Annotated in this window: 48 protein-coding genes and 1 other RNA gene (1 of these 49 only partly in view); 24 read left to right on the top strand and 25 right to left on the bottom strand. The window is 64.5% G+C overall.

Translation table 11 applies throughout. The features are described 5' to 3' along the window. Positions 1 to 743 precede the first annotated feature (743 nt). Complete coding sequence (locus AC6CIE_RS16320) at positions 744 to 1,220, bottom strand: Lrp/AsnC family transcriptional regulator (protein ID WP_056566859.1); 477 nt, start codon at positions 1,218 to 1,220, stop codon at positions 744 to 746. 156 nt (positions 1,221 to 1,376) lie between these two features. Between AC6CIE_RS16320 and hppD the strand changes: the two genes are divergently transcribed. After that, a complete protein-coding gene (hppD, locus tag AC6CIE_RS16315) occupies positions 1,377 to 2,489 on the top strand; it encodes a 4-hydroxyphenylpyruvate dioxygenase (protein WP_175186401.1) in 1,113 nt (370 codons plus the stop codon). Between the two features lie 216 nt (positions 2,490 to 2,705). On the opposite strand, the gene msrA is transcribed toward hppD, so the two are convergent. The 3 genes from msrA to ilvD all read right to left on the bottom strand — a co-directional run bounded on the left by msrA (position 2,706) and on the right by ilvD (position 5,340). Then, positions 2,706 to 3,260 (bottom strand): peptide-methionine (S)-S-oxide reductase MsrA, encoded by a 555-nt coding sequence (gene msrA / locus AC6CIE_RS16310; RefSeq protein ID WP_175125324.1) that lies wholly within the window; start codon positions 3,258 to 3,260, stop codon positions 2,706 to 2,708. A 75-nt stretch (positions 3,261 to 3,335) separates the two neighbouring features. After that, on the bottom strand, positions 3,336 to 3,671 hold the full coding sequence (locus tag AC6CIE_RS16305) for a c-type cytochrome (protein WP_175125326.1): 336 nt from the start codon (positions 3,669 to 3,671) through the stop codon (positions 3,336 to 3,338). Next, positions 3,655 to 5,340 (bottom strand): dihydroxy-acid dehydratase, encoded by a 1,686-nt coding sequence (gene ilvD / locus AC6CIE_RS16300; RefSeq protein WP_175186399.1) that lies wholly within the window; start codon positions 5,338 to 5,340, stop codon positions 3,655 to 3,657. The genes AC6CIE_RS16305 and ilvD overlap by 17 nt, the downstream gene beginning before the upstream one ends. A gap of 130 nt (positions 5,341 to 5,470) precedes the next feature. Here ilvD and lgt point away from each other — a divergent pair, with 130 nt between their 5' ends. Further along, on the top strand, positions 5,471 to 6,259 hold the full coding sequence (gene lgt, locus AC6CIE_RS16295) for a prolipoprotein diacylglyceryl transferase (RefSeq protein ID WP_056327922.1): 789 nt from the start codon (positions 5,471 to 5,473) through the stop codon (positions 6,257 to 6,259). Here lgt and AC6CIE_RS16290 read toward each other — a convergent pair. From AC6CIE_RS16290 to AC6CIE_RS16275, 4 genes are all read right to left on the bottom strand, one after another. Continuing rightward, entirely contained in the window at positions 6,234 to 6,998 is a 765-nt protein-coding gene (locus tag AC6CIE_RS16290; protein ID WP_175125330.1) for an SIMPL domain-containing protein, read from the bottom strand. The two genes, lgt and AC6CIE_RS16290, sit on opposite strands and share 26 nt — an antisense overlap. A gap of 83 nt (positions 6,999 to 7,081) precedes the next feature. Further along, a non-coding RNA gene (gene ssrS, locus AC6CIE_RS16285) (6S RNA) lies at positions 7,082 to 7,267 on the bottom strand. A 31-nt stretch (positions 7,268 to 7,298) separates the two neighbouring features. After that, a complete protein-coding gene (locus AC6CIE_RS16280) occupies positions 7,299 to 7,610 on the bottom strand; it encodes a cell division protein ZapA (RefSeq protein ID WP_076518838.1) in 312 nt (103 codons plus the stop codon). Beyond that, positions 7,611 to 8,057, bottom strand: coding sequence for a hypothetical protein (locus AC6CIE_RS16275; RefSeq protein WP_175125332.1), 447 nt, complete (start codon positions 8,055 to 8,057; stop codon positions 7,611 to 7,613). A 480-nt stretch (positions 8,058 to 8,537) separates the two neighbouring features. Here AC6CIE_RS16275 and AC6CIE_RS16270 point away from each other — a divergent pair, with 480 nt between their 5' ends. The 4 genes from AC6CIE_RS16270 to AC6CIE_RS16255 all read left to right on the top strand — a co-directional run bounded on the left by AC6CIE_RS16270 (position 8,538) and on the right by AC6CIE_RS16255 (position 13,272). Beyond that, on the top strand, positions 8,538 to 9,002 hold the full coding sequence (locus AC6CIE_RS16270) for a tripartite tricarboxylate transporter TctB family protein (protein ID WP_063956077.1): 465 nt from the start codon (positions 8,538 to 8,540) through the stop codon (positions 9,000 to 9,002). A 13-nt stretch (positions 9,003 to 9,015) separates the two neighbouring features. Then, positions 9,016 to 10,521, top strand: a complete 1,506-nt coding sequence (locus tag AC6CIE_RS16265) for a tripartite tricarboxylate transporter permease (protein WP_218342117.1) — start codon at positions 9,016 to 9,018, stop codon at positions 10,519 to 10,521. Positions 10,522 to 10,704: 183 nt separating this feature from the next. After that, on the top strand, positions 10,705 to 12,309 hold the full coding sequence (locus AC6CIE_RS16260; RefSeq protein WP_218342119.1) for a gamma-glutamyltransferase family protein: 1,605 nt from the start codon (positions 10,705 to 10,707) through the stop codon (positions 12,307 to 12,309). A gap of 57 nt (positions 12,310 to 12,366) precedes the next feature. Then, positions 12,367 to 13,272: an NAD(P)-dependent oxidoreductase gene (locus AC6CIE_RS16255; RefSeq protein WP_175125340.1), complete on the top strand. Its 906-nt coding sequence runs from the start codon at positions 12,367 to 12,369 to the stop codon at positions 13,270 to 13,272. A gap of 75 nt (positions 13,273 to 13,347) precedes the next feature. Here the strand turns inward: AC6CIE_RS16255 and AC6CIE_RS16250 are convergent, their stop codons facing one another. Then, entirely contained in the window at positions 13,348 to 13,977 is a 630-nt protein-coding gene (locus AC6CIE_RS16250) for an FMN-dependent NADH-azoreductase (protein ID WP_175186393.1), read from the bottom strand. Between the two features lie 196 nt (positions 13,978 to 14,173). Between AC6CIE_RS16250 and AC6CIE_RS16245 the strand changes: the two genes are divergently transcribed. Next, complete coding sequence (locus tag AC6CIE_RS16245) at positions 14,174 to 15,109, top strand: LysR family transcriptional regulator (RefSeq protein ID WP_175125345.1); 936 nt, start codon at positions 14,174 to 14,176, stop codon at positions 15,107 to 15,109. On the opposite strand, the gene AC6CIE_RS16240 is transcribed toward AC6CIE_RS16245, so the two are convergent. The 6 genes from AC6CIE_RS16240 to AC6CIE_RS16215 all read right to left on the bottom strand — a co-directional run bounded on the left by AC6CIE_RS16240 (position 15,103) and on the right by AC6CIE_RS16215 (position 21,200). Further along, the gene (locus AC6CIE_RS16240; protein ID WP_175139057.1) at positions 15,103 to 16,032 is read right to left on the bottom strand and encodes a 2-hydroxyacid dehydrogenase; all 930 of its coding nucleotides are present in this window, start codon (positions 16,030 to 16,032) and stop codon (positions 15,103 to 15,105) included. The genes AC6CIE_RS16245 and AC6CIE_RS16240 overlap by 7 nt on opposite strands. A gap of 107 nt (positions 16,033 to 16,139) precedes the next feature. Next, positions 16,140 to 17,663 carry a tripartite tricarboxylate transporter permease gene (locus AC6CIE_RS16235; RefSeq protein WP_175139058.1) on the bottom strand — a complete coding sequence of 508 codons (1,524 nt, stop codon included), beginning with the start codon at positions 17,661 to 17,663 and terminating at the stop codon, positions 16,140 to 16,142. Between the two features lie 6 nt (positions 17,664 to 17,669). Next, positions 17,670 to 18,098 carry a tripartite tricarboxylate transporter TctB family protein gene (locus tag AC6CIE_RS16230; RefSeq protein ID WP_175139138.1) on the bottom strand — a complete coding sequence of 143 codons (429 nt, stop codon included), beginning with the start codon at positions 18,096 to 18,098 and terminating at the stop codon, positions 17,670 to 17,672. A gap of 329 nt (positions 18,099 to 18,427) precedes the next feature. Continuing rightward, positions 18,428 to 19,960, bottom strand: a complete 1,533-nt coding sequence (locus AC6CIE_RS16225; protein ID WP_175125350.1) for a sensor histidine kinase — start codon at positions 19,958 to 19,960, stop codon at positions 18,428 to 18,430. After that, the gene (locus AC6CIE_RS16220; RefSeq protein ID WP_056327910.1) at positions 19,961 to 20,647 is read right to left on the bottom strand and encodes a response regulator; all 687 of its coding nucleotides are present in this window, start codon (positions 20,645 to 20,647) and stop codon (positions 19,961 to 19,963) included. Next, positions 20,628 to 21,200: an RNA pyrophosphohydrolase gene (locus tag AC6CIE_RS16215; protein ID WP_056327909.1), complete on the bottom strand. Its 573-nt coding sequence runs from the start codon at positions 21,198 to 21,200 to the stop codon at positions 20,628 to 20,630. Before AC6CIE_RS16215 ends, AC6CIE_RS16220 begins: the two co-directional genes overlap by 20 nt. 65 nt (positions 21,201 to 21,265) lie before the next feature. Here AC6CIE_RS16215 and AC6CIE_RS16210 point away from each other — a divergent pair, with 65 nt between their 5' ends. The 10 genes from AC6CIE_RS16210 to AC6CIE_RS16165 all read left to right on the top strand — a co-directional run bounded on the left by AC6CIE_RS16210 (position 21,266) and on the right by AC6CIE_RS16165 (position 30,312). Continuing rightward, the gene (locus AC6CIE_RS16210) at positions 21,266 to 22,996 is read left to right on the top strand and encodes a proline--tRNA ligase (protein ID WP_175125352.1); all 1,731 of its coding nucleotides are present in this window, start codon (positions 21,266 to 21,268) and stop codon (positions 22,994 to 22,996) included. 57 nt (positions 22,997 to 23,053) lie between these two features. Then, positions 23,054 to 23,476: a tol-pal system-associated acyl-CoA thioesterase gene (gene ybgC / locus AC6CIE_RS16205; RefSeq protein ID WP_498092841.1), complete on the top strand. Its 423-nt coding sequence runs from the start codon at positions 23,054 to 23,056 to the stop codon at positions 23,474 to 23,476. Between the two features lie 2 nt (positions 23,477 to 23,478). Continuing rightward, on the top strand, positions 23,479 to 24,159 hold the full coding sequence (gene tolQ / locus AC6CIE_RS16200; RefSeq protein ID WP_056564211.1) for a protein TolQ: 681 nt from the start codon (positions 23,479 to 23,481) through the stop codon (positions 24,157 to 24,159). Then, positions 24,159 to 24,617 carry a protein TolR gene (gene tolR / locus AC6CIE_RS16195; protein WP_105237338.1) on the top strand — a complete coding sequence of 153 codons (459 nt, stop codon included), beginning with the start codon at positions 24,159 to 24,161 and terminating at the stop codon, positions 24,615 to 24,617. Before tolQ ends, tolR begins: the two co-directional genes overlap by 1 nt. Positions 24,618 to 24,656: 39 nt before the next feature. After that, positions 24,657 to 25,811, top strand: a complete 1,155-nt coding sequence (gene tolA, locus AC6CIE_RS16190) for a cell envelope integrity protein TolA (RefSeq protein ID WP_498092838.1) — start codon at positions 24,657 to 24,659, stop codon at positions 25,809 to 25,811. 16 nt (positions 25,812 to 25,827) lie between these two features. Continuing rightward, entirely contained in the window at positions 25,828 to 27,153 is a 1,326-nt protein-coding gene (gene tolB / locus AC6CIE_RS16185; protein ID WP_175186389.1) for a Tol-Pal system beta propeller repeat protein TolB, read from the top strand. Positions 27,154 to 27,184: 31 nt separating this feature from the next. Then, positions 27,185 to 27,685 carry a peptidoglycan-associated lipoprotein Pal gene (gene pal, locus AC6CIE_RS16180; protein WP_056564223.1) on the top strand — a complete coding sequence of 167 codons (501 nt, stop codon included), beginning with the start codon at positions 27,185 to 27,187 and terminating at the stop codon, positions 27,683 to 27,685. An 85-nt stretch (positions 27,686 to 27,770) separates the two neighbouring features. Beyond that, positions 27,771 to 28,460: a tol-pal system protein YbgF gene (ybgF, locus tag AC6CIE_RS16175; protein WP_056564227.1), complete on the top strand. Its 690-nt coding sequence runs from the start codon at positions 27,771 to 27,773 to the stop codon at positions 28,458 to 28,460. Then, entirely contained in the window at positions 28,460 to 29,503 is a 1,044-nt protein-coding gene (locus AC6CIE_RS16170) for a FecCD family ABC transporter permease (protein WP_498092835.1), read from the top strand. Before ybgF ends, AC6CIE_RS16170 begins: the two co-directional genes overlap by 1 nt. Then, the gene (locus AC6CIE_RS16165) at positions 29,500 to 30,312 is read left to right on the top strand and encodes an ABC transporter ATP-binding protein (protein WP_286900420.1); all 813 of its coding nucleotides are present in this window, start codon (positions 29,500 to 29,502) and stop codon (positions 30,310 to 30,312) included. The genes AC6CIE_RS16170 and AC6CIE_RS16165 overlap by 4 nt, the downstream gene beginning before the upstream one ends. Before the next feature lie 83 nt (positions 30,313 to 30,395). Here the strand turns inward: AC6CIE_RS16165 and AC6CIE_RS16160 are convergent, their stop codons facing one another. After that, the gene (locus AC6CIE_RS16160) at positions 30,396 to 30,893 is read right to left on the bottom strand and encodes a YbaK/EbsC family protein (protein WP_175125361.1); all 498 of its coding nucleotides are present in this window, start codon (positions 30,891 to 30,893) and stop codon (positions 30,396 to 30,398) included. Between the two features lie 141 nt (positions 30,894 to 31,034). Here AC6CIE_RS16160 and AC6CIE_RS16155 point away from each other — a divergent pair, with 141 nt between their 5' ends. Further along, positions 31,035 to 31,844 carry an alpha/beta fold hydrolase gene (locus tag AC6CIE_RS16155; protein WP_498092832.1) on the top strand — a complete coding sequence of 270 codons (810 nt, stop codon included), beginning with the start codon at positions 31,035 to 31,037 and terminating at the stop codon, positions 31,842 to 31,844. A 12-nt stretch (positions 31,845 to 31,856) separates the two neighbouring features. On the opposite strand, the gene AC6CIE_RS16150 is transcribed toward AC6CIE_RS16155, so the two are convergent. Then, positions 31,857 to 32,327 (bottom strand): Lrp/AsnC family transcriptional regulator, encoded by a 471-nt coding sequence (locus AC6CIE_RS16150; protein WP_175125365.1) that lies wholly within the window; start codon positions 32,325 to 32,327, stop codon positions 31,857 to 31,859. Between the two features lie 244 nt (positions 32,328 to 32,571). Between AC6CIE_RS16150 and AC6CIE_RS16145 the strand changes: the two genes are divergently transcribed. Beyond that, positions 32,572 to 33,519, top strand: a complete 948-nt coding sequence (locus AC6CIE_RS16145) for a DMT family transporter (protein ID WP_498092829.1) — start codon at positions 32,572 to 32,574, stop codon at positions 33,517 to 33,519. Positions 33,520 to 33,567: 48 nt separating this feature from the next. On the opposite strand, the gene fusA is transcribed toward AC6CIE_RS16145, so the two are convergent. The 4 genes from fusA to AC6CIE_RS16125 form a co-directional block, all read right to left on the bottom strand. Next, entirely contained in the window at positions 33,568 to 35,679 is a 2,112-nt protein-coding gene (gene fusA, locus AC6CIE_RS16140) for an elongation factor G (protein ID WP_175139067.1), read from the bottom strand. A gap of 217 nt (positions 35,680 to 35,896) precedes the next feature. After that, positions 35,897 to 36,361: a universal stress protein gene (locus tag AC6CIE_RS16135; protein ID WP_175125369.1), complete on the bottom strand. Its 465-nt coding sequence runs from the start codon at positions 36,359 to 36,361 to the stop codon at positions 35,897 to 35,899. 98 nt (positions 36,362 to 36,459) lie between these two features. Then, the gene (locus AC6CIE_RS16130) at positions 36,460 to 36,804 is read right to left on the bottom strand and encodes a protein tyrosine phosphatase family protein (RefSeq protein WP_062838528.1); all 345 of its coding nucleotides are present in this window, start codon (positions 36,802 to 36,804) and stop codon (positions 36,460 to 36,462) included. Positions 36,805 to 36,840: 36 nt separating this feature from the next. Further along, a complete protein-coding gene (locus AC6CIE_RS16125; RefSeq protein ID WP_414631319.1) occupies positions 36,841 to 38,301 on the bottom strand; it encodes an aminotransferase-like domain-containing protein in 1,461 nt (486 codons plus the stop codon). Between the two features lie 139 nt (positions 38,302 to 38,440). On the opposite strand from AC6CIE_RS16125, the gene AC6CIE_RS16120 reads away from it, so the two are divergent. Continuing rightward, on the top strand, positions 38,441 to 39,364 hold the full coding sequence (locus AC6CIE_RS16120; protein ID WP_498092826.1) for a DMT family transporter: 924 nt from the start codon (positions 38,441 to 38,443) through the stop codon (positions 39,362 to 39,364). Beyond that, positions 39,361 to 40,005, top strand: a complete 645-nt coding sequence (locus AC6CIE_RS16115) for a LysE family translocator (RefSeq protein WP_175139069.1) — start codon at positions 39,361 to 39,363, stop codon at positions 40,003 to 40,005. The genes AC6CIE_RS16120 and AC6CIE_RS16115 overlap by 4 nt, the downstream gene beginning before the upstream one ends. An 8-nt stretch (positions 40,006 to 40,013) precedes the next feature. Here the strand turns inward: AC6CIE_RS16115 and AC6CIE_RS16110 are convergent, their stop codons facing one another. Further along, on the bottom strand, positions 40,014 to 40,706 hold the full coding sequence (locus AC6CIE_RS16110; protein WP_343738408.1) for an LrgB family protein: 693 nt from the start codon (positions 40,704 to 40,706) through the stop codon (positions 40,014 to 40,016). Beyond that, positions 40,696 to 41,100, bottom strand: a complete 405-nt coding sequence (locus tag AC6CIE_RS16105; protein ID WP_498092823.1) for a CidA/LrgA family protein — start codon at positions 41,098 to 41,100, stop codon at positions 40,696 to 40,698. The genes AC6CIE_RS16110 and AC6CIE_RS16105 overlap by 11 nt, the downstream gene beginning before the upstream one ends. A gap of 97 nt (positions 41,101 to 41,197) precedes the next feature. On the opposite strand from AC6CIE_RS16105, the gene AC6CIE_RS16100 reads away from it, so the two are divergent. Beyond that, positions 41,198 to 42,085 (top strand): LysR family transcriptional regulator, encoded by an 888-nt coding sequence (locus tag AC6CIE_RS16100; protein WP_498092821.1) that lies wholly within the window; start codon positions 41,198 to 41,200, stop codon positions 42,083 to 42,085. Between the two features lie 105 nt (positions 42,086 to 42,190). Beyond that, positions 42,191 to 43,078 carry an alpha/beta hydrolase gene (locus AC6CIE_RS16095; protein ID WP_218342138.1) on the top strand — a complete coding sequence of 296 codons (888 nt, stop codon included), beginning with the start codon at positions 42,191 to 42,193 and terminating at the stop codon, positions 43,076 to 43,078. 7 nt (positions 43,079 to 43,085) lie between these two features. On the opposite strand, the gene AC6CIE_RS16090 is transcribed toward AC6CIE_RS16095, so the two are convergent. After that, positions 43,086 to 43,547 carry a multidrug/biocide efflux PACE transporter gene (locus AC6CIE_RS16090; protein ID WP_175125384.1) on the bottom strand — a complete coding sequence of 154 codons (462 nt, stop codon included), beginning with the start codon at positions 43,545 to 43,547 and terminating at the stop codon, positions 43,086 to 43,088. A 110-nt stretch (positions 43,548 to 43,657) separates the two neighbouring features. Between AC6CIE_RS16090 and AC6CIE_RS16085 the strand changes: the two genes are divergently transcribed. Further along, complete coding sequence (locus AC6CIE_RS16085) at positions 43,658 to 44,521, top strand: LysR family transcriptional regulator (RefSeq protein ID WP_239214316.1); 864 nt, start codon at positions 43,658 to 43,660, stop codon at positions 44,519 to 44,521. Here the strand turns inward: AC6CIE_RS16085 and AC6CIE_RS16080 are convergent. After that, positions 44,508 to 44,730, bottom strand: partial view of a ChbG/HpnK family deacetylase gene (locus tag AC6CIE_RS16080; RefSeq protein ID WP_498092818.1) — the final stretch only. The gene runs 644 nt beyond the window's last position; the window shows 223 of its 867 coding nt (coding positions 645–867); the start codon falls outside the window, past its right edge; its stop codon occupies positions 44,508 to 44,510. The genes AC6CIE_RS16085 and AC6CIE_RS16080 overlap by 14 nt on opposite strands.

Raw genomic sequence — 44,730 nt, 5'->3', positions numbered from 1 at the left:
CAGGCCAAAACCCAAACCGCTGCACTCGCATCAAGCGCCCACACTTATCGGTTGTTTAATTGTTAAAGAGCGGTACTGCTAAATTCTGTACTACTTAACTTCAAAATCGAGGCGCTGATTTCTCAGCGCTTAGCGACTATCGAAACGTCAGGGTAAACCCTAATTTTTCGGCAACCGCCAAGCCCTCTACTATAACACAGCTTTTGCAGATTGTGCAACTGGCTTCTGCCTGATTTGCACCGCATCTTGCAACCCCGCTCAACTTTCAAGCGGCTTCGGGAAACCCGAAGGCTGGTTACCGCACAGGTGGCTGAAACATCGATTCGGGTAAACCCTGATTCGTCATCACCAGCCAAGCCCAAGACTATAGCACAATTTTTGCAGATCTTGCAACTGGCTTCTGCCTGATTTGCGCCGATCTTTGCAATAACCGCTTGGCCTCATTTCTGACTGCCTTTGCGGCAGGCCGGGAAAACCCACGAACCTGTTGCACCTGCTTGGCTTCGCTGTTCAAAACTGTTGGAGCAGCGAAGGAGCGAGACTATAGCACAGAAATTTGGCGTGTGCGATCAGCATGACACCCATTTTGCAGAAATGTGATTCTTTTTGGGGACGCAGTCGCGGGCAAGCCGCTGAGCCGGCGTTCTTCGATACCTATCTATATAGAGCGTGCGGGCTCGTCTCTATATATATAGAAGGCACGGGGATGGCTTCGACGGCGGCAGCCGCCCCGCTCAGTGAGTCTATATACGAAGCTCCGTCGTTTCCTTGATCTGCTGGAGCGCGAAGAAGGAACGCATGTCCACCACCGCCGGGTGGCGCATGAGGGTGTCCATGGCGAAGCGCGAGAAGTGCGCCAGATCGGCGACCTGGATGCGAAGCAGATAGTCCATGTCGCCGGACATGGCGTAGCACTCGACGACTTCCGGCCAGAGCTGGACGTCGCGTGCGAAGTCGCTCATGGGTGCGTGACTGGATCCGCTGTGCTTGTTCAGGCGGATATTGACGTACGCGAGCAGCCCGAGGCCTACCTTGGCCGCGTCGATGAGCGCCACGTATTTCTTGATGAAGCCCTGCTCTTCAAGACGCCGCACTCGGCGCAGGCAGGGGCTGGGCGACAGCGAGACGCGGTCCGCCAACTCCTGATTGCTGAGGCGTCCGTCGCGCTGCAGTTCAGCCAGAATCCTTAGATCTGTCCTGTCTAGCTCAATTCCGGACATCTTCCACCCCTCTAATTCGAAAACGAGCAATATTATTGCTCAAGTCTTTGCCTTTCGCGCCATCTTTGCAATTGTCTGCCCGGCCTTCGTACCTACAATCTGCGTCTAGACTTGAAAAACAAGTCGTCCTCACAAAACATGCAAGGGAGCAGACTTATGAGCAGCGCTTTCCAACCCTGGGACAACCCGATGGGCACCGCCGGGTTCGAGTTCATTGAATATGCCGCGCCGGACCCCGCCGCGCTGCGCAAGGTGTTTGAGTTGCTGGGCTTCAAGGCCATTGCCAAGCATCGCCACAAGGACGTGACGCTGTACCGCCAAGGCGGCGTGAACTTCCTGATCAACGCCGAGCCCGATTCCTTCGCTCAGCGATTTGCTCGCCTGCATGGCCCGTCGATCTGTGCGATTGGCTTTCGGGTGCAGGACGCCAACGCCGCCTACAAGCGTGCGCTGGAACTGGGCGCGTGGGGCTTTGATTCCCATAGCGGGCCGATGGAACTGAACATTCCTGCCATCAAGGGCATTGGCGATTCGCTGATCTATCTGGTGGACCGCTGGGCCGGCAAGGAAGGCCACGGCGGCATTGGCGACATCAGCATCTACGACGTGGATTTCATTCCGCTGGATCCGGCCAATGCGCAGACCGACGTCAACTGGCGCGGCGCGGGCCTGACGCTGGTCGACCACCTGACGCACAACGTGCACAAGGGCCGCATGGCCGAATGGTCGGAGTTCTACGAGCGCCTGTTCAACTTCCGCGAAGTGCGCTACTTCGACATCGAAGGCAAGGTGACGGGCGTGAAGTCCAAGGCGATGACGTCGCCTTGCGGCAATATCCGCATTCCCATCAACGAGGAAGGCACCGACGAGAAAGGCCAGATTCAGGAATACCTGGATCTGTACCGCGGCGAAGGCATCCAGCACATCGCCATGGCGACCGATGACATCTATGCGACGGTAGAAGCGCTGCGCGAGACGGGCGTCGTGTTTCTGGACACGCCGGAGACCTATTACGAACTGCTGGATCGCCGCATGCCGAACCACGGCGAAGACGTGGATCGCCTGCAGAAGAACCGGATCCTGCTGGATGGCGCGCCGGACGGCGGACTGCTGCTGCAGATCTTCACCGAAAACCAGATCGGTCCGATCTTCTTTGAGATCATCCAGCGCAAGGGCAACGACGGCTTTGGTGAGGGCAACTTCAAGGCCCTGTTCGAATCCATCGAGCTGGACCAGATGCGCCGTGGCGTTGTGAAGACCGTGGAATAAGGCTTGCAGATGGGCGCCAGGCGTGCGTCTACCAAGCTTGCCCAAAACCCCGCTGTGAAGCGGGGTTTTTCTTTGGGCGATCGTCAATCTGACTCGCGACGCATCGGGAAAAGCACCGCGTGGAAAAAAACCCCACATGCGAGAAGGCCCCGCTTTGATCGGCGGAACGCTTTCCGCCGTACGGGGCCTTCAGTCACGCGAAACGATTGCCGCCGCTCAGCGCTTCAGGCGATCCTGGAATTGCTTACGGAATTTGGCGACCTTGGGCGCAATCACAAACTGGCAATAGCCTTGCTCGGGATGCAAGGCGAAATAATTGCTGTGATAGTCCTCGGCCTGCCAGAAATGCGCCGGCGCCAGCAGCTTGGTCACGATGGGCGCATCGTAGACTTTCTGCGCCTCGACCTCGGCGATGACGGCTTCGGCCTGCTCGCGCTGCGACTCGTTCTGCCAGAAGATGGCGGACTCGTACTGCGGGCCGATATCGTTGCCCTGGCGACCCGGGGTGGTGGGATCGTGGGTGGCGAAAAAGACGCGCAGCAGATCGCTGTAAGAGAGTTCGGCCGGATCGAATTCGATGCGCGCGACTTCGATGTGGCCGGTGTCCTTGCCGCAGACCTGTTCGTAGCTGGGATTGTCGACGTGTCCGCCCGCGTAGCCCGGCAAGACGCTCTTGACCCCGCGCAGATCGACAAACACTGCTTCGACGCACCAGAAGCAACCGCCGCCAAGTACGGCGACTTCATTGCCCGGTGATGGTTGTTCTGCCATGACGATTCCTTTGCTGTAGACGGCCGCTGCGCGCGGCCGGCGCCCCCGGCTTGGTGCCGGGGCATAAGAATAAGGCTACTGCTTTGCCGGCGCCAGCGACAAGATCCATTCGGCCAAAGCACGGGCGTCTTCAGGCGTGACGTGGGTCTGGGCGGGCATGGGCACCGCGCCCCAGGCGCCGCGGCCACCGCCGCGGATCTTGCCCGCCAGGTAATCCACCATGGCGTCGCCCTGCCCCGCGTATCGTTCCGCCACGCTCTTCAAGGGCGGCCCGACCCGTTTGGCTTCCACCTGATGACAGGCCATGCAGGCCTTGCTCTTGGCCAGATCCAGGCCAGTGGTTTGCGCATGCACCGCGCCAGCGCCCAGGGCGCCGGCCGCGGCCAACAACAGACTAATCTTCAAACGCATCGGTTACTGCCCCACGGCTGGCGGTGCTGGCGAGCTTGCCGAACTTGGCAAGCACACCGCGTGTATAACGCGGCTTGGGCTGGACCCAGGCCTGGCGACGAGCCGCCATCTCTTCGTCGCTGATGTTGAGCTGCAGCAGCAGCTTGTGGGCATCGATGGTAACCGAATCGCCTTCCTGGATGAGGGCGATGGGACCGCCCACGTACGCTTCGGGCGCGACGTGGCCCACCACCATGCCCCAGGTGCCGCCGGAAAAACGGCCGTCTGTGATGAGACCCACGGTTTCGCCCAGCCCCTGCCCCACAAGCGCGGACGTGGGCGCCAGCATCTCACGCATGCCCGGACCGCCCTTCGGGCCTTCGTAGCGGATGACGACGACGTCGCCGTCGCGGATCTGCTGCGCCATGATGGCCGTCATCGCGTCGTCTTCGGAATCGAACACGCGTGCGGGTCCCGTGATGACGGGGTTCTTCAGCCCAGTGATCTTTGCGACGCAGCCTTCCGGCGAGAGATTTCCCTTCAGGATAGCGAGGTGCCCCTGCGGATAGAGCGCGCGATCGATCGGCATGATGACGTCCTGATCCGCGCGCGGCACGTCGGGTACGTCGGCCAACGTTTCCGCGATGGTCTTGCCCGTGATGGTGATGCAATCGCCATGCAGCAGGCCCGCGTTGAGCAGAAGCTTCATGACTTGCGGGATGCCGCCGGCACGATGCAGGTCGGTAGCCACGTACTTGCCGGACGGCTTCAGGTCGCACAGCACGGGCACGCGCCGGCGGATGCGTTCAAAGTCGTCGATGGTCCACGGCACTTCAGCGGCGTGCGCGATGGCCAGGAAATGCAGCACCGCGTTGGTGGAGCCGCCCGTGGCCATGATGACGGACACCGCGTTCTCGATGGCTTCGCGCGTGATGATGTCGCGCGGGCGCAGATTGCGCTTGACCGCGTCGACCAGCACACGCGCGGACTCGGCGGCCGATGTGACCTTTTCCTCGTCTTCGTTGGCCATCGTGCTGGAATACGGCAGGCTCATGCCCATGGCTTCGAATGCCGAGCTCATCGTATTGGCGGTGTACATGCCGCCACAGGAGCCCGAGCCGGGAATCGCGCATTTCTCGATCTGCTTGAAATCTTCTTCGGGCATGCGGCCCATGGTGTATTCGCCAACGGCCTCGAACACGGACACGATGGTGAGATCGTTGCCCTTGTAGCGGCCTGGCTTGATGGTGCCGCCGTAAACATAGATGCCCGGCACGTTGGTGCGCGCCAAGGCGATCATGCCGCCGGGCATGTTCTTGTCGCATCCGCCGATGACGACGACGCCATCCATCCACTGGCCTTGCGCGGCGGTTTCGATGCAGTCGGCGATGACCTCGCGCGACACCAGCGAGTACTTCATGCCTTCGGTGCCCATGGACATGCCATCGGAAATGGTGGGCGTGCCGAACACCTGCGGATTGGCGCGTGACGCGCGGATCGCGTCGATGGCGGCGTCGGCCAGCCGTTGCAGGCCGCTATTACAGGGCGTGATCGTCGAATGGCCGTTGGCCACGCCGATCATGGGGTTCTGGAAATCTGCTTCTTTGTAGCCCAGCGCGTAGTACATGGCGCGATTGGGTGCGCGCGCGACGCCTTCGGTAATGTGGCGGGAACGTTCGTTGTGCGGCATGGTCAGTGTCTCCTGTCGGCCGTCGGGGCGCGGACATGGCGAACGCACCCGGGGAAGCTGGCTCGCTTGGCATGCGAATCTTCAGTGCTCGCCGGTTATTATCATTCAACTTTATTGTGTCGGGCAGAACATGCTGGAATATCCAAAAATCGACCCCATCGCCCTGCAGATCGGGCCGCTCGCCATTCATTGGTATGGGCTGATGTACCTGGCGGGCTTCGCGCTCGTGTATTTGCTGGGCCGCCATCGCATCAAGAGCGGGCACACTACATCGCTGAACGTGCGGGACCTGGAAGACCTGATCTTCTATAGCGTGCTGGGCGTGGTGCTGGGGGGACGGCTGGGATATGTGCTGTTCTACAAGCCAGGCTATTACCTTTCGCATCCCCTGGAAGTGCTGTACCTGTGGCAGGGCGGCATGTCTTTCCACGGCGGCCTGATCGGCGTGATCCTGGTGATGCTGCTGTTTGCGCGCAAGAAGGGCCTGCCGTTCTTTGCAATCAGCGATTTCATCGCGCCGTTGATTCCGCTGGGCCTGGGTTTTGGCCGGCTGGGCAACTTCATCAACGGCGAGTTGTGGGGCCGTCCCACCGATGTGCCGTGGGCGATGGTGTTTCCCGACAGCGGTGACGGCCTGCCCCGCCATCCCTCGCAACTCTATGAGCTGGGCCTGGAAGGCATCGTGCTGTTCGCGCTGCTGTGGTGGTTTTCGAGCAAGCCGCGCCCGCTGGGACAGGTGAGCGGATTGTTCCTGATGGGTTATGGAACGTTCCGCTTCCTGGTGGAGTTCACCCGCGAGCCCGACAACTTCCTGGGTCTGCTCGCGGGGGGATTGAGCATGGGACAGTGGCTGTCGCTGCCGATGGTCGCCTTGGGCGCCATCATGTTCAGCCTTACTGCAAAACGATCGTCCCGTTGACGGCGACGCTGACCGTCACGTTCCCTGCTTCAAGGGGAACGCTGACGTCGGCGCTGCTGAAGGAACCGCCCTTCGCCATGGCCGCGCCCATCATGCGCGGCATCGGCGCGGGAGCGCCGGAGCCGCCGAGATCCAGCTTGGACAGGCGGTAGCCGGAGAAACCGAACGCGTTGGCTGCGGCCAATGCGCGGTCCTTGAAGGCCTGCGCCGCTTCTTTGAGAAGCTTGCGCTCTTCGGCTTCACGCGCGGCATCCGACAGCGAGAAGCTGATGTTGGAAATGGCGGTCTTGTCGGAAAGCTTGGAAGCCAGGGCCGCGGCAGCCGCGAAGTCCTTGGATTCCAGCACGATCTCGCCCTGGCCGCGCCACGAGGCGATCTTTCCCTTGTTGTTCATGTTGGGCCAGACGTTGAAGTTGCTGGTGCGCACTTCCACGTCCTTGGTGTCGCGCGCGCGCTTGACCACGTCTTCGAGCGCAGCGGTCAGCTTCTGGCCGGCGGTCGGCTGATCCGGCGCTTCGACTTCGGCGGACAGGGCGATGCGGACGGTGTCCTGCTTGACCTCGGACGAGGCCATCGCTTGCAAGGTCAGCTCCGGCGAACGGTTCGCGGCGGACTCGGCAGCGGCCGCCGGTGCGGGCGCCTGAGCCTGAGCGAAAACGGGTTGGGCCACAGCGATGGCGGCCACGGCTGCGCACGCCGCACCAAGCCTGGTGAGCGAAAAAACGGGGTGTTTGAACATGGACTGGTCCTATGTGGGAGGACGAAGGGGAATTGCCGAGAGGCACCCGACGCGGACCTGCTCCATGGCAGGTCCGCTGGGATAGATGCCCCGCCTGTGCCGTCAAGGCCGGCATCTCGAACCCTGAGGTTCAAGGTGGTCGCGTTCCGAAGAGCATCGGGTTCGTCTGCAAGAGACAATCACTCCAGCTCTGCACTCCCGCAACCAATATGCCAAAAAGACATAGGTTCAGAGAATGTATGGCCTAGTCACGAACACGGCAGGGACAAACTTGAAAATCTTGAATGCAGCTTATGAACGTTAGAGCAGTTTTTCCTGACCCGACAAGGCGTCATCGAGTACTGCGTTCATGTCCTCAATTCTACGCTTGAAGTCGCCGACCGCCAAACCGCCCAGCGGACCGTCCGGCGCTTTCATTGCAAGCAGCTCGCCAGCGATCTGCAATGCAGCCATCACAGCGATGCGTTCGTTGCTGGAAACCTTGCCCGTGCCCTGGATGCGCAGCATGAGCTGATCGACATGGCGCACGGCAGCCAGCAGCGTGGGCTTTTCTTCGGCGGAGCACGCAAGTGAATACTCACGGCCGAGGATCGATACGTCTACACGTTCCATTTAGTGTTGCTCTCCGGACGGCGCACCCGGCAAGCGGGCCAGGACGGCGTCGATGCGCTCGCGGGCCGAAGCGGCGGCCACACGCAAGCGCTGTAGTTCTGTGTCGCGCGATTGCAGGTTGCCCTGCAGTTCGCTTTCGCGGGCGGCGAAGCGCGATTCGAGCGCTTGGCGTTCGGCGGTTTCGCGAGCGAGTTGCTCGCGCAGCGCGGCTTCTGCCCGCTTGGCGTCCTCGAGCATGGCCGAGACGGCGCCGTCGTTATCTTGAAGCTTGCTTTGCAGCGTGACGACCTCGGCCTCGCGATCAGCAGCGCGCTGCTTGAGCACACGCTGCTCGGCTTCGAAGTCGTTCAGGCGGAGACGCAACGCGTCACGCTCGGCGTGGAGTTGGCGGGTGCGTTGCACCAGTTGCCCGATTCGGGCGGCGAGTTGGTCTAGATCTTGCAGCATGGGCGCTATCGTAAACCATCCTGGGTTGGACCGGGCCTCTTCACGCAAGGTGAGAAACCCGGCAATATTCAGTAGGAAATACGGTTGGGTTTTGGCGCGCGAAGGTTACCGGCTCTTGCCTGCCAAGAAAAGTCCCCATCCGTCGAAATTGCCGCATCCGGCCGATCCGGCTTTCGTGAATCTTTCTATAAACTTTCACTTAGCTTTCAAAAAGCCCTCAAACTTCTGACCGCGTTACAAACGGGGATCGGGAGTTCCCCAATTCTAGGGAAAACCCCAGCCTTTCACAGACCTTACAGGGTTTGCAGCGTGGCGGGCGTCCATTACCATTCGGCCTTTCAAGAAACCACGACGTCGCTTTCAGAATAATTAATGGCACCCCGAAGTGCCTTTTTTGTGCCTGTCACTCGCCTTTCGGCGAGCGTCCATCCGGCTACAAACCTCTTTTATCTACATGCTGTAAACAGGAGCCAACCAATCATGCAGCTACGCAATCGACAGGATTTCTGGTCGGGGGTGATGTTCATCGCTCTCGGACTGGGATTCGCCTGGCAGGCCAGCAGCTACCAAATGGGTACTGCTGCCCGAATGGGCCCAGGGTACTTTCCTTTCTGGCTAGGCATTGTTCTTGCATTGCTCGGCGCCATCGTGCTGCTTGGCTCGCTGTCCAAGAAAGCCCATGAAACTCACGTCGACAAGTTCGACTGGCGCATCGTCTTCCTGGTGGTGGGCTCCGTCGTGCTGTATGGCGTGATCCTCAAGCTGCTGGGCGTGTACATCTCGGTGTTCGTGCTGGTGGTCGTCAGCAGTCTTGCCAGCCATGAATTCAACCTGAAGGTCGCTGTTGCCAACGGCATCTTCCTGGTGGTGTTCACGTACCTGGCATTCATCAAGGGGCTGGGGCTGATTTTCCCGCTGTGGCCGTCGTTTCTGGGCATGAACTGAGGAGCAACCGGTCATGGAATTGTTTGACAACCTGATGATGGGTTTCTCGGTGGCGTTCACGCCCGAGAACCTGCTTTACGCACTGCTGGGCTGCATTCTGGGGACGCTGATTGGCGTGCTGCCGGGCATCGGCCCCGTTCCGACCATCGCAATGCTGCTGCCGATCACGTACGTGCTGCCCCCGGTGGCCGGCCTGATCATGCTGGCGGGTATTTACTACGGCGCCCAGTACGGCGGCTCCACGACGGCGATTCTTGTGGCGTTGCCAGGAGAAACGTCCGCGGTGGTGACCGTGCTGGACGGTCACCAGATGGCCCGCAACGGCCGGGCGGGCGCCGCGCTGGCAATTGCCGCGCTGGGTTCGTTCTTTGCCGGTTGCGTTGCCACGCTGCTGCTGGCTGCCTTTGCGCCTCCCCTGGCTGAAGTCGCGTTCAAGTTCGGTCCTGCCGAATACTTCTCGCTGATGTGCCTGGGCCTGGTCGGCGCCGTGGTGCTGGCCTCGGGCTCGCTGCCCAAGGCAATCGCGATGATCATCCTGGGCCTGCTGCTCGGCATGGTCGGTACCGACGTCAACTCGGGTGTTGCCCGCTTCGACTTCGGCGTGCCGGAACTGCAAGACGGCATCGACTTCGCCATCGTGGCCATGGGCGTGTTCGGCTTTGCCGAAATCATGACCAACCTCGAGCAGAAGGAAAACCGCGTCGACATCACCGACAAGATCGGCACGCTGTATCCGAATAAGCAGGAATTCAAGGAAGCCGCTCCCGCCGTGCTGCGTGGCACGGCGCTGGGTTCGGCCCTGGGTATCCTGCCGGGTGGTGGCGCGGTGTTGTCCTCGTTCGCGTCCTACACACTGGAAAAGAAGATCTCGAAGAATCCGCAACGCTTCGGCAAGGGCCACCCGGCCGGCCTGGCAGGTCCGGAATCGGCGAACAACGCTGCAGCTCAGACCTCGTTCATTCCGCTGCTGACGCTTGGTATCCCCGGCAACGCCGTGATGGCGCTGATGGTGGGCGCCATGACGATCCACAACATTCAGCCCGGCCCGCAAGTCATGACGAGCCACCCGGAGCTGTTCTGGGGCCTGATCGCCTCGATGTGGATCGGCAACCTGATGCTGGTGGTGCTGAACCTGCCGCTGATCGGCCTGTGGGTCAAGCTGCTCAAGGTGCCGTACCGCATCCTGTTCCCGGCGATTCTGGTGTTCTGCACGATCGGTGTGTATTCACTTAACTACAACCCGTTCGACATCTTCACCACGGCCATGTTCGGCATCATCGGGTATGTGTGGTCGAAGCTGAAGTGCGAAGGCGCCCCGCTGCTGCTGGGCCTGGTGCTGGGTCCCATGATGGAAGAAAACTTCCGCCGTGCCCTGCTGCTGTCGCGCGGCGACTTCTCCACCTTCGTGACGCGTCCGCTGTCGGCTACCCTGCTGGCCGTCGCCGTGTTCCTGGTGATCCTGGTGGCCCTGCCGGCCATCCGCAAGAAGCGCGAAGAAACCTTCGTCGAAGAAGATTAAGGCACAGCCGCCGCCCTGCCGCGGCGCTGACCTTCAAAACCCCGGGCCCGTCCCGGGGTTTTTCATTTGGGCGCGCCTGCGCCATCCGGCTGAAGACTACTGAAAATTACCTACAGCAACAAATCGTACATAGCCGATTTCATCTACGTTAAGCTACGGGTTTACCCCACGCGATGATTCGACATGAATTTCGACTGGAAGAATCCGTATACGAGTACCCGCACGCCCGTCTTTGCCCGCAACGTCGTCGCCACCTCCCAGCCACTGGCTGCGCAGGCCGGCCTGCGCATCCTGGCGCAAGGCGGCAATGCCGTGGACGCGGCCATTGCCGCGGCGGCAACCCTGGCGATGGTCGAACCCGTCAGCAACGGTTTGGGTTCGGATTGCTTTGCCATCATCTGGGACGGCGCCAAGCTGCATGGACTTAACGCTTCCGGACCGGCGCCTGCCGCCTGGAACGTGGACTACTTCCGGCGCAAGCATCAGGGCGCGGTGCCGGCGAGGGGTTGGGACAGCGTGACCGTCCCGGGTTGCGTGGCCGGCTGGGCGGCGTTGCACGAAAAGCTGGGCCGCCTGTCTTTCGCCGACATCCTGGCGCCCGCCATCGAATACGCCGAACGCGGCTTTGCGATCACACCGATGGTGCATCAGAAGTGGACCGCGCAGGCTGACGTGCTGCAACCGCAGCCCGGCTTTGCCGACCACTTCCTGCCGCGCGGCCGTGCGCCGCACATCGGCGAACATTTCGTGCTGCAAGGCGCGGCATCGACGCTCAAGCGCATTGCTGCAACCAGCGGGCGCGACTTCTACGAAGGCGAGACCGCTCACAAGCTGGTGGCACACGCGCAAGCGCACGACGCGGCCCTGACGCTGAAAGATCTGAGCGACTACACCCCAGAGTGGGTCACGCCGATCAGCCAGGCGTACCGCGGCCATACGCTGCATCAGATTCCGCCCAACGGCCAGGGCATCGCGGCGCTGATTGCGCTGGGCATCCTGCAGAACTTCGATCTGGCGGCGCGTCCGATCGATCATCCTGAGACGCAGCATCTGCTGATCGAAGCGATGAAGCTGGCGTTTGCCGACGTCTATGCGCACGTGGCCGACGAGCGCCACATGCGGGTCGCCCCCGAAGAGATGCTGCGGGCCGACTACCTGGCCGAGCGCGCGCGACTGATCGATCCGCGACACGCGCAGACTTTCGCGACCGGCCACGCGCCGCAAGGCGGCACGGTCTACCTGACCGCCGCCGACCGCAACGGCATGATGGTCAGCTTCATCCAATCGAACTACATGGGATTCGGATCCGGCGTCGTGGTGCCGGGCACGGGCGTCAGCCTGCAGAACCGTGGCCATTGCTTCAGCGCCGATCCCGAACACGCCAACGTGGTCGCGGGCGGCAAGCGGCCGTTCCACACGATCATTCCGGGCTTTCTGATGCGTGATGGCGCGCCGGTGATGAGCTTTGGCGTCATGGGCGGCAACATGCAGCCGCAGGGCCAGATGCAGGCGCTGGTGCGCATGCTGGACTACCGCCAGCAGCCGCAGGCCGCGTGCGATGCGCCGCGCTGGAAGTGGAACCAGGGCCTGGAGGTGGACCTGGAGCCGACGGTGTCCCCTGCCCTTGCGCAGGGGCTGCGCGAGCGCGGCCATGTGCTGCAGGGCATGGACGATCCGTACATGGACTTTGGATCGGGGCAATTCATCTGGCGGCTGGGCGACCCGGCCGTGGACGGCTACGTCAGCGCCAGCGATAGCCGCAGAGATGGACTCGCCGCCGGCTTTTGATTGCGTTAAGGTTAGTGTCCTGAAACAGACCTACCCTTATTCAGCGGAGTCCATTGCATGGCAACGATCGGTACCAAGAGCTACGACGCAGCCGTAGCCCAGAAAGTCGCTTTCCTCGGATTGGGCGTGATGGGCTTGCCCATGGCCGGTCACCTGGCCCGCGCCGGGCATGACGTCACGGTTTACAACCGGACCCCCGCCAAGGCGCAGGCCTGGGTCGCCGAGTTTGGCGGCCATAGCGCGGCCACCCCGCGCGAAGCCGTTGCCGGCGCGCAGATCGTCTTTGCCTGCGTGGGCAATGACGACGACCTGCGCAGCGTCGTGCTGGGTCCTGACGGCGCGTTCGCCGGCATGGCGCCGGGCGCCGTGTTCGTCGACCACACCACGGCTTCCGCCGACGTGGCGCGCGAACTGCACGCGAAAGCCAAGGAGCTGGGCCTGAACTTCGTGGACGCCCCCGTCTCGGGCGGTCAGGCAGGCGCCGTCAACGGCGTGCTGACAGTCATGTGCGGCGGCGAGCAGGCGGTGTTTGACGCCATCCAGCCCGTCGCGCAGTGCTTTGGCCGCGCAGTCACGCTGGTCGGCCCCCCGGGCGCCGGCCAGCTTGCCAAGATGGTCAACCAGATCTGCATCGCCGGCATCGTGCAGGGCCTGTCGGAAGCGATCGCATTCGGCCAGGCGGCCGAGCTGGACATGAAGCAGGTGCTGGACGTGATCAGCAAGGGCGCGGCGCAGAGCTGGCAGATGGAGAACCGCGGCGGCACCATGGTCGACGACAAGTTCGACTTCGGTTTCGCGGTGGACTGGATGCGCAAGGATCTGGGCCTGGTGCTGGCGGAGGCACGCAACAACGGCGCGCGCCTGCCGTTGACCGCGCTGGTGGATCAGTTCTACGGCGACGTCCAGAAACTGGGCGGCGGACGCTGGGACACGTCCAGCCTCATCAAGCGTCTGCGCGACTAAGCCAGCCGTCCTGGCCCAATGCAAAAGGCGAGCCTTCCGGCTCGCCTTTTTGCTTGATACGGCAGCGCCGCCGGGTCAGGCGGCGAGCGAGGCTTCGCTGGCGGCCGGCAGCAGCGCGTCGATGCGTTGCTTGGCCAGGGCCAGTCCTTCCAGCGCGGCCACTTCGCCCATGGCCATGCCTTCCGCGGCGATGAAAGTCACTTCGGTCATTCCCAGGAACGCCAGCATCTGGCGCAGGTAAGGCGTCATCGTGTCGGACGGCGTGCCTTCCGCCTTGCCACCGCGCGCGGTCAGCACGACCACCTGTTTACCCTTGACGAGCCCCTCGGGCACGCCTTCCGACGTATAACGGAACGTGACGCCGGCGCGCGCCAGGTGATCCAGGTAGGACTTGAACTGCGCCGGCAGGTTGAAGTTGTACACGGGCACGGCGAAGACGATGCGATCGGCTTCCATCACTTCGGCGACTAGCGAGTCGCTCAGTTCGACCAGACGCTGTTGCTCGACCGAGCGCGATTCAGCGGGCGTGAACAGGGCGCCAGCGGTGTTGCCGTCGAAATAAGGAATGGGTTGCGCGCCGATGTCGCGAACCTTGATGGCCGAGGCCGGGTTCGACGCCTTGATGCGGGCGATCAGGTGATCGGCCAATTGCTTGCTGTTGGAACGTTCGCCGAGAATCGAGGAAAGGATGACCAGGGTTTTCATTGCAGATATCTCCAGTGGGCCCGCCCGGAGTGGGCGGTATGGATCTGTCAGCGCCGCACCCGTCAGGATGATCGGGCGGGGCCTTGCCGCTTGGGCGGCGTTGGCAGATCCGTTGTGCATGGCGACACTGTAGTGGGACCGATTGAATACATAAATACGGGTATGATGAACTGTTCGTTCCAAACATAGAACAATCATGCAAGATCTCAATGACCTCTACTACTTTTCGCAAGTCGTCGAGCAAGGAGGCTTCAGCGCCGCAGCGCGCGCGCTGGACATTCCGAAATCCCGTCTATCCCGCCGTATCTCCCACCTGGAAGAAAGCCTGGGGGTGCGTCTTTTGCAGCGCACCACCCGCCGGCTTCGGCTGACGTCCGCCGGCGAGCGCTATCTGCATTACTGCCGGGAGATGGCCGCATCGGCGCGTGCGGCGGACGACGCGATGCGGCAATTGCAGGCGGAGCCGACCGGCCCGGTGATCGTGAGCTGCCCGGTGTCGATCGCGCAGGACGTGCTGGCCCCGCTGCTGCCGGAATTCCTGGATGCGTGGCCCGCAATATCGGTGCAATTGCTGGTGACCAACCGGCGGGTGGACCTGATCCGCGAAGGCGTGGACCTGGCGCTGCGGGTGCGCACGAAGCTCGACACAGACGCGGAACTGGTTGTCCGGCACCTGGGCACGGCGCGCGGCACGCTGGTGGCCAGTCCGGGATATCTGCAGCGCCACGGCGCGCCGGATACGCCGCAGGACCTGGCGTCGCACGTGACGCTGAGTTTCAGCGATCCGCAGAATGAAGTGCGGTGGCCGCTGCGCAATGACAAGGGCGAGGAGGTGCAGATCGAACTGAAGCCGCAACTGTCGTGCAACGACTTCATCGTGCTGACGGAAGCGGCCGTGCGCGGACGCGGCATCGCGTTGCTGCCGTCGATCGCCACGCAGGAGGAACTGCGCCGCGGGCAGTTGGTGCCGGTGCTGCCGCAATGGCAATCGCCCGAGGGCATCGTGCACTGCATCTATCCGTCACGGCGGGGCATGATGCCCGCCGTGCGGACGCTGCTGGATTTCCTGTCGCAGCGCCTGCCCTCGATGTACGAGCGGCTGGAGAAAGCCGTGACGCCCGCGCCTCAGTAGCCGCGCGAGCGCTCCACGACGCCGGTGATGGATTCGCCGCGCATCAGTTGCGCGACCTTACCCGCGATCTGTTCGATGCTTTCGTCGCGCAGCGTGCGCGCGGCGATATGTGGCGTGACATGGACGCGCGGGTCGTGCCAGAACGGGTGGTCTTTCGGCAGCGGTTCGGTGCGGAAGACGTCGAGCGTGGCGCCCGCGATTTCGCCCTCTTCGAGCATCTGCACCAGATCGTCTTCGACCAGATGCTCGCCGCGTCCCACGTTGACCAGATGCGCGTCAGGCAGCAACTGCGACAGCGTTTCGCGGTTGAGGATGCCTTGCGTGTCGGGCGTCAGCGGCAGCACGTTGACCAGAAAACGCGTGCGGCCCAGGAAGGCCGGCAAGGCGGCCTCGCCAGCGAAGGATTCAACACCCGGGATCTCGCGCGGCGAGCGCGACCATCCGGCCACGGGATAACCGAATTCGGCCAGGGTTTGCGCAACGCGCGCACCGACCTGCCCCAACCCGAGAACGCCCACGGGCCAGTCCGCCTGCCGGGTGCCCTCGCGGGTGTCCCAATGCTGGCGTGCCTGCGCCTGGTCGAAGGCTTCGAAATCGCGCGAGACGCGCAGCAGCGCATACAGCGCGTATTCGGCCATCTGCACGGCCATGCCGGCGTCTTCGAGACGCACGATGCGAACGTGGGCCGGGATCTCCGGCATCTTCAGCAAGGCATCGACACCCGCACCCAGATTGAAGAGGGTTTGCAGACCGGTTTCGTGCTGGAAGAGCTGGGCCGGCGGACGCCAGACCAGCGCGACCTCGGCACCAGACGGCGGGCCGTCGGGATTCCAAACCGAAATACGGCAACCGGGCATGGCGGCCTCGAGGCGAGGCACCCAGGCGTCAGGATCGTGATGGGGACAAGCAAAGAGAATGTGCATGGTGGCAGTGCGCGGGCGATGAAAACCCCAAGCATGAGGGATGCCGCCGCACAAATCAAACGGCCCGGCAAAAGCCGGGCCGCGTGTGCCAGAAGCAAGCCGAGGGATCAGGCCGTCTGCGGCAGCTGAGGCTTGTTCTTGCCCTTGTTGCGACGCAGGAAGGCCCATACCTGCAGCGCGATCAGCAAGGCGCTGGCGCCGATGAACCATGCGCTGATCGGACGTTCGACGAACACGGCCAGGTCACCGCGCGACAGCAGCAGCGCGCGGCGGAAATTCTCTTCGACCATGGGGCCGAGCACGAAGCCCAGCAGAATGGGCGCCACCGAGAACTCCAGCGTCATCAGGACCGCGCCGATCACCCCGAAAGCCAGCACTTCCCAGATCTGGAAGAGACTGTTCTGCGTGCTGTACACGCCCACCGCGATGAAGAACAACGCCGAAGGAAAGAGGTAGCGGTACGGCACCTGCAGCAGCTTGACCCACACGCCGATGAGCGGCACGTTCAGCACCATGAGCAGCACGTTGCCGACCCAGAAGCTGGCGATGAGGCCCCAGAAGATGTCCGGATGCTCGGTGATGAGCTGCGGGCCGGGCTGGATGCCCTGGATCAGCAGCGCGCCCAGGATCAGCGCCATCACGGCGTCGCCCGGAATGCCCAGGCTCATCGTCGGGATGAAGTCGACCTGCGTCTTCGAATGCGAAGATGCTTCGGGCGATGCCACGCCGGCGATCATGCCGGTGCCGAACTTCTCGGGCGTCTTGGAGACCTTGCGCTCCAGCGCGTAGGCGACGAAGGTGGTGATGGTCGGGCCGGTGCCGGGCATGGCGCCGAACAGCGTGCCGACGGCCGTGCCGCGCACCATGGGCCAGAAGGCGGTCTTCAGCTCCTGCTTGCTGGGCCGCATGTCGCGCAGTCGCAGCTTGGCGCCGCTGCCGATGATCGTCATGCGGTTCACGCTCATCAGGAAGTCGGCAACGCCGAACAGCCCCATCGAGATCGCGACCAGTTCAAGGCCGTCGGACAGGTCGAGCAGGCCGAACGAAAACCGGATCGTGCCGGTGTTCACGTCGGTGCCGACCACGCCGCACATCAGGCCGAACAGCGTCATCGCCACGCCTTTGAGCGGCGAGCCACGCGACATGGTGGCGCCCGCCAAGAGGCCCAGCAGCATGATCGAGAAGATCTCGGTCGGGCCGAACTTGAACGCGACTTCCACCAGCAGCGGCGAGGCAAAGATCATGACGATGATGCCGACCGATGCCGCGAAGAACGAGCAGATCATCGTGATGCCGAGCGCTGTCCCGCCCTTGCCCTGCTTGGTCAATGGATAACCATCAAGACACGTGACCGCGTGCGGCGGGTGCGAAGGCAGGTTGAGCAGGATGGCGCCGATGGCGCCGCCGTATTGCGAGCCGTAGAAAATGCCGGCCAGCATCAGGATGGCGGGCACGGGCTGCATGACGTAGGTCAGCGGCAGGAGGATGGAGATCGCGGACAGCGCGCCCATGCCGGGCAGCACACCGATGAGGTTGCCCACCAGCACGCCGAAGAACGACCACATCAGGTTGTGCCATTGGAACGCGACGCCGAAGCCGTACCAAAGGTCTACCAAAGCTTGAGAAATCATGGCGCATCAACCCCAGCGGAACAGCGGAAGCTGCAGTTGCAGCGCCCACCAGAAAACGACGACCGCGATCGCGGACATGGCGATCGACAGCAGGATGGCCTGTTTGATCGTGTTCTTGCGGTCGCCCAACGCCGAGATGAAAACGATGGCGAACGTGGCGGGCAGCAGGCCGCCGTAATGGCCCAGCAGCAGGAAAGCCAGGATGCCGAGCAGGATGCAGACGCTGCCGCGGATGTCCGGCATGCCGGTGGGATGGCCTTCGGCGGGCGCCGGGGCCGAGGGTTCGGCCGAGCGCGCCGACATCGCGATCAGCAGGCCGGTGAGCGCCAGCAGGCCGCCGAGCGCCGCGGGGAAGAATCCCGGACCCATGTGGCTGAGCGAGCCGATGTGGTAGTCGGTGCCGCCATAGATCGCGGCCATGCCGATAAGGACCATCAGCGCGCCGCCGTAATAGTCCTTTCTGTTGATTGTCTTTTTCACTTCCGTCCTCCTTCCTTGTGCCGGACAGCGCCGGCCTTTCATGCGCTGCACGAAGCGGACAGCGCCCGGCCCCTGACGACAGGCCGGATCGCAGATTACGGAAGGAAGCTGCTAATCCGCTTTCTATGCGCTGTCGCATTCCTGAATCCGGGGGTTATCCCTGATCGGCATGCGCGAAGCCGCGAAAAAAGCGGGCAGTGGGGAAGCGGACCTTGATGGATTGAGCGTCGAGGAAGGCGCTGGGGAGCGCCGCCTTATTGATTGCTCGGTTATTGATCGCCCGGTTATTGATCGCCCTTGAGCTGGACCTCGGCGGGCCGCGGATACTGCGATACGGTGGGCGCCAGCGGCAGCCACAGCACCGACGCGAGGCCGACGCCGCCCTGGTCGTTGGGCTCGCCATCGCGCAGTTCGATGTCACCCTCGTTGCGCCGGGCGTAGGCGCGCGCGATGCCCAGGCCCAGGCCGGAACCGGAGGAGGTCACCGGCTTGTCCGTACCCACCCGCTCGAACCGTGTGAACGCGCGCGTGCGCATGACGGGATCCAGGCCCGGCCCATTGTCGGAAACGGCGACCTCGACCCTGTTGTCGGCACGACAGACGGAGACCGTGATTTGCGCGCCGACCGGCGCGTAATGGATCGCGTTGTGCACGAGATTGGACAAGGCCTCGTGCAGCTCGGCCTCGTTGCCGGACACCGGCACCGGCGTGTCCTGGCCGTCTTCGGCATCGGCCTGCACCCAGCCCAGATCCTGCTGTTTTTCGTGCGCGAGCGGCAGGTACTGCAAGACGACTTCGCGCGAGACCGCGTTCATGTCGAGCAACTGGCGCGGGGTCTGGCCGGCCTGGTTTGCGTGCGCCAGCGACAAAAGCTGTTCGGTCAGCCGGCGCGTGCGCCCGAGCTGGTCGACGATGGCGCGAAGTCCCTCGCGCACGCGCGCGGGATCGCGTTCGCGCAGCGTGTATTGCGCCTGCGTCAGCATGATGGCGAGCGGCGTGCGCAATTGATGCGAGGCGTCGGCAAGAAAGTTGGATTGCTCGTCCAGCACCCGCCGGTAGCGGGCGATGTGGTGATTGACGGCTTCGACGAGCGGAGCGACTTCGCTGGGCACGCGCGAGGCGTCCAGCGGCGTCAGGTCGTCCGGACGGCGTCCGCGGATGTCGGCCTGCAGCCGGCGCAGCGGCTTCAAGGCCCACGACACGCCCCACCAGACCAGCAGCACGACCAGCGCCAGCATGCGTGAATCGCGCAGGATCTCCTGGCGCCGCGCATTGTTCTCGGCCTCGATGCGCTTGCCGGTGCTTTCGGCCACGACCACCAGCACCTGGCGATGCTGGCCCTGGTAATAGAGATCGCGCACCACGGAAACGACCCGCACGGGATCGTTGCGGTACACGCTGTCGTAGAAGATGGGTTGGCCGTTGGACCGGGGCCAGGACGGCGGGCGCGGCATTTCTGGCATGCCCAGCAGCGTCTTGCCCTGCGTCTGGGGCACGGGCGCCCCGTCGGGCAAGGGCGGATCGATTTCCTCGATGCGGAAATACTTGCGCAGGCCCGCCCGCGATTCGAGCATGACCTGCGCGTAGAGCGGCGTGGCAACCTGCAGGTTGCCGTCCGGCGTGAATTCCAGGCTGCTTTCAAGCACCCGCGCAGGTTCCACCAGCGCGCTGTCGTAGGCTTCGTTGGTGATCTCGGCCAGGGTGCGGTAGTCGTTCAGGCTGTCGATGACCAGCAGCACCACCACGCCGGGCAGCAGCAGGATGATGAGAAGCGCGCGGATGCCGACGCGCGGCAGTCCGGGAATCCGCAGGCTCACTTAGGGTTCCGCGGACTCGCTGGCGACGCTTTCCAGCATGTAGCCCAGCCCGCGCACGGTCACGATGCGCACGTCGCTGCCGGCCAGCTTCTTGCGCAGGCGGTGCAGTACGACCTCGATGGCGTCCGGATTGGCTTCGCTGTCGTGCGTGAAGACCTTGCCGAACAATTGCGACTTGTCCACCGGGTAGCCGCTGCGCGTCAGCAGCGCCGCCAGGGCGGCGTGTTCGCGCGGCGTCAGGAACAGCAGCGATCCGTCCAGCGTGAACGCACGGCTTTCGCTGTCGTAGGACAGCGAGCCGCACTGCAGGCGCGGATGCTGGCGGCCGCGGCTGCGGCGCACGAGCGCGGTCAAGCGCGCTTCGAGTTCTTCGAGAGCAAAGGGCTTGGTCAGGAAGTCGTCGGCGCCCAGGTTCAGGCCGCGCACACGGTCCTGCAGCGCACCTTGCGCGGTCAGGAGCAGGACGGGCGTGCGGTCGTCCCGGTTGCGCATTTCCCGGAGGACGACCAGACCATGCTTGTCGGGCAGGCGCAAGTCCATGACGATGGCATCGTATTCGGTGCCCGCCATGAAGGCTTCGGCCGTGCGCGCGTCCGCCGCGTGATCGGGCACAAACCCGCTCTGGGCGAGCGCGCGCATCAGCCAGGACGCCATGTCCCGTTCGTCTTCAACCAACAATATGCGCATGACCGTCCGTTCCTTCGGGCAAATTCTCTGCAGCCCGCTGACCATGCACCCGTTGGCGCAGGTAGCGGGTTTCGTGATGGCGCCGAAAGAGGATAGCCGACAACTCGTTCAACGCCTGGGTATAGACGTCTCGCTTGAACTCGATGACGGCATCCAGCGGAACCCAGTACTGGCTCCAGCGCCAGGCGTCGAATTCCGGATGCTGCGTCGCGCGCAAGCAAACATCACTGTCACGTCCCACCAGGCGCAACAAGAACCAAATCTGTTTTTGTCCTTTATAGTGGCCACGCCACTCACGCCGGACAAAGTGATCGGGCACGTTATAACGTAACCAATCGCGTGTACGCCCCAAAATACGGACATGCTCGGGCTTCAAGCCCACCTCTTCATGGAGTTCGCGATACATGGCCTGCACCGGGCTTTCGCCATACTTGATGCCGCCCTGGGGGAACTGCCACGCATGTTCCCTGATACGCTTGCCCCAAAAGACCTCGTTTCTAGTGTTGACGAGAATGATGCCGACATTGGGGCGGTAGCCTTCGCGGTCAAGCATGGGCCACCCCCACCGAATTCAATACAATTACGGTCGATTATACGTATCTGCTGCCACCTTTAAACATGCGCGCATCCAACTACCACATCAACACCCTCAAAGAAGCCCCGTCCGAAGCGGAAGTCGCCAGCCACCAGCTGATGACCCGCGCCGGCATGATCCGCAAGCTCGCGGGCGGCATCTACACCTACATGCCGCTGGGCCTGAAGGTCATCCGCAAGGTCGAGGCGATCATCCGCGAAGAAATGAACGCGGCGGGCGCCATCGAGCTGCTGATGCCCGTGGTGCAGCCGGCCGAACTCTGGCAGGAATCCGGCCGCTGGGAGCAGTACGGCGCCGAACTGCTGCGCATCAAGGATCGGCACCAGCGCGATTTCGTGCTGCAGCCGACGTCCGAGGAAGTCATCACGGACATCGCGCGCAATGAAATCCACAGCTACCGCCAGTTGCCGCTGAACTTCTATCACATTCAGACCAAGTTCCGTGACGAGCGCCGTCCGCGCTTCGGCCTGATGCGCGGCCGCGAGTTCACGATGAAGGACGCGTATTCCTTCGACCGTGACGAAGCCGGCGCCCAGAAGAGCTACGACACCATGTTCGCCGCCTACATGCGCATCTTCGGCCGCCTGGGCCTGGAGTTCCGCGCGGTAGCGGCCGATACGGGTTCCATCGGCGGCACGCGCAGCCATGAGTTCCAGGTGATCGCCGACACGGGCGAAGACCTGCTGGTCTACAACGCGGACTCGGACTACGCTGCCAACATCGAGCTGGCCGAGGCGCCCAGCCTGTACGCCACCCGTGCCGCTGCCGCCCAGACGATGCAAGACGTCGCGACGCCGGGCGCCGCCAAGTGCGAGGACGTGGCCAAGCTGCTGGACATTCCGCTGGAGCGCACGATCAAGTCGATCGTCCTGGCCACCGACGGCGAAAAGGGCAAGGTCGACATCTGGCTGCTGCTGCTGCGCGGCGACCACGAACTGAATGAAATCAAGGCGGGCAAGCTGCCGGGCCTGTCGGGCTTCCGCTTTGCCACCGAAACCGAGATCGTCGAATACTTTGGCTGCAAGCCCGGCTACCTGGGCCCGGTCAAGACGGTCAAGCCGGTCCACGTCATCGCCGACCGCACCGTGGCCAACATGGCCGATTTCGTGTGCGGCGCCAACCGCGAAGATTTTCACACCCAGGGCGTGAACTGGGGCCGCGACCTGCCCGAGCCCGAGCTCGTGGCCGACCTGCGCAACGTGGTCGCCGGCGACCCCTCGCCCGACGGCAAGGGCACGCTGTCGATCCAGCGCGGCATCGAAGTGGGCCACGTCTTCTACCTGGGCAAGAAGTACTCCGAAGCCCTGAAGGCCACCTTCCTGGACGAAACCGGCAAGCCCGCCGTCCTGGAAATGGGTTGCTACGGGATCGGCGTGACCCGCATCGTGGGCGCCGCCATCGAGCAGAACCACGACGCGCGCGGCATCATCTGGCCCCGAGCGCTCGCGCCGTTCGAGGTCGTGATCTGCCCGGTGGGCTGGGGCAAAAGTGAAACGGTGCGTGACACCGCGCAAAAGCTCTATGAATCCCTGCTGGCGCGCGGCGTTGATGTCGTGCTGGACGACCGCGATGCCCGCCCCGGCGTCATGTTTGCCGAGTGGGAACTGATCGGTGCGCCGCTGCGTGTAACAGTTGGAGAACGCGGCCTGAACGATGGTGTGGTGGAATTGCAGGCCCGCCGGGAAACCGAAGCGGCCAAGATTCCGGTAGAGTCCGCGCTTGAAGCCGTGCTGACCAAGCTCGACACGCTCTAACCTTGTAGCCACTACGGACTTTCCGCGTCCCGACCCGCATATCATCTGTTGAGTACCGTGACCGACCCGAAGTCCGCCGAATCCACCCTGCAAGTCCGCGTCTACTACGAAGACACGGATGCCGGCGGGGTGGTTTTCTACGCCAACTACTTGAAATTCCTGGAGCGGGCCCGCACCGAATGGCTGCGGGACCTTGGCGTCAACCAGTCCGGACTGGCCGCCAGCGAGCAACGGCTGTTCGTTGTCCGCGCCCTGGACATGTCCTACCGCAAACCGGCCAGACTGGACGATTTGCTTACCATACGCAGCCGAGTCACCAAACTGGGCCGCGCTTCGATACACTTCGCGCAGCGCGCGGAGCGCAACGGGGAACTGCTTGCCGAAGGCAACATCCAAGTCTGTTGCGTCGATGCCGTTCACATGCGGCCGGTGGAGTTGCCGGCTGACATTCGCGCAAAACTGGAATTCATTCAGGAATAACCATGCAAGTCACCAACGACATGTCGTTGCTTTCGCTGATTTCGCACGCCAGCGTGCCGGTCCAGCTCATCATGCTGATGCTGTTGGGCATCTCGATCATGTCCTGGACCTACATCTTCGCCAAGCGCATGGCCATCAAGCGGGCCCATGACCAGACGCGCCGCTTCGAAGACGACTTCTGGTCGGGCGGCGACCTGTCGATGCTGCAGCAGGCCGTGGCCTCGCGCCGCGACGAGCAAGGCGCCCTCGCCCGCATCTTCGATGCCGGCATGACCGAATTCCTGAAGGCCCGCCGCGGCAACGCCAGCGGCGATGCCACGGCCGTGCTGGACGGCCCGCGCCGCGCCATGCGCGCCGCCTACCAGCGCGAAATGGACTCGCTGGAATCCCACCTCAACTTCCTGGCGTCCGCCGGTTCGGTGTCCCCGTACATCGGCCTGTTGGGCACGGTCTGGGGCATCATGCACGCCTTCATCGGCCTGTCGAACATGCAGCAGGCCACGCTGGCCTCGGTGGCCCCCGGCATTGCCGAGGCGCTGATCGCCACCGCGATCGGCCTGTTCGCCGCCATCCCGGCCGTGGTTGCCTACAACCGCTTCACGAATGACATCGACCGCATCTCGATCCGCTTCGACAGCTTCGTCGATGAATTCCTGAACATTCTGCAACGGCAGGTGCGCTAATGCCCTCGGTAAGCTCGCGCGGCAGGTCCGGCCGCCGCATGAAGGCCGACATCAACGTGGTGCCGTACATCGACGTGATGCTGGTGCTGCTGGTCATCTTCATGGTGACCGCGCCCCTGATCACGCCCGGACTGATCCAGTTGCCGTCGGTGGGCGCCGCCTCCGACGTGCCGGTCAAGCCCCTGGAAGTCCAGATTTCGGAAGACGGCAAGATCGCGCTGCGCATGCGCGAAGCCGGCGCCACCATGCAGGACATCGCGCGCCCCGAACTGGTCGCGCAAGTGCGTTCGCGCATTACTGCGGAAACGCCGGTGGTGATCGCCGCCGACGGCAAGGTGCCCTACGAGACGGTCGTAAAGGTCATGGACGAGCTGCGCACCAACGGCATCACCCGCCTGGGCCTGCTGGTGGACCAGTCCGGTGCCGCCTCCCAGCCCGTCCCCGCCAAGAAACGCTAACGCGCCGCCCTCCGCCGGCCTGGCCGGCATGCACCGCACATGACGCCACCCATAATTCGACACCGCAGCGGCCCGCCGGCCACCCCGCCCAACAACGACAACCGGAATTCGCTGATTCTGGCTGTGGCGGTGCACCTGCTGCTGCTGGTTGCCCTGATCTTTGGCGTGAACTGGCATACCGAGAACCCTGGCCCCGTCCAGGTGCAGCTCTGGGCAGACGGCAATTCGCCCGTCTCGCCGCCGCCCACGCCCCAGCCCGAACCGCCCAAGCCGCAACCCAAGCCCCAGCCCGAGCCGGAGCCGGAAAAGACGCCTGAGCCGCCTCCTCCGCCGCCCCCGCCGCCGCCTCCCGAGCCCGAACCGCAAGTTCAGGCCAAAACCGAGGAAGTCGATCCCGAGATCGCCATCCAGGAAGCCAAGAAAAAGCGCGAGCAGGAAGAGAAAGCACGCGAAGCCGCCGAGGCCGCCAAGGAAAAGGCGCGTCTCGAGGAAGAGCGCAAGCAGGCCGAACTGAAGGAAAAGAAGCGCCTGGAACAGGAACGCCAGGCCGCCGAAAAGGCCGCGGCTGAGAAGGCAGCCGCCCAGAAGGCGGCTGCGGAGAAAGCTGCCGCCGAGAAGGCCGCCGCTGAAAAGGCCGCAGCCGAGAAGGCCGCTGCCGAAAAGGCGACTGCCGAGAAGAAGGCCAAGGAAGAAGCCGCCAAGAAGGCGGCTGCTGAAAAGGCTGCCGCGGAAAAGGCCGCTGCCGAAAAGGCTGCGGCTGAAAAAGCTGCCGCTGAAAAGGCGGCTGCCGAGAAGGCTGCCGCCGCCAAGAAGGCCGCCGCCGACAAGGCGCTGAAGGACGCGTTCCGCAACGACGCCCTGGGCGCCGCCGGCATTCCGGGCGGCACCGCCGACCGCAATCAGGCGGGCGGCGGACGCGACAGCGGCTACGGCGCCAAGGTCCGCGCCTGCGTGCAACCCGGGGTGGCGTATCCGCCCCCGCCCCGCAGCGGCTCGGGAAATCCGACCGCCCAATACCGGGTACAGTTAGGTTCTGACGGGAAGGTGAATGGCGTTACGTTGACCAGTTCTTCTGGCAACTCCGGCTTCGACCGCGCGGTCGAGACGGGCATCCGCCGTTGCAACCCGTTCCCGAAGCCCTCGACGGGCCGCTACGAACCCATTATTGACGTTGTCTACAGAATGTATGACTGACAGGAGATTGACGAATATGACTCCCGCTTATAGTCGACGAGTACCCACTCTCGCGCTCTGGAGAGCGTATGGAATCGGACTGCTGATGGTGGCGCTTGCCTGCCTGATGGCCATGAAGCCCGCCCACGCACAGTTGCGTGTCGATATCTCCGGCACCGGCGCCACGCAGTATCCCGTGGCCATCGCCGACTTCGCCGTTGACGATACCCACGGCCGCGCGCTGGCCGAAGTCATCCGCGCCGACCTTACCCGCACCGGCCAGTTCCGCCTGATCAACGCGGCCGGCTCCGGCCTGAACGTCGATTCCCCGATCGCCCACGACGACTGGCGTGGCAAGGGCGCCGATTTCATCGCCTACGGCAGCATTACCCGCGGCGCCGATGGCCGCTACGACGTGCGCTACCGCCTGGCCGACACGGTCAAGAAGTCGCAGCTGGACGGCGTGGCCTTCTCGGGCACCGAACAGGAACTGCGCCGCGTGGCCCACCAGATCGCCGACCGCATCTACGAAAAGATCACCGGCGTTCGCGGCGTGTTCTCGACCCGTATCGCTTACGTGCTGAAGAAGGGTTCCACGTACGAACTGCAGGTGGCTGACGCCGACGGCCAGAATCCGCAGGTTGCCCTGCGCTCGCGCGAGCCGATCATTTCGCCGTCCTGGTCGCCCGATGGCGCCAAGCTCGCCTACGTGAGCTTCGAGTCCGGCAAACCCGTCGTCTACGTGCACACGCTGGCCACCAGCGCCCGCGCACCGGTCGCCAACTTCAAGGGCAACAACAGCGCCCCCGGTTGGTCGCCTGATGGCAGCAAGCTGGCTGTCGCCTTGACGCGTGACGGTTTGTCGCAAATTTACGTCGTTAATGCGGCCGATGGCTCGAATCCGAGCCGAGTTACGCGTTCTCCCGGGATTGACACCGAGCCGAGCTTTACGCCCGACGGCGCTTCCATTATCTTTACGAGTGACCGCAGCGGCGGGCCGCAAATCTATCAGACCGGCTCGACAGGCGGCGAAGCACGCCGTCTCACGTTTAATGGTGGTTACAACATCTCACCCCGAATTTCCCCCGATGGATCGACGCTGCTGTACGTTGCAAGACGAGACGGCGCGTTTCGAATCGCATCTCTGAACTTGTCCACTGGTGCCGAAGCCTTGCTGACTGATGGTCGTGACGATCAGTCGCCCAGCTTTGCGCCCAACGGAATGCAAGTGCTCTACGCCGCCATCCAAAATGGCCGTAGCGTGCTGGCAGGTGTGTCAAGCGATGGACGCGTGCGACAAACGCTTTCGGTACTGAACGGGGAAATACGTGAACCGACTTGGGGCCCATTCATTACCCGATAACACGTGTGACTCTCTTTGCAAAGGAACTATCATGAAGTCGCGCATTGCCAAAAGCCTAACCATCGCCGCTCTGGCTGCCGCCCTGGCAGCTTGCAGCTCCGTCCCTCTCGACGATAAAGCGGGTCAGGGTGGAGGCGCTGGCCAAGGATCTTCGGCCTCTGGCCAAATCCTTGATCCTTTCAACCCCCAAAGCATCCTGGCGCAACAGCGCTCGGTGTACTTTGATTTCGACAGCTACACCGTGTCGGACCAATACCGTGGCCTGGTCGAAACCCATGCCAAGTATCTGGCTTCGCACCAACAGCAAAAGATCAAGATCGAAGGCAACACCGACGAACGCGGCGGTGCTGAGTACAACCTGGCCCTCGGCCAGCGTCGTGCCGACGCCGTGCGTCGCATGATGACCCTGCTGGGCGTCAGCGACAACCAGATCGAAACCATCAGCTTCGGCAAGGAAAAGCCGCGCTCGACGGGTACGACTGAAGCCGACTTTGCTGAAAACCGCCGCGCCGATATCAACTATCTGCGCTAAGATTTTCGCTTAGTCTGGAGCCCTACCTCGCGTCGGGACGGCCAGCCGGCCGTCCCGACGTTTGTTTTTATACCCGGGAATATTCATGCGCGATTACGTTCTGTCCCTGCGTCCCCTGATTGTGGCCACTGGCCTGGCGCTTGCCGCCCTCACGGCCCCCGCTCACGCTTTTTCCGACGATGAAGCCCGCAAGGCCATCCTGGATTTGCGCCAGCAGGTGCAGCAGCAGAACGAGCAAAGCCAACGCGCCAAGCTGCAACTGGCCGACCAGATCCAGTCGTTGCAGCAGGAAATCGCCCAACTGCGCGACCAGCTTGAACTGGTATCGCGCCAGCAACCGAGCGCCAAGCCGGGCACCGCCCCGGGCAGCGCCAATCCGCCGGGAGCCTCCGCCGGCGATCCCCAGGAACAGACCGCCTATGACGGCGCGATGGACCTGTTCCGCAAGGGCCAATACAAGGAAGCGGCCGAATCGCTGGCCGCCTTCACCGCGCTTTATCCCAACAGCCAGCTCGCGCCCAGCGCCCAGTTCTACCAGGGCAGCAGCCGCTATGCGCTGAAGGACTTCAAGGGCACCATCGAGCAACTGAACGCCATGGTCCAGAAGTCGCCGGATAACGCCCGTGCGCCCGACGCGCTGCTGATCATCGCCGGCAGCCAGATCGAACTGAACAACCGCGCCGGCGCCAAGACCACCTTGCAGCGCATTGTTCGCGACTACCCGACCACGCCGGCCGCCACCACGGCCAAGAGCCGGCTGCAACTGCTGCAGTAATGCGGCACGCCGCAAGCGCGGCAGGCGCTTACCGCCACATTCTTCGCCGCCGGGCGGGGCTCATCGCCCTGCTGCTGGCGGCGATTCTGTTTGCGCTGCTGATCGACTTCACCGTGGGCCCGTCCGGCCTGCCCTGGCGCGCGCTCTGGCAGACGCTGGCCGCGCCCGGCGACGCCGACCCGACCTATCGCGTGATCGTCTGGGACATCCGCCTGCCGTCCGCGCTGATGGCCGCGCTGGTGGGCATGGCGCTCGGCTTGGCCGGCGCCGAGATGCAGACCATTCTGAACAACCCGCTCGCCAGCCCGTTCACCCTGGGCGTGTCGTCGGCGGCCGCCTTTGGGGCGTCGCTGGCGATCGTGCTTCAGTTCGGATTGCCCGGCATTCCGGCCGGCTGGCTGATCGCCGCCAACGCCTTTCTGTTTGCCCTGCTGGCCGCACTGCTGCTGGACGCCGTGGCCCGCTGGGGCGGCATGAACACCTCTGGCGTCGTGCTGTTCGGCATTGCCATGGTGTTCACCTTCAATGCGCTGGTGTCGCTGGTGCAGTTCACGGCCAGCGCCGAGGCCTTGCAGAATCTGGTGTTCTGGACAATGGGCAGCCTCGCGCGTTCAAGCTGGACGACCGTGGGCGTGCTGGCGCTGGCGTTTGCAGTGGCGCTGCCGCCGGCCATGCGGCAATCGTGGAAGCTGACCGCGTTGCGGCTGGGCGAGGATCGCGCCGCGAGCTTTGGTGTGGACGTGCGCCGCGTGCGCGTGTCGGCGTTGGCGCGCGTGAGCCTGCTGTCCGCGCTGGCCGTGGCATTCGTGGGAACCATCGGTTTCATCGGGCTGGTCGCGCCGCACATTGCGCGGCGGCTGTTCGGCGAAGACCACCGCTTTTATCTGCCGGGCAGCGCGCTGGTGGGCGCCGTGATCCTGTCGCTGGCGTCCATTGCCTCCAAGAATCTGATGCCCGGCGTGGTGGTGCCCGTGGGGATCGTGACCGCGTTGGTCGGCATCCCCTTCTTCGTGTCCGTCGTGCTGCGCCGCCAATTGCCATGACAACACCGGCACACACGACCCAATCTTCCGGACTGACGGTGCAAGCGCTGACGGTGGGCTACGGGCGCGAAGACGTCCTGCACGACCTGTCGATCCCCCCGCTGGCGCCGGGCAAGGTGACGGCGCTGCTGGGACCCAACGGCAGCGGCAAGTCGACGTTGCTCAAGGCCCTGGCTGGTCTGGTGCGGCCCCGGACGGGCAACGCGGCGCTGGACGGGCTGGACCTGACCCGGCTGGACCACGGCGAGCGCGCGCGCCACGTGGTGTATCTGCCGCAGAGCCTGCCCGCGGCGGTTCACCTGCGCGTGTTCGAATCGGTACTGGTCGCGGCGCGCGCCAGCGACGCCGCGGCGGGGCCCGTTGATCTGCAGGCCATCGACCAACTGCTGGCGCGGCTGGGTATTGCACATCTGGCGTTGCACTATCTGGACGCCCTTTCCGGCGGACAAAAGCAACTGGTGGGCCTGGCGCAGGCGTTGATCCGCCATCCGCGCGTGCTGCTGCTGGACGAGCCGCTATCGGCCCTCGATTTGAACTATCAGTTCCACGTCATGCGGCTGCTGCGGCAAGAGACGCGAGAGCATGGCCTGATCAGCCTGATCGTCTTGCACGACTTGAACGTGGCCCTGCAGCACGCGGATCAGGCAGTGATGATTCACGAGGGGCGTCTGCACGCCGCGGGAGCGCCGGCGGACGTCATCACGCCGGATTCGCTGGCCGCCGTTTATGGCGTGGAGGCGCGGGTGGAATCGTGCTCGCAGGGGCGGCGGCAGGTGCTGATCGACGGGCTTCAGGCGCACCCCGGCTGACCGGGCCGGGCCGCAGCGCAGGCCGGGGTCTCCGGCCGCATGCTCGAATCCGAATCCCAGACCCAAAGATCAAACCGGGGCCTTCAGGCTCGCAGCGCCACGTCCGCAACCGGCGCGCCGGTCATGTCCGCCAGCTGGGCCGGCGTCAGGTTGAACACGGTGTGCGGGTGGCCGGCGGCGGCCCACAGGCTTTCGTAATTGAAGAGATCCGCATCCAGCAGCATCACGGGCTTGACCGCGTGGCCGATGGGGCAGACGCCGCCGATGGCGTAGCCGGTCATGTCGCGCACGAAACGCGCATCGGCCTTGGCCAGCGGGCCGACCTGCGCCGCGACCTTGGCTTCGTCCACGCGATTGGCGCCGCTGGCGATGACGAGCACCGGTGCGTCGTCGGTGGCGCGGCGAAAGATGATGGACTTGGCGATCTGGGCGACTTCGCAGCCCAGGCCCGCAGCCGCTTCCGCCGAGGTTTTGCCCGACTGGGGCAGCACCACCACGGGTTTGTCGTGCCCCATGTCCACCAGCAGGCGCGCAACGCGCTGGGCGGATTCCGGCAAGGCGGCGATGGATTCTGGCGACATCGTTGAAAACTCCGTTCAAGAAAACAGGCGCGCGGGCGAACTCCCGCCGGCGCGCCGCAGACGAGTGTATCAGCGTCCGGCACGCCCGCTGCGACGCGATGCCGGGCTAGAATGCGTGCCTGGCTTCACCTCCCGATCCACATGCGTTCCGAACCCGTTCTGCCCCTGCAAACCGCGTCCATCGGCGGTTACGCCATGTCCTACACCGAGTACGGCAGCGGCACGCCGCTGGTGCTGGTGCATGGCTCGCTGTCCGACGCCCGCTACTGGAAGTCGCAAATGGCGCCGCTGGGGCGTTCTTTCCGGGTGCTGGCCGTGTGCCTGCGCCGGTATTGGCCGGAGACCTGGGACGGCGAAGGCGGTGGATTTTCGGTCGAGCAGCATGCCAGCGACGTGCTGGAATTCATCGACACGGTGGCCGGCGGCCCGGCCCATCTGGTAGGCCATTCGCGCGGCGGGCGCGTCGCGCTGGAAGCCGCCCTGCGCCAGCCCGACTCGCTGCGCAGTCTTACTCTTGCGGACCCCGGCCTGTCGCTGCCAGGCTGCAAGGATGAACGCGGCGGCTTTCGTCAGCGCGCCCTGACGCTCATCCGGCAAGGCGACGTCGAAGAAGGGCTGGCCCTGTTCGTGGACACCGTGACCGGACCCGACACGTGGCAGCGCATGGTGCCGTGGTTCAAGGAGATGGTGCGCGACAACGTTGGCACGCTTTTCGCGCAAGTGGACGAGCAGCCCGACGCCTTGACGCCCGCGCAGATCGGCAGCCTGACGATGCCGGTGCTGCTGATCGGTGGCGCGCTCAGCCCGCCGCCATATCCGGCCGTGCTGGATGCGCTGGCGCAGTGGCTGCCGCAAGCCCAGCGCCTGGATATCGTGGGCTCATCGCACGGCATGAACCTGGGCAATCCGCGCGCCTTCAATGGCGCCATTCAGGAATTCCTCGGCGGATAACGGACGCGCCCGTCAGGGTTCGACCGACGGCGTGTGCTTCAGGCGGCGCAGCACAAAGGTGGAGCGGCTGTGCCGCACACCGCGCAGCTTGTACAGGCGCTTGCGCAGGAATTCCTCGTAGCCCTCCGTGCCCGCCACGGCGACCTTGATGAGGTAGTCGTATTCGCCCGTCACCAGGAACGCCTCGACCACTTCGGGCAGGCGGCTGATCTCTTCGCCAAAGCGCGCCAGCGTGTCGTCGTCGTGGTGCTCCAGCGTGACTTCGATCATTACCGTGTCCGGCAGCCCGAGCGCCTTCTGGTTCAGCAAGGCCGCATAGCCTTCGATCACGCCCGCCTCTTCCAAAGCCTTGACCCGGTTCCAGCACGGCGTCGGCGACAGGCCGACCATGTCGGCCAGCTTCAGATTGGTCAGCCGACCGTCCGCGCGCAGCGCGCGGAGGATCTTGCGGTCGGTTTCATCGAGTTTGGGCAATGTGGGCATCGTGGGCGATATGTGAAGACAGAATCCCTGCAAGATCGGATTCTACAGAAAGAAGATTCTTAAGATTGCCGCAAACAGGCGGGAATCAGGAAACCTATTTTGCGCGTGGGCACGTAGACTTTCCCCAAGGCGCGCACCTATCCCGCACGCCCCGATTCGGCGCTTTCGCTGCGGCACAACCCGGCGGGTGCGCCGGCAGTTCCCACGCAGCAAGCCCGCGCGCCGATCCGCGCGGCCGGAAATCATGCCCAACACAGCAGCACCCGCAAAACCCGGTCTCGGCCTGTCCGGCGCCGTCATGCTCTTCAGCGCTCCGGCGCTATTCGCTTCAAACATGGTCGCAGCCCGCTGGGCCCACGACGCCAACCTTCCCCCCGTTTTCCTCGCGTTCGGCCGCTGGCTGATTGCCCTTCTGATCCTCTTGCCGTTCGCCCTCCCCGCGCTGCGCACGCATCGCCGGGCGCTGTGGCGCGGCTTGCCGGCGCTGTTGCCCTTGGCCGTGCTGGGCATGGGCGTGGCGGTGGCGCCGCAGTACATCGGCGCGCAGACCACCAGCGCCACCAATATCGCGCTGATCTTTTCGTGCAGCCCGCTGCTGGTGACGCTGCTGGAAGCCGTGATCTGGCGCAAGCCGCTGTCCGCGCCGCGCGCGGCCGGCCTTGCGCTGGCGCTGGGCGGTGTGCTGGTGGTGCTGACACGCGGTGACGCCAATGTGCTGGCCCGGTTGGCGTTCGGACAAGGCGACTTGTGGGTGCTGCTGGCGGCCACCGGGTGGGCGTTCTACACGGTGCTGCAAAAGCGTCTGACCCTGCCGGCGGTGCCCGACAGCGCGCGGCTAGCGACCATGATGCTGGGTGGCGCGCTGGCGCTGGCGCCGTTCGCGGGTATTGAAGCGGCCGCCGGCATGGCGCCTCCCTGGACGGACCCGCGCCTGGCGGTGGTGCTGCTGTTTCTGGCAGTGGTGCCTAGCCTGGGCGCATATTACGTGTACGGCCGGCTAATCAGCGTGGCCGGCCCCGCGACCGCGGGCCTGTCGATGTTCCTGGTGCCGGTCTACGCCGCGCTGCTGGCCTGGCCGCTGCTGGGCGAGGCGCCGCAGCTCTTTCATGCATACGGCTTTGCGATGATCCTGCTGGGCGTGAAGCTGGCCGCGTCGCGGCTGCGCCCGGCGACGGCCGCAGCCGCCGCCTGAAACGCTGTTGCCTGAAACGCTGCGGCCGGAAAACCAGCCGCAGGGGAATCAGCGGCCCGCGCCCTGCGCCGCCATGATTTCCTGCGCCACCTGACGCGGCGCTTCGGCGTAGTGCTTGAACTCCATCGTGTACGTCGCGCGGCCCTGCGTCAGCGACCGCAGCGACGTCGAATAGCCGAACATCTCGGCCAGCGGCACTTCGGCGCGTACGACCTTGCCGCCGCCGCCCGCGATGTCTTCCATGCCCTGCACCATGCCCCGGCGCGACGACAGGTCACCCATGACGTTGCCCGTGAAGTCCTCGGGCGTCTCGACCTCGACCTGCATCATGGGTTCCAGCAGCACCGGATCGGCGCGCCGCATGCCTTCCTTGAATGCCATCGAACCGGCCATCTTGAACGCGTTTTCGTTCGAGTCGACGTCGTGGTACGAGCCGAAGAACAGCGTCGCCTTCACGTCCACGACCGGGTACCCCGCCAGCACGCCGGCGTTGAGCGCTTCGCGGATGCCCTTGTCCACTGCCGGAATGAACTCGCGCGGCACGACGCCGCCCTTGATGGCGTCGACGAACTCGTAGCCCTTGCCCGCTTCCTGCGGTTCAAGCTTGAGCACCACGTGGCCATATTGCCCGCGGCCGCCCGATTGCTTGACGAACTTGCCCTCGACCTCGTTGCAGGCCTTGCGGATGGTCTCGCGGTACGCCACCTGCGGCTTGCCCACCGTGGCTTCCACGTTGAATTCACGCTTCATGCGGTCGACCAGGATCTCCAGGTGCAGCTCGCCCATGCCGGAGATGATGGTCTGCCCGGACTCTTCATCGGTGCGCACGCGGAACGACGGGTCTTCCTGCGCCAGGCGGCCCAGCGCGATGCCCATCTTTTCCTGGTCGGCCTTGGTCTTGGGTTCCACGGCCTGCGAGATGACGGGCTCGGGAAAGACCATGCGTTCAAGGATGATGATGTGCGACGGATCGGTCAGCGTGTCGCCGGTGGTGACGTCCTTGATGCCCACGGCCGCGGCGATGTCGCCCGCGTAGACTTCGGTGATTTCGCGGCGCTCGTTGGCATGCATCTGCAGGATGCGGCCCAGGCGCTCCTTCTTTTCCTTGATGGGGTTGTAGACCGAGTCGCCGGATTTCACCACGCCGGAATACACGCGGAAGAACACGAGCTGCCCCACGAACGGATCGGTCATGATCTTGAAGGCGAGCGCGGAGAACGGCTCGTTGTCGGTCGGGTGGCGCTCGATTTCGTTGTCGCGCTGGTCGTGGCCCTTGATGGCGGGCACGTCCACCGGCGACGGCATGTAGTCGATGACTGCATCCAGCATCGCCTGCACGCCCTTGTTCTTGAACGCGCTGCCGCACAGCATCGGCACGATCTCATTGGCGATCGTGCGGGCGCGCAGGCCTTCCTTGATTTCCGCTTCGGTCAAGGCTTCGCCGGACAGGTATTTTTCAAGCAGGGTTTCATTGGCCTCGGCGGCCTTTTCCACCATCTTGTCGTGCCACTTCTGCGCCTCGTCCTGCATGGCTGCGGGAATGTCCACGTACTGAAATTTCACGCCCTGGCTGGCGTCGTCCCAGATGATGCCTTTCATCTTGACGAGGTCGATCACGCCTTCGAAGTGGTCTTCGGCGCCGATCGGCAACTGGATGGGCACGGCGTCGCCCTTCAGGCGCTCGGCGATCTGGCGCTGCACGCGCAGGAAGTCCGCGCCCACGCGGTCCATCTTGTTGACGAAGGCCAGGCGCGGCACCCGGTACTTGTTGGCCTGGCGCCAGACGGTCTCGGACTGCGGCTGCACGCCGCCCACGGCGTCATAGACCATGACGGCGCCGTCGAGCACGCGCATGGAACGTTCGACTTCGATGGTGAAGTCGACGTGGCCCGGCGTGTCGATGATGTTGATGCGGTGTTCGGGGTAGTTGCCCGCCATGCCTTTCCAGAAGGCGGTGGTGGCGGCCGACGTGATGGTGATACCGCGTTCCTGCTCTTGTTCCATCCAGTCCATCACCGCGGCGCCGTCATGGACTTCGCCGATCTTGTGGGTGATGCCGGTATAGAAGAGGATGCGCTCGGTGGTCGTCGTTTTGCCTGCATCAATATGGGCGCTGATGCCGATATTGCGATAAAGCTCGATGCGCGTCTTGCGGGTCATGGCCTCTTCCTACGGTTGGATGAAGATGCGTAAATATTACGCGCCGTGCGGCAAGATACAAGCCAAGAACGGGCCGCTGAAGGGTCTTTGCGAGGGCAATGAGTTTGCCCCCGCCATACCAACGTATAAGCGCATGCGCGGCGCATAAAAAAGCCCCTCCGACGGAGGGGCCGTGGCGCATACGGCGGCGCGCAGCGCGCACCACTTTGGCGCGCAATTACTTCTTGTCTTCCTTGACGCGATACACCAGCACGGCGGTGGTGGCCAGCGACAGCACCTTGGCGGTGACGCTGCCCAGCAGCAGGCGCGACAGGCCGCTGCGGCCGTGGCTGCCGATGAAGATCAGGTCGCAGCCGGCGTCGGTGGCGGCCTGAACGATGCCGTCGGCGACGTTGAAGTTGGACACCGCGCGCGCATCGGCTTTGACGCCGGCAGTGTCGGCGCGGTCGATGATCTGCTTGAGGTACTTGTCGGCTTGCTCGGCGGAGGCCTTTTCGTAGTCTTCGTCGGTGATGGCATAGGCTGCGGCCATGCCGTCAAAACCGATGGTGGCCGCGAACGGCTGCGTCACGTAGAGGGCGACGACTTCGGCGCCAACCGAGCGCGCGAAGCAGATACCTGCGTTGGCGGCTTGCGCCGAGAGCGGAGAACCGTCGGTGGGAATCAGGATCTTCTTGAACATCTTGCCTGCTCCTGTTTTAAAGGAATCTTTATGCTACCGGAAAGCCGCCGGGTCCACATCCGTCGAACCGGCGGCCTTGACGAGGGTCAAGGCCGGGTTTATCCCAACTGCTGGGCAGCCGCGAACAGGTTCGTGCAGCGGGTGCCGGTGCGGCAGTATGCCAGGACCGGGCCCGGCAGGGTGCGCAGCAGTTCCGCAAAGCGCGCGACGTCGGCGGCCGTCATGGCGCTTCCCACGACGGGCTGGTATTCGATCTGCAGACCGGCTTCCTGCGCGGCGCGCGACACGTCGGCGGCGGTGGGCTGGTCAGGACCGCCCTCGAAATCGGGGCGGTTGATGATGACGCTCTTGTAGCCGGCGGCGGCCACGTCGGCCATGTCGTCGGGACCCAGTTGCGGGGCGACGGCAAAGTTCTGGGTGAGAGGCTTGATGGGTGCGGACATGACGGTTCCTTCGGTGACTGGCGATGTGGCTCGGAATTATTGATTGTAGGACCCGTTCTGCGCGAAAAGTTTTTCCAGTTCGGCCCAGATTCCCCGGTGGTCGGCAACGGATACCGAAAAGCGCAGCATGGTGGACGGCGCCTGCGTCGGCGAAAACAACGTGCCGGGCGCCAGCAGCAGGCCGCGGTCAGCGGCTTCGCGCGCCAGCACCTCGGAATCGCGCCCGCAATCGGCCCAGACGAACATGCCCCCGTGCGGCTCGTGCGGGATGGTCAGGCCCAGTTTCAGCAGCCCTTTCATGCACCGCTGGCGCGCGTCATCGACCCGGTGCCGCACGCGCTCGATATGCCGCCGGTACTGCCCTTCCATGAGGACGCGGTGCACGACGCGCTCGCCGAGTTCGGGCGAGGTCAGACCCGCCAGCATTTTCAGGTCGGCCAGCTTCTGCAGCAGTTCGGAATTGGCGGCCAAATAGCCGACACGAAGACTGGCCGCCAGCATCTTGGAATAGCCGCCCACGTAGATGACGCGGTTAAGCCGGTCCAGCGCGGCGAGCTTGATGGCGCCTCCCGGATGCAGCTCGCCGTAGGTGTCGTCTTCGACCACCATGAAATCGTGGCGCTCGGCGATGCGCAGAATGCCGTAGGCCGCTCCCGCGGACAGGGTGTGGCCAGTGGGATTGTGGACCGAGCCATTGATGATGAAGAGCTTGGGCTTGTGCTGCGCGGCCAGTTGCTCGAGCAGGTCGAGATCGGGGCCGTCCGGGCCGCGCGGCACGCCGATCAGGCGGGCGCCAAAGGCCGCCAGCCGGCCGAAGATCACGAACCAGGCCGGATCCTCGACCAGGACGGTATCGCCCGGCTTGACCAGATGGCGCGCGATGAGGTCCAGCCCGTGGGTGACGCCGTTGGTCGTGAGCAGGTTGAGCTCGGGATGGGCGGGCACGCCCTCGTTCTGCAGGACCGCCGCAATCTGCTGGCGCAGCGGCGCGAAGCCCTGGGGGCTGCCGTAGCTGACGAGGTTGGCGCGCACCGAGCGGCCCACGGCGCGCACGGCCCCCGCCACCATGTCGGGATCCAGCCAGTCTGCGGGCAGCAAGCCCGCGCCGCCCGGCATGCCCGGCGCGGTCGATTCCCGGAACATGCTGCGCAGCAGCCACGCGATGTCGACCCGCGCGGGCGGCGCGAGCGTGCTGGGCGCGGCCGCGGCCACTGCCGTCAGCGGGCCGCTGCGCGCCTTTACGAAAAACCCCGCGCCCCGGCGCGACTGCACCAGCCCGCGCGCCACGAGGCGGTCGTAGGCTTCGACGACGGTAAAACGGCTGACGCCCGACTGTTCGGCCATTTTGCGGATGGACGGCAGGCGCGTGCCGGGCCGCAGGCCCTGCTCGTCAATGCGGCGGGCCAGGCCATCGGCCAGTTGCGCCACCAGCGTGGCATCGGCCTGGCGCACGGGCTGCCAAGGCAGGGAAGAAGGGGGGGAGTGAGCAACTGTCATGGAGATTTGACCAGGCCAGTGATTAAAGTGACTGCAAAGGTGTACCGGTACTGTACTGACGGCTGTGCGTAGAGTGACAGCAATGCCGCAAACCTGCAACCGCAGGCGCTGCGGCCATGTCACTTTTTACGGTGCCGTCATGTCCCGTCCCGCGCTTTATGCCACGCCTTCGGCCGCCTCCGCCGCCTCGACTTCCCTCTGGGAGGGATACGGCTACGGTTTCCTGGGCGTGCTGGTGTTTTCGCTGACCCTGCCAATGACCCGCGTGGCGGTGGCCGAGTTGTCGCCCTTGCTGGTCGGATTGGGCCGTGCGCTCATCGCCGCCCTGCCCGCCATCGCCCTGCTGTGGCTCACCCGAAGCCGCCGGCCCAACCGGCAGGAATGGCCGGGCGTGATTCTGGCAGCGCTGGGCATCGTCGTGGGTTGGCCGCTGGCCTCGTCGATGGCGATGCAGACGGTGCCCTCGTCGCAGGGCGCTGTCTTCAACGGCCTGCTGCCGCTATCCACCGCCGCCTTTGCCGCCCTGCGTAGCGGCGAGCGTCCGTCCGCCGCCTTCTGGGGCTGGGCCGTCGCCGGCGCCGCGCTAGTCACCGCCTATGCGCTGCGCCAGGGCGAAGGCACGCTGACGGCCGGCTACCTGTGGCTGCTGGTGGCGGTGGTGCTGGGCGGAATGGGGTACGCCGAGGGTGCGCGGGCCTCGCGCACGCTGGGCGGTTGGCGCACAATATGTTGGGCGCTGACCATCAGCGCACCGGTGGTTGCCCTGCCCGTCGGCTGGATGGCGGCGCAGCAGCCCCACTGGCCCAGTTCCGATGTGGTTGCCGCCTTCGCCTACCTGGCTTTCGGCTCAATGTTCCTGGGATTTTTCGCCTGGTATCGCGGCTTGGCCGCCGGCGGAATTGCCCGGGTCGGACAAGTGCAATTGCTGCAACCCTTCCTTACCGTCGTGGCCGCTGCTTTGCTGTTTGGCGAAACCGTGGAGGCGACGACGTTCGTGTTTGCCGCCGCCGTGATCGCCGTTATTGCCGGCGGACGCCGCGCCATCGTAAGGACCCCGACATGAACCTGTTTCCCGCCAATTGGGCCGACGTCCCGCTGGCCTCGCTTTCCCTCCTGGGTCCGCTGGCGCTGTTTGCACTGGTCAGTTCAATCACGCCCGGCCCCAACAACGTGATGCTGGCGTCGTCGGGCCTGAACTTCGGATTCCGGCGCAGCGTGCCGCACCTGCTGGGCGTGAATCTGGGCTTCACGCTGATGATTTTTCTGGTCGGTGTGGGCCTGGGCTCGGTGTTTCAACAGACCCCTGTCCTCTACACCATCCTGAAGTATGCTGGCGCGGCCTATCTGCTTTACCTCGCCTGGAAGATCGCCACCTCGGGTCCGCTGGACGAGGGCGAGGCGCGCGGCAAACCGTTCACGTTCCTGCAGGCCGCCGCCTTCCAGTGGGTCAATCCCAAGGCCTGGGTGATGGCGGTGGGCGTGGTGGCCACCTATACGCCGCAAAACGGATTCTTTGCCAATCTGGTGATCGCGACGCTGGTCTGCGGCATCGTCAACCTGCCCAGCATCGGCATCTGGGTGACGTTCGGTACAGCCCTGCGCCGCGTCCTGCACCGGCCCGCCGCGATCCGCGCCTTCAATGTGGGCATGGCTCTGCTGCTTGTCGCCTCGCTGTATCCGGTCGCGCTGGAACTGCTGCACTGAACAGCGGCTCAGGCCAGCAATCCCACCACGACGGCCGGCGTGACCAGCACGTTGAACAGGCCCGCCATCACCATCACCAGGCCCGCGACCGCGCCTTCTTCGGCGGCAAGCTCGCGGGCCTTGGCCGTGCCGGCGCCATGTGCGCCCATGCCAAACAGCGCGCCGCGCGCCAGCGCCGAGCGCAGCGGCAGCCAGCGGCACATGAGCTGGCCGATGGCCGCACCGAAGACGCCCGTGACGATGACGAAGACCGCCGTCAGGTCAGGCACCCCGCCCACGTGGGAAGACACCGCGATCGCGAACGGCGTGGCGACCGAGCGCGGCAGCAGGCTGAGCCGCAGGTCCGGCGGCAAGTCCAGCAGGCTGCCCAGCAACCACGCGCTGATGCCCGCGATGCCGCTGCCCACGGCCACGCCCGCGGCCAATACCGGCCAGTACCGCCGGATCAGCGCCCGCTGCTCGTAGAGCGGCAGCGCGAACGCCACGATGACCGGGCCCAGCATGGCCATCAGCCAGTGCGAGCCGGACATGTAGTCGCGATAGCCGGTATGCAGCAGGATGGCCAGCGTCAGCAGAAGCGCGGGCGCGACGACCAGGGTGGATGTCCACCAATAGGCGAAGCGGCGGTAGAACAGGCGCGCGCAGACATACGCGGCGACGGTGGCCGCCGGCCAGAACAGCAGGTTGAATTCAGGCCGCACGGCGGTTCATCCAGCGATAGCAAAGATCGATCGTCAGCGCCGTGCCGGCCATGACAAGCGCCGTGCCGAGCAGGATCACGGCGAGCAGCTTCACGCCGAGCAGGCCGAGAAATTCGCGGTGGTCCAGCAACGACATCACCGCCGGCACGAAGAACAGCAGCATTTCCCCCAGCAGCCAGCTCGCCCCGCGCTGCACGTTGCGCACGCGCAATCGCCGCGTCGCCAGCAGGATCAGCACCAGCGCCATTCCGATGACGCCGCCTGGCACCGGCATCCCTGAGGCCTGCGCCATTGCCTGGCCCAGCACGGAAAAAAGGACGATCAATGCAATCTGCAGCAAACGGCTGCGGCGCAGCGCGCTGCGGATGAGGACGGAATAGCGAAAGCGGGGCATGAGACGAAGATCCAGCGGCAAGCCCTTGTTTTACGCTTCATAGGCGCATAGATAAAATGAATTCGATGAATCCCATTTATTCCAAACTGGCATAGCGATGGAACTGCGAACGTTGCGCGCGTTGGTGGAGGTCGTCAGACAAGGCGGTTTCTCCCAGGCGGCCAAAGTGATCCACGCGACCCAACCCACGATCAGCAAGGCCGTTCGACAGCTAGAGGTCGAGCTGGGCATGCTCTTGCTGGACCGGCAGGCGCAGCCGCTGCGGCTGACGGCCGCGGGCGAGATCGTGTATCGGCGCGCCCTGAACATGCTGGCCGAACGCGACGACCTGAACGCCGAGCTGGATGACCTGAAGGGCCTGAAGCGGGGTGTGCTGCGCCTGGGCCTGCCGCCGCTGGGCAGCAGTTCGCTGTTTGCGCCGATGTTCGCGCGCTTTCGCAGCCGCTATCCGCGCATCGAGATCAGCCTGGTCGAACACGGCAGCCGCCGCCTTGACGAAATGGTGATGGCCGGTGAAATCGAACTGGCGGGATCGCTCAAACCCGTGCCGGACCACTTCGAATGGCAGCCCGTCGCGCGCGAACCGCTGGTGGCGCTGATGCCCGCCGATCACCCACAGGCCCGCGCCGAGTCGGTGGGGCTGCACGACCTGCGCGACTCGCCCTTCGTGCTGTTCGAAACAGGGTTCGCCCTGAACCGCATCATCCACGACGCGTGCCAACGGGCGGGGTTCGTCCCGACCATCGCCGCGCGCAGCGGTCAGATCGATTTCATCGTGGCGCTGGTGGCGGCGGGGCTGGGCGTGGCGTTTCTGCCGCGCATGAAGGCCAACGAGGAACTGCATGCGAGCGTGGCTCGCGTGCCTTTGCGTGATTCGGGGACGGACTGGGAGATGGTCCTGGTGTGGCGCCGTGGCGGTTATCTGTCGTATGCCGCGCAGGCATGGCTGGCGTTGACGCGCGAGGTCCACCCGGGCGCCGCCTGATGGCGGGCCGCGCCCGGACCGGCAAACATCGGGACAAACTTCCGGCGCCCGCGCCGGAGTATGCTGATGCCGGAACCCGGCCCGACTTGCCGGGTCAGATCATTCATGCCCGCCCTGCCCCGACTCTCCGCCCGCCGCCTGTTTGCCGCCGCCGTGCTTGCCGCCGCCGGCGTGGTCGGCTGCTCCCAACTGGATTCCTGGCAGCGCCAGACCATTTTTTCGCCACAGTCCGAGCCGCAATCCTGGTGGCGGGACCCTGCCGCGGGAACGCAGGTCTACGACCTGACGCTCGACAACGGCGACAAGATCCGCGCCTGGTATCTGGCCAGCCCCAAAAAAGGCGCCCCCACCGTGCTGTATCTGCACGGCGCGCGCTGGAACCTGAATGGCAGCGCATTCCGCATCGATGGCTGGAGCCGCATGGGGTATTCCATACTGGCGATCGATTACCGCGGCTTCGGTGCGTCCACGCCGCGTCTGCCCTCTGAAGACAGCGCGCTAGAGGACGCCATGGCGGGACTGAAGGAACTGGCGCGCCTGCAGCCCGATCCGGCGCGCCGCTTTGTGTACGGACACAGCCTGGGCGGCGCAATTGCCATCGACCTGGCCTCACGTCCCGAGCAACCGGATTTCGCGGGCCTGATCGTGGAATCCAGTTTCACCAGCATCGGCGCCATGCTGGCCACGCTGCGCTGGGGCAACGTGCCCGGCGCCAGCCTGCTCGTCACGCAGCCGTTCGCATCCGTGGACAAGCTGGCCCAGTTGCACACGCCCATGCTGTTCATGCACGGCACGGCCGACCGCGTGGTGCCTCACACCATGAGCGACGAACTCTTTGCCGCTGCCCGCAACGTGGCGCCGGAATTGAAGCGGCTGGTGAAAATAGAAGGCGCCTCGCATTCGGGCGCCTTCCGCAGCGGCACGCAGTACGAGACCGCTGTCAGAACCTTCATGCAGGACGCCAGCCAGGCATACGAGCGCAAGAAGGGTTGAAGAGACGTCAGACGCCGGCGGCAGCGGCGCCGCTGCGGCGGGACAGCCACGCGATCACGCGGGGACGGCTGCGGTCGTACGCCAGGTTGTAGAAGAACGCGTAGGGCAGATAGAACAGCACCAGCGCGATGTCCAGCACGAAGGCTTCCCACAGGCTGATGCTGAGCCACCAGGCCGCCAGCGGAATCACGATCAGGATCAGGCCGAACTCGAAGCCGAACGCGTGCAGTACGCGGATGCGGAACGTACGGGTCCAGCCGAAGCGGTTTTCGACACGGTCGAAGCCAGCGTTGTAGATCATGTTCCAGACCAGCGCGATCCAGGCGATGACCGCGGTCAGCACGCCCATTTCGAACAGCGACTTGCCCATGGCCCACGCGGCCACGGGCGCACACAGGCCGATGGCGATAATCTCGAACAAGAAGGCGTGGATGAAACGTTCTTTTAGGGTTTTCTTGGCTTGGGTCATGACCCACCTGCGGTCGATTGCTGAAGAGTGACCGCATTGTCCGCGACATTTCCGGTACGAAAAAGATAATATCCATCGGAAAAACCGATACACCTACCGCCGGGCTACTTATGCGCCACTCACTCGAATCCCTCGCCGCCTTCGCCCAGGTCGCCTCTGAAGGCTCGTTCTCGGCTGCGGCCCGCAAGCTGGGCAAGAGCCAGTCCACCATCAGCGAGACCATCGCCAATCTCGAGGTGGACCTGAACGTCGCGCTGTTCGACCGCCGTCAGCGCCAGCCTTCCCTGACCGCCGCCGGCAAGGTGCTGCTGGGGCAGGCCTTGCAGGTGCTGGCCGCCAACGATCGCCTGAACCGCAGCGCCAGCCAGTTATCCGAAGGCCTGGAACCCCGGCTCACGGTCGTGCTGTCCGACACGTTCCAGTCGCGCACGTTCGAGGCCATGCTGAGCCAGATCGACGCGCGCTATCCGGCGCTGCGCTTCGAATGCCTGATCGCGGAATACGAGGATGTGGTGGCACTGGTGCAGCAGGGCCGCGCGCACGTCGGGCTGATGGCGGCGCAGGAAAGCTATCCGCCGGACGTCGCGCACGCGTGCCTGGCGGAACGCTCCGAAATCGTCCTGTGCGTGGGGCGCTCGCATCCGCTGGCTACTTTGCCGTCGGTCACGGCCGATCACCTGAAGACCGAACGCGAGCTGCGACTGAGCACCTACGAACTGGACGACAAGGAGGCCACGCCGGCCCATTCGACGTGGTCGGCGCCGGGCTATCTGATGCTGTTGGAAATGGCCAGCCTGGGCTTCGGCTGGACCGAGCTGCCGCGCTGGATGATCCAGCGCTTCGGCCGCGACCAGCTCGTGGAATTGAAGGTGCCGGGTTGGCCGCGCCACATCCATGTCGACGCGGTCTGGTCCACGCGCCGCGCGCTGGGACCAGCGGGCGCCTGGCTGCTGGAAAGCCTTACGCAGGGATAGCGCGCGCCGCCACGGGCAACACGGGCTCCGCGTGCGTCAATGCCAGGCGCGTGATGCTGACGCCATTGGCGCGCAGCCATTCACCCAGCTTCGGATCGGCCAGCACGTCGAATTCGGCGCGCCGCTGGCGAGCCATGGCGCTGCCCCGCTCGCTGCCCAGTGCCGGATGACACATGACGAGATCGCCTTCGCGCGCGTTGAACAGCCAG

The organism is Achromobacter sp. GQ309 (assembly GCF_059759315.1).
This window is presented reverse-complemented; position numbering and strand designations above follow the sequence as displayed.

Coding starts and splice junctions, on each gene's coding strand:
- AC6CIE_RS16150 (WP_175125365.1), bottom strand. CDS start 32,327: ATGCCCACATTGCCCAAACTCGATGAAACCGACCGCAAGATCCTCCGC.
- AC6CIE_RS16210 (WP_175125352.1), top strand. CDS start 21,266: ATGCGCGCATCCAACTACCACATCAACACCCTCAAAGAAGCCCCGTCC.
- AC6CIE_RS16235 (WP_175139058.1), bottom strand. CDS start 17,663: ATGATTTCTCAAGCTTTGGTAGACCTTTGGTACGGCTTCGGCGTCGCG.
- AC6CIE_RS16220 (WP_056327910.1), bottom strand. CDS start 20,647: ATGCGCATATTGTTGGTTGAAGACGAACGGGACATGGCGTCCTGGCTG.
- AC6CIE_RS16115 (WP_175139069.1), top strand. CDS start 39,361: ATGAACCTGTTTCCCGCCAATTGGGCCGACGTCCCGCTGGCCTCGCTT.
- tolB (WP_175186389.1), top strand. CDS start 25,828: ATGACTCCCGCTTATAGTCGACGAGTACCCACTCTCGCGCTCTGGAGA.
- AC6CIE_RS16280 (WP_076518838.1), bottom strand. CDS start 7,610: ATGGAACGTGTAGACGTATCGATCCTCGGCCGTGAGTATTCACTTGCG.
- AC6CIE_RS16105 (WP_498092823.1), bottom strand. CDS start 41,100: ATGCCCCGCTTTCGCTATTCCGTCCTCATCCGCAGCGCGCTGCGCCGC.
- tolR (WP_105237338.1), top strand. CDS start 24,159: ATGCCCTCGGTAAGCTCGCGCGGCAGGTCCGGCCGCCGCATGAAGGCC.
- AC6CIE_RS16085 (WP_239214316.1), top strand. CDS start 43,658: ATGCGCCACTCACTCGAATCCCTCGCCGCCTTCGCCCAGGTCGCCTCT.
- AC6CIE_RS16290 (WP_175125330.1), bottom strand. CDS start 6,998: ATGTTCAAACACCCCGTTTTTTCGCTCACCAGGCTTGGTGCGGCGTGC.
- ybgF (WP_056564227.1), top strand. CDS start 27,771: ATGCGCGATTACGTTCTGTCCCTGCGTCCCCTGATTGTGGCCACTGGC.
- AC6CIE_RS16095 (WP_218342138.1), top strand. CDS start 42,191: ATGCCCGCCCTGCCCCGACTCTCCGCCCGCCGCCTGTTTGCCGCCGCC.
- AC6CIE_RS16120 (WP_498092826.1), top strand. CDS start 38,441: ATGTCCCGTCCCGCGCTTTATGCCACGCCTTCGGCCGCCTCCGCCGCC.
- AC6CIE_RS16090 (WP_175125384.1), bottom strand. CDS start 43,547: ATGACCCAAGCCAAGAAAACCCTAAAAGAACGTTTCATCCACGCCTTC.
- msrA (WP_175125324.1), bottom strand. CDS start 3,260: ATGGCAGAACAACCATCACCGGGCAATGAAGTCGCCGTACTTGGCGGC.
- tolA (WP_498092838.1), top strand. CDS start 24,657: ATGACGCCACCCATAATTCGACACCGCAGCGGCCCGCCGGCCACCCCG.
- AC6CIE_RS16125 (WP_414631319.1), bottom strand. CDS start 38,301: ATGACAGTTGCTCACTCCCCCCCTTCTTCCCTGCCTTGGCAGCCCGTG.
- AC6CIE_RS16250 (WP_175186393.1), bottom strand. CDS start 13,977: ATGAAAACCCTGGTCATCCTTTCCTCGATTCTCGGCGAACGTTCCAAC.
- AC6CIE_RS16135 (WP_175125369.1), bottom strand. CDS start 36,361: ATGTTCAAGAAGATCCTGATTCCCACCGACGGTTCTCCGCTCTCGGCG.
- AC6CIE_RS16160 (WP_175125361.1), bottom strand. CDS start 30,893: ATGTCGCCAGAATCCATCGCCGCCTTGCCGGAATCCGCCCAGCGCGTT.
- AC6CIE_RS16170 (WP_498092835.1), top strand. CDS start 28,460: ATGCGGCACGCCGCAAGCGCGGCAGGCGCTTACCGCCACATTCTTCGC.
- pal (WP_056564223.1), top strand. CDS start 27,185: ATGAAGTCGCGCATTGCCAAAAGCCTAACCATCGCCGCTCTGGCTGCC.
- AC6CIE_RS16270 (WP_063956077.1), top strand. CDS start 8,538: ATGCAGCTACGCAATCGACAGGATTTCTGGTCGGGGGTGATGTTCATC.
- AC6CIE_RS16265 (WP_218342117.1), top strand. CDS start 9,016: ATGGAATTGTTTGACAACCTGATGATGGGTTTCTCGGTGGCGTTCACG.
- AC6CIE_RS16130 (WP_062838528.1), bottom strand. CDS start 36,804: ATGTCCGCACCCATCAAGCCTCTCACCCAGAACTTTGCCGTCGCCCCG.
- AC6CIE_RS16100 (WP_498092821.1), top strand. CDS start 41,198: ATGGAACTGCGAACGTTGCGCGCGTTGGTGGAGGTCGTCAGACAAGGC.
- hppD (WP_175186401.1), top strand. CDS start 1,377: ATGAGCAGCGCTTTCCAACCCTGGGACAACCCGATGGGCACCGCCGGG.
- AC6CIE_RS16275 (WP_175125332.1), bottom strand. CDS start 8,057: ATGCTGCAAGATCTAGACCAACTCGCCGCCCGAATCGGGCAACTGGTG.
- tolQ (WP_056564211.1), top strand. CDS start 23,479: ATGCAAGTCACCAACGACATGTCGTTGCTTTCGCTGATTTCGCACGCC.
- AC6CIE_RS16260 (WP_218342119.1), top strand. CDS start 10,705: ATGAATTTCGACTGGAAGAATCCGTATACGAGTACCCGCACGCCCGTC.
- AC6CIE_RS16240 (WP_175139057.1), bottom strand. CDS start 16,032: ATGCACATTCTCTTTGCTTGTCCCCATCACGATCCTGACGCCTGGGTG.
- AC6CIE_RS16155 (WP_498092832.1), top strand. CDS start 31,035: ATGCGTTCCGAACCCGTTCTGCCCCTGCAAACCGCGTCCATCGGCGGT.
- AC6CIE_RS16215 (WP_056327909.1), bottom strand. CDS start 21,200: ATGCTTGACCGCGAAGGCTACCGCCCCAATGTCGGCATCATTCTCGTC.
- lgt (WP_056327922.1), top strand. CDS start 5,471: ATGCTGGAATATCCAAAAATCGACCCCATCGCCCTGCAGATCGGGCCG.
- AC6CIE_RS16305 (WP_175125326.1), bottom strand. CDS start 3,671: ATGCGTTTGAAGATTAGTCTGTTGTTGGCCGCGGCCGGCGCCCTGGGC.
- AC6CIE_RS16245 (WP_175125345.1), top strand. CDS start 14,174: ATGCAAGATCTCAATGACCTCTACTACTTTTCGCAAGTCGTCGAGCAA.
- AC6CIE_RS16230 (WP_175139138.1), bottom strand. CDS start 18,098: ATGGTCCTTATCGGCATGGCCGCGATCTATGGCGGCACCGACTACCAC.
- fusA (WP_175139067.1), bottom strand. CDS start 35,679: ATGACCCGCAAGACGCGCATCGAGCTTTATCGCAATATCGGCATCAGC.
- AC6CIE_RS16165 (WP_286900420.1), top strand. CDS start 29,500: ATGACAACACCGGCACACACGACCCAATCTTCCGGACTGACGGTGCAA.
- AC6CIE_RS16145 (WP_498092829.1), top strand. CDS start 32,572: ATGCCCAACACAGCAGCACCCGCAAAACCCGGTCTCGGCCTGTCCGGC.
- ilvD (WP_175186399.1), bottom strand. CDS start 5,340: ATGCCGCACAACGAACGTTCCCGCCACATTACCGAAGGCGTCGCGCGC.
- AC6CIE_RS16320 (WP_056566859.1), bottom strand. CDS start 1,220: ATGTCCGGAATTGAGCTAGACAGGACAGATCTAAGGATTCTGGCTGAA.
- AC6CIE_RS16255 (WP_175125340.1), top strand. CDS start 12,367: ATGGCAACGATCGGTACCAAGAGCTACGACGCAGCCGTAGCCCAGAAA.